Here is a 42,266-nt window from a genome sequence, read left to right on the forward strand (position 1 = left end):
AATATATTGGCCATCGACACCTCCTCAGCTTGGTGTTCGGTGGCTTTATCGTTAGAGGGTCAGGCAGTGCAATTCAGGCATGAAGCCGTCACAGCCGGCGCTAGTCAATTGTTATTGCCATGGATTGAGTCGCTCTTAAGTGATGCAAAAGCTTCCCTGAAAGACCTTGATGCGATTGCCGTAGGTGTCGGTCCTGGTGCGTTTACTGGTGTTCGTTTAGGTGTGGCTGCAGTACAAGGCTTGGCTGTATCGCAAAACATACCTGTAGTGCCGGTATGCAGCCTTGATGCCATCGCCGCGCAACTTTTAGATTCAGCAGTATTTAAATCCTCTCATCCTCAGCGATTGATGATTGCAATTGATGCCCGGATGGAAGAGGTCTATTGGGCTTCTTACGGTATTCAAGAGAAGCGCTTGCCAAATCGCATTGGTGATATTCACCTGACCAAGCCAGAAGATCTCAATTTAGAAGACGTGCAATTACTTGCTGGTAGCGCTTTAAATGCCTATAGCCAACGCTTACCGCAATTCGCAGGCCCAATCGATCCAGATGTCTCTATTTCCGCATTAGGAATTTTGAAATGTGCGCAGCAATCTCTACTTGATGGAGTGCATTGCGAAGTACGGCAGCTTGAACCCATGTACGTTCGCAATAAAGTCGCTTTTACTACTGCCGAGCGTGCAGAGGGCAAGCAGTAATGTCAGATCACTCAGCAGAAAGCGCTGCAGAACTTTCTTTCTTGCCAATGCAGCAGGCAGATTTAGATGAAGTCCTCAAAATTGAATCTGTTTCTCATGTACATCCTTGGACTAAGGGTAACTTTTCAGATTCATTGGCAGCTGGTCACTGGGCATATTGCATACGACCTCAAGCAGATCAAGTAGTGAAGGGTTCCTATTTAGATCCAGCAATTCTTTGGGCATATTGCATCCTATTTCCCGCTGTTGATGAATTGCATCTCCTCAATATCACCGTTTCGCCTCATTTGCGCAAGTTGGGACTTGGGCAAAGAATGATGGCAGCCATTGAGGGTGTGGCTTTCCAGCAAAAAATGCCACGCATCATCCTAGAAGTAAGACCAACCAATTCAGCTGCTATAGCGCTTTACCAAAAGTTGGGTTACGAGCAAATTGGCGTACGTAAGAACTACTACCCCGCAAGTCCTGAGACGGGTGGCCGCGAGGATGCGCTTGTATTAGCCAAATCGATTAAGCTAGAGGTATGAGCAATACACATTCAAGCTTTTTGAAAGAAATGGGGATCACCGAGTGGACTTCTCGGGATGCGATTTCAGCTCAAGCTGAAGTGTCTGCCGCAGTCAGTTCTGAACCCAATACTCAAGAGAAGCAAGCATCACCAAGAGCAAGTAATGGCATCTGGTGGTTTTTTGGTAATGAGCCACAAGGTGATGCCCAGATTTTGTTTCAAAATCTCATTCGTGTGCTGGGTTTGGCTACAAATGAGTGGTCATGGAAGAGTCCATCAACAAATCTAGGCCAGCTTGAAAATCCTGGGCTCCCAGTAGTGGCACTTGCCTTTGGCGGGCCAGTGGCGCAAAAAATTACAGGCGAGAGAGATCCTTTGCCGCAGTTGCGTGAGACGATCCTTGCCTTAAACACAGGCAATGACGAAGAGATTCCGGTGATTGCTTCTTTTGAGTTAAATCAAGTGCTGACCAAGCCCAAAGAGAAGGCTTTACTTTGGCAGGATTTGTTGATGGCGAGATCGGTACTGCAAAACAGCTGATCAGCTTAGTGCTTGTGTTCGCCGATCAGATGCATTGAGTCATATTCCGCCTGGTTTCTTGCGTGACGTTTAATGACTAACCACATAATCAGGCTGACGGCCACACCAAATCCAATGATCACAATTTGAATGGGTACATCCAACCAAATCAGCAATGAGTAGATTAATAGCATCATCAATACTGAAATATTTTCATTAAAGTTTTGCACGGCAATAGAGTGTCCCGCAGACATGAGAACGTGCCCGCGATGTTGCAAGAGGGCATTCATCGGAACTACAAAGTACCCTGCCAGCCAACCAACCAAAATTAATAAGAAGTAAGCTGGCAATAAGTTCAGGGTAACGTCAAACTTTCCAAAGCTAAACACGCTGGTATTTGGTAGCAGGTCTGAGTTATACACGGCCATCACGCAGACCACTAGACCCATGGCAATTCCGTAGGGTAGTACATTCAAGGATTTGCGCAGAGGTATACGCCAAGCGGCATATACGGCACCACCAGCTACACCTACTGCAGAAATGGCTTGCAAAATTGCGCCTTGAGAAAGATTCATGTGAAGGGCAACTTGAGCCCACTTAATCACAATAAATTGCAAGGTGGCGCCGGCGCCCCAGAATAGAGTGGTAACTGCTAGAGAGATTTGACCTAAGCGATCATTCCAAAGGGTTTTGAAGCAAATGGCAAAATCTTTAACCAATTCAATAGGATTGGTTTTCTGGGAAACGTAACGTGCGCCAGTATCTGGAATTTTCAGATTAATGATTGCAGCAACGACATAAATCATCATGATGATCATAATTGCCGACTCAGCCGGGGTATCAATGCCGGTGTCAAAAGTCGGCATATCTAATGCCAGCAGACTTTGCGAAACAGTACTACTAATGAGTACGCCGCCTAAAACGGTGCCCAAAATAATGGAACCCACGGTGAGGCCTTCAATCCAACCATTGGCAGCAACTAATTTTTCAGGGGGCAACAGTTCAGTTAGGATTCCGTATTTCGCAGGAGAGTATGCGGCTGCACCTAAACCGACGATCGCATAAGACAATAAAGGGTGGCTTCCGAAAAGCATCGCCACGCAACCAACGAACTTAATCGTATTTGTGATGAACATGACATTACCCTTGGGGCGGGAATCAGCAAAAGCTCCAACAAAGGCTGCCAGTATTACGTAGGACAATACGAAGAATAATTTCAGCAAAGGGGTCATCCAGGCCGGAGCGTGAAGCTGGGCCAGGAGGGCAATTGCCGCTATCAGGAGAGCATTATCAGCAAGCGACGAAAAAAATTGCGCCGCCATAATGATGTAAAAGCTACGGTTCATTCGTACAATCTAGTCATTACTACAATTAAAACATGAAAGGAGGGGTGATTATGGGTGATTCAGCTAACGGCCTGATTAATAGACCAATTTTGGCATCTATTCATACAGCCGCCTTTCAACATAATTTAAACCGAGTTCGGGAATTGGCGCCGGAGTCCAAAATATGGTCTGTCATTAAGGCTAGAGCCTATGGCCATTGTTTTGATGCGGCCCTCAAAGGTTTGGCATCTACCGACGGATTTGCCTTGTTAGATATCCAAGATGCGGCATGGTTACGTGATCATGGCTGGAAGGGTCGAATCCTGCTTTTAGAGGGCTTTTTTCATGAAAATGAACTAACTCTTGCTGAAGAGTTGGCGTGCGATTTGGTGGTTCACTGTGAAGATCAGGTGGGCTGGCTTGAGCGATTTAAAGGCAAAAACCATAAACCATTCAATGTCTTTCTGAAGATGAATTCCGGCATGAATCGACTGGGTTTAAAGCCAGATGCGTATCGGATTGCTTTTCATCGTTTGCACGCTGCTGGCTATCACATGCATCACATGACCCATTTTGCTAATGCGGATCAAGTAGATCGATTACCTTCGGTTGGCTCTCAACAAGAGCTATTTAATCAAACCATTGAGGGCTTAGATGCTCCGACCTCATTAGCAAATTCAGCCGCTATATTGTGGCATCGCAATGCATTGGGAGATTGGGTACGACCCGGCATCATGCTTTATGGCGCATCACCAACAGGCCTTCATGCTGATATCGAGCACGCCAATCTTCAACCGGTAATGCAGCTGCATAGTGAAATTATTGATACACAGGATTTACAAAAAGGTGATCGTATTGGCTACGGTGGTCGATATCAAGCATCGGAATCGATGCGCATTGGTATTGTTGCTTGTGGTTATGCGGATGGATATCCGCGTCACGCTAAAGATGGCACTCCGGTTTGGGTTGCTGATGGTGATACAGGCGCCATATGTCCTTTGGTAGGAAGAGTCTCTATGGATATGTTGGCGGTGGATTTACGTAATGCTCCCAATGCAAAGGTAGGAGCTGCTGTTCAACTCTGGGGCGATAAGGTCGCAGTAGATGATGTTGCGCAGATGAGCGACACGATAGGTTATGAATTGCTTTGCGCAGTAGCACCTAGAGTGCCAGTAGCTATCAAATAAAAAATCCTCCGTGCTGGAGGATTTTTAATGAGTACATGGTGTTTATTTATTCCAGAACTGCCACCATTGACGTTGTTTTTTAACGCGTTGACCAGTTTCTAGCATGTCGCTATCTGGAAAGTTCAATTTAAAAACACGGGCAGAATCGTTACTCAATTGAGTCATGCCAAGCTTTTCATAAGACTTGGTGAGAAGATATAAAGCCTCTTCAACCGCAGGCGCGCGGTCGTAATCGCGAATAACTAGCTGAGCACGATTTGCCGAAGCCAAATAGGCGCCGCGCTGATAATAAAAGCGCGCTACGATGACATCCGCCTCTGCTAATGAGTTCACGATATAGCGCATACGATCTAAGGCATCGGGCGCATATTTACTGTTTGGGAAACGCTCAACAACCACCTTAAAAGATTCAAAGGCTTCCCTTGCTGCTTTAGGATCACGCTCACTGAGATCTTGACCAGTAAATTTACCGAGCCAACCTAAATCATCGTTAAAAGTAATGAGCCCTTTTAGGTAGTATGCGTAATCCAGGTTTGGGCTGCCTTGGTGTAACTTAATAAAACGGTCGATTGCAATGAGTGCTTGAGTTTGCTCTTGAGCCTTCCAATAACAATAAGCGGCATTAATTTGAGCTTGCTGAGAATACGGACCAAAAGGAAAGCGAGCTTCCAGTTTCTCGAAGTACTTGCCGCACTTAGCAAAGTCGGCATCATTGAGTTTTTCCGTTGCTTCTGAATAGAGTTTGGCTTCTGACCAGATATCGGTATCGTCTTTGCTGCCATCACTGCCTGCACACCCACTTAATAGCGTCAGGGCAAAAAGCAGTGCTAACAGTAGTGCAATAGGCAGGCTATTTAAATTGCGAGCCTTATTTTGTGCGGAAGAATTCCCGGCAAGCCTTAAACTGGCGTCTGATATTACGTCGGACATAACTGAAAGGCTCTCTAAGCGTGGCATTGCCGCAAACTCCTGATTCGAATCCCATTGATTATATCGATGATGAGGATTTCATCTCCCTAGAAATACCCTTGGAGATGGCTGGCGAGCGCTTGGACAAGGTGCTAGCAGGGTCTTTGCCTGATTATTCCCGCAATCGTTTAAAGGCTTGGGTAGAGGCTGGGGCGGTAATGGTTGACGGAAAGGTCACCAAAGCCCGCTATCTTCTGCGAGGGGGAGAGAGTATTAAGGTATTTCCTCAAGAAATGCCCGAGCAATTTGCCTTTAGTCCCGAAGAGATTCCCCTGGATGTGGTTTATGAGGATGAGGATGTGATTGTCATTAATAAGCCTCCTGGCTTGGTGGTGCACCCAGCAGCTGGCAATTGGTCGGGCACACTTCTCAATGGGCTTCTGTTTCGGTATCCGGAGCTAAAAATGCTCCCCAGGGCAGGCATTGTTCATCGTTTAGACAAAGATACCTCTGGCCTTATGGTGGTGGCTAGAACCGCTCATGCGCAGACATCCTTGGTGCGCCAATTACAGGATAGAACGGTTGGGCGTCGCTACCTAGCTTGGGTCTGGGGTGAGGCTCCAAGCCAAGGCAAGGTACTAGCTTCAGTGGGTCGAGATCAGCGTGATCGCCTCAAAATGGCTGCTGGTAGCCCCCAAGGCAAGCCTGCGGCTACCTTATTTCGACGTTTAGCCAAAGGTCTTGTTCAAGAATCTGCTGTAACTCTTTTGGAATGCAGGCTTGAAACTGGGCGCACCCATCAAATTCGAGTCCACCTGGAATCATTGGGCTTTCCATTGGTTGGCGATCCTGTGTATCGCAAAAAGACACCTGGTGCCTCTAAAAATCTTACTTTTAATCGTCAGGCCTTACATGCATTTGCACTTAGCCTTCTGCACCCAGTAAAAAATGAAACCATGACTTGGTTCCGCCTCCCGCCACAGGACATATTGGACCTACTGCCGCAATTGGGCATGACTGAAGAGGTGCTACCTAAAGAAGCAGTCGTTTTGGCTTCAATTCAAAATGAATCTCAAACATGAGTTTGATACAGCCTCAGTGGCCCAGCCCACCTAATATTCATGCACTACTGAGTACGCGCTCAGGTGGGGCGAGCAAATCTCCCTATGATTCTCTAAACCTAGGTGATCATGTTGGAGATGACATTGAAGATGTGCTAGCTAACAGAGCAATCCTCGCTCAAGCATTACCTAACAATCCTTTATGGCTAAAACAGACTCATAGTGTTGTAGTGAGCACCCCTGAAACTCGTAAAGCAATCAATGGTGCTGTGATTGAAGCGGATGCCTCAGTCACCAATATAGCGAGCGAAGTCTTAGTCATCATGACAGCGGATTGTTTGCCGACTTTATTTACTAATTCAATGGGAACTGTCGTTGGTGCAGCACATGCAGGATGGAGAGGGCTTTGTGCTGGAGTTTTGGAAAATACCGTCGCTGAAATGCTGCGTTTATCCAAAGAATCTACAGCGTCTGATCTATTGGTGTGGCTGGGTCCTGCCATTGGACCGAACTCATTTGAAGTGGGTGAGGATGTAGTGAATGCTTTTAGAGATTCAGGCTTACCTTTTTCAGAGGATGCGTTCAAGCCTATTCCTGGCAAATCTGGAAAGTTCTTGGCTGATATTTATCGTTTGGCTAAAGATCGACTAGAGGCATGTGGCATTAAATCAATATTTGGCGGTGAATATTGCACTGTAAAAGACAGTAAGCAGTTTTTCTCATATCGACGCGATGGCATAACTGGTAGATTTGCTTCTGCTATCTGGATTGCTAAATCTTGAGTGCTTCATTTTATGAGGGTAACTACTAGCTTAGCTCTTAGGCTAGGGTTATTGCGTATAACTCAATAGCCCTTAAGGGCGGAGAATGTCTCTAATTAATTGAAGAGACTACTATGTTTGCAGGCATGAATACCGGTGCAACGCCATCTTTGGCGCCGCATCATATGGCGTTAATTCCGCCAGAGCGTTTATCTGAAATTCAAAAAGAATATTTCACTGAGCTAGCGCACATTGCAACCAATCCTGAAGCGATTGAAGTTAAAGATCGTCGTTTTGCTGGTAAAGCCTGGCACTCCTCATGGAGCAAAGTGATTGCGGCAACTTATTTGCTGAATTCCAAGCACCTCATGGCATTAGCCAAAGCAGTAGAAACAGACGAAAAGTCTAAGCAGAAGATTTTGTTCACAACAGAGCAGATGATTGATGCACTTTCTCCATCGAACTTTATTGCCACTAATCCAGAAGTATTAGAGAGCATCATCAGCTCCCAAGGTCAGTCCATTCAAAAGGGAATTGTGAACTTATTGGGGGATATGAAAAAAGGTAAGGTCTCTCAAACGGATGAGTCTGCCTTTGAGGTGGGAAAGAATATTGCCACTACTGAAGGACATGTGGTTTTTCGTAATGAGCTCTTTGAATTAATTCAATACACACCGCTGACTGAAAAAGTATTTGAGCGACCTTATTTGATGGTGCCCCCATGCATCAATAAATATTACATTCTGGATTTGCAGCCAGATAACTCTGTCGTTCGTCATATGGTGAGCCAGGGCCATACCGTGTTCTTAGTATCTTGGAAGAATCCAAATGCTGCTATGGCTGAGGTGAGCTGGGATGACTACGTTGGTAAGGGCGTAATCAAGGCAATTGATGTAGTCAAAGAAATCGGCGATACCAAGCAAATTAATATTTTAGGATTCTGCGTCGGCGGCACCTTAACTACCTCTGCGTTGGCTGTGTTGGCGGCGCGTGATGAACATCCGGCCGCAAGCTTAACGCTATTCACCACCTTATTGGATTTCACCAATACCGGCATTCTGGACGTCTTTATTGACGAGGGTATGGTTGAGATGCGCGAGAACACCATTGGTGGTAAGGGCGGCAAGTTTGGCATGATGTCGGGCTTAGATTTGGGCAATACATTCTCTTTCTTGCGCCCGAATGATTTAGTTTGGAATTACGTTGTAGAAAATTATCTAAAAGGCAATTCACCGCCCCCGTTTGATTTGCTGTATTGGAATGGTGATTCAACCAATTTACCTGGTGCCATGTACTGCTGGTACTTACGTCATACCTATTTGCAAAATGATTTAGTTAAACCAGGCAAGCTCAAAATTTGCGGCGAAAAAATTGATCTAGGCAAAATCAAATGCCCAGCCTATTTGTATGCGTCACAAGAAGATCACATTGTTCCTTGGCAGTCTGCTTATGAATCAACCCATATCCTAAAGGGTAAGAATCGTTTTGTATTGGGTGCTTCAGGCCACATTGCCGGCGTGATTAATCCGCCCGCTAAAAATAAACGTTACTACTTTGAAAATAACAAGATTGCGGCAACGGCTAACGAATGGCTAGAGGGTGCAAAACAAATTCCTGGTAGCTGGTGGCCCGACTACACCAAATGGCTCGAACAATTTGGTGGTGAGCAAAAGCCAGCAAGCACAACTTTTGGCAACGCCAAGTACAAAAAAATGGAAGCAGCGCCTGGTGTGTACGTCAAAGAAAAAGCAACACCAGAGATCAATCAATAATTAACGAAGGTTTTTAAAAGGGGAAAGTAATGTCTCAAAAAGTCGCATATGTAACTGGTGGTATGGGTGGTATTGGTACCGCTATTTGTCAACGTCTTGCTAAAGATGGCTTCAAAGTAATTGCAGGCTGCGGACCAAATTCTCCACGTAAAGACCGCTGGATCGGTGAGCAAAAAGCGCTCGGCTACGATTTCATCGCTTCAGAAGGTAACGTTTCTGACTGGGATAGTACTGTTGCCGCCTTTGAAAAGGTCAAGGCTGAAGTAGGGCGCGTAGATGTTTTGGTAAATAACGCAGGTATTACACGTGATAGCGTATTCCGCAAGATGACTCCAGATGCATGGAAGGCAGTAATTGATACCAACCTCAACTCCTTATTTAACGTCACCAAGCAAGTGATTGATGGCATGGTTGATAACAACTGGGGCCGCATTATCAATATTTCTTCTGTAAACGGTCAAAAAGGCCAATTTGGTCAATGTAACTATTCCACTGCTAAAGCAGGTTTGCACGGCTTTACGATGGCTTTAGCGCAAGAAGTAGCTACCAAGGGTGTTACTGTAAATACCGTATCTCCTGGTTACATTGGAACCGATATGGTTAAAGCAATCCGTGAAGATGTTTTGGAGAAGATTGTTTCTGGTATTCCAGTGAAGCGTTTAGGCACTCCAGATGAAATCGCCTCTATTTGCTGCTGGATTGCATCAGAAGATGGTGGCTACGCTACTGGCGCAGACTTCTCATTGAATGGTGGTATTCATACTGGCTAATATTGCACTGCAGCAATTATAGGAGTATGCGCAGTACGCAACACAGCGTATTTACCTTTTAGTCAAACTAGGGATAAACTACGCTGATGTTGCGATGCAGTAAAGAGTAAGGAAAAAAATGGTAACCCGTGCTAAACGAGCTGGAGAAGATCGGCTCATCAAGAAGTACCCAAATCGTCGTCTCTACGATACCCAAACAAGCACCTATGTCACGCTGTCTGACATCAAGAACTTGGTTATGGGTAGTGAAGTCTTCAAAGTCGTTGACGCCAAAACAGAGGAAGATTTAACGCGCAACATCTTGTTGCAAATTATTCTTGAGGAAGAGGCTGGTGGCGCACCAGTGTTCTCTTCACAAATGCTTTCTCAAATCATTCGCTTCTATGGAAACTCCATGCAGGGCTTAATGGGTAACTACCTTGAGAAAACCATGCAATCTTTTGTAGATATCCACAACAAGCTTGGCGATCAAACTAAAGGTTTGGGAGCTGGAAGCACTCCAGAGGCCTGGTCACAGATGATGAATCTCCAGAACCCCCTCATGCAAGGCTTGATGGGTAACTACATGGAACAGAGCAAAGATCTCTTCATCAAAATGCAAGAACAGATGCAGGGCTCACAAAATATTTTTGGAAATTTTCCTTTTACGCCTCAGCCCAACAAAACTGAAAAAGAATAGTTGTGGCTGGAAAAATTGGATTTGTATCCTTAGGGTGTCCTAAGGCACTGGTTGATTCAGAGCTCATCCTCACACAACTGAGTGCTGAGGGTTATGAGACCGCTAAGGATTATTCCGGAGCCGACTTGGTAGTTGTTAATACCTGCGGCTTCATTGATTCTGCTGTTGAAGAAAGCCTCTCGGCCATTGGCGAAGCGCTAGCTGAAAACGGCAAAGTCATTGTGACTGGTTGCCTTGGCGCCCGAAAAAATGCAGATGGCTCTGATCTCATTCAGAGTATCCACCCTAAAGTGCTCGCTGTTACAGGGCCACACGCTACTGATGAAGTAATGCAAGCCATTCATTTGCATCTTCCCAAGCCGCATGATCCCTTTATTGATTTAGTGCCGCCAGCTGGTGTAAAGCTGACCCCAAAACATTATGCTTATCTCAAAATCAGCGAGGGCTGTAATCACCGCTGTACTTTTTGCATCATCCCCAATATGCGTGGAGATTTGGTTTCACGTCCCATCGGCGAGGTATTGCTAGAAGCTAAACGCTTATTTGAGTCGGGCGTAAAAGAACTGTTGGTTGTCTCTCAGGATACGAGTGCCTATGGTGTAGATATTCAGTATCGCACTGGCTTTTGGGATGGCAAACCTGTTAAAACCAAGATGTTTGATTTGGTAAATGCCTTAAATCAAATTGCGCGCGAACATCAAGCCTGGGTTCGCTTGCATTATGTTTATCCATACCCGCACGTTGATGATGTTTTACCGTTGATGGCTGAGTTTGCAGAACATGGCTATGGCGTTCTGCCTTACTTAGATATTCCATTGCAGCATGCGCATCCCGACGTGCTGAAGCGCATGAAACGTCCTGCTAGCGGCGAGAAAAATATAGAACGCATCTTGTCATGGCGTGAGGCTTGTCCTGATTTAGTAATTAGAAGCACTTTCATTGCTGGCTTTCCTGGCGAGACTGAAGAAGAATTTGAATATTTACTCAACTTCTTGGATGAGGCACAAATTGACAGAGCGGGTTGCTTCGCTTATTCGCCAGTAGAGGGTGCTACAGCAAATCAATTGGATAACCCCGTCCCAGATGCAATTCGCGAGGAGCGGCGTGCTCGCTTTATGGCAAAAGCAGAGGAAATCTCTGTAAAACGACTTGCTAAAAAAATAGGCAAACGCGTCCAAGTCATTATTGACCGCGTCGATGAATCCGGCGGAATTGGCAGAACTATTGGCGATGCCCCTGAAATTGATGGTTTGGTAAGGGTTTTGCCTGCTAATAAGCCCTCAAAACGCTATCGCGCAGGCGAAATCATCCGGGCCACGGTCATTAGCTCCCAAGGGCATGACCTAATAGCCGAAACTTGACGAATCGAATAAAACTGTCAGTTGGATTGCTTATTTAGTAATTATTGAGTGCAGTATCAGCCTAATAATTGGGCTTAGTAAAGGGGATTGATATGAGTCGTGATGTCGTTGTCTTAAGTGCAGTTCGTTCCGCAATTGGCACCTTTAATGGTTCCCTCAGCAGCTTTGAGCCTTCAGAGCTCGGCGGCATTGTGATGAAAGAGGCGGTTGCACGCTCTGGTGTAGATCCAGCATTAATTAATTACGTCACTGTTGGGAATACGATTCCGACTGATAGCCGCTATGCCTATGTTGCACGTGTTGCTTCGATTCAGGCTGGTTTGCCAATGGAATCTGTAGCAATGGCCCTCAATCGTTTGTGCAGCTCAGGCTTACAAGCAATTGTGACCACAGCTCAGCAAATCATGTTGGGCGATTGTGATTACGGAGTCGGCGGCGGTGTTGAAGTTATGTCTCGAGGTATGTATGGTTCACCTGCGATGCGCAGCGGCGCACGCATGGGCGACACCAAGATGCTTGATCTCATGGTTGCTGTTCTTACTGACCCATTTGGCGTTGGTCACATGGGTGTCACTGCAGAAAACCTAGTAGAAAAATGGAAGCTTACTCGTGAAGAGCAAGATGCATTGGCAGTTGAGTCACATCGCCGTGCGGCAAACGCAATTAAAGAAGGCCGCTTCAAATCTCAAATCGTTCCTATTACTATCAAAACTCGCAAGGGCGATATCGTGTTTGATACCGATGAGCATTGCAAACCAGATACCACAATGGAAACATTGGGCAAGATGAAGGCAGTGTTCAAAAAAGAAGGTGGGTCTGTTACTGCTGGTAATGCTTCAGGCATTAACGACGGTGCAGCATTCTTTGTGTTGGCTGATGCCGAGACTGCCAAGAAGGCTGGTCATAAGCCTATCGCACGTTTAGTTTCTTATGCGGTTGCCGGTGTTCCAAACCACATCATGGGTGAAGGTCCTATTCCTGCGACTAAGTTAGCTCTTGAGCGTGCAGGACTCAAATTAGATCAAATCGATGTGATTGAATCTAACGAAGCTTTTGCAGCACAAGCCTTAGCAGTTACTAAAGGTTTGGGTTTAGATCCTGCCAAAACAAACGTGAATGGTGGTGCGATTGCCTTAGGTCACCCAATTGGTTGTTCTGGTGCCGCTATTGCCACTAAGGCAATACATGAGCTTCACCGCGTTCAAGGTAAATACGCCCTAGTGACGATGTGTATCGGCGGTGGTCAAGGTATTGCGACCATTTTTGAGCGCCTCTAAAAGAATTGCTCTGATCGCTTAGGTAAATCTTAAGGGATCAGTAGTAAAGCAGCATCTAAGCCGACTCGGTCAAAAGCCGCGTCGGCTTTTTCTTTGACTACGGGCTTTGCTTGATAGGCTACGCTGATACCTGAGCCATTCATCATGATGAGATCATTCGCTCCGTCACCCATAGTGATGGAATTAGCTTTAGTGCAACCAAGGCGGGAGCATGCAGCATCAAGATAGGCTGCTTTAGCTGCACCATCAACAATATCGCCAAGCACCTTGCCAGTCAGTTTTCCGTCAATAATTTCAAGAGTATTTGCTTGAGTTTGTTTAAAGCCTAATTGCTCACGCAGCTTCTCGGTAAAGAAGGTAAATCCACCAGAAACCAAGAGTGTATAAATGCCGCGCTCATATGCTCCAGCTAAAAGTTCAGCTGCGCCAGGGTTAGGGCGTAAACGTTCACGATATACAGACTCTAGTGCATCGGCGTGCACACCCTTTAGCAAAGCAACACGTCTTTTGAGACTCTCTTGAAAGTCTTTAATTTCACCACGCATGGTGGCTTCGGTAATTTCAGCTACAGCAGACTTCTTGCCGGTGAAATCTGCGATCTCATCAATACACTCAATGTTAATGAGCGTCGAGTCCATGTCCATGGCAAGAACACGTATATCTTGCGAAACAAGATCTGGCTTTAAGAAGCAGAGATCAGTATTAAAGCTTCCTGCAAGAGAGCGAAGTTGTTCACGTTGAGGTATCTCAAGAGGTGCGCTGGATTCAAAACGCTCAGAATAATAAGTGCCATTACTAAGTTGACCGCCAATCGAGTGCAGCGAGACACCATACTGTAAGGCTTGATCTTTTAGTGAAAAAATCAGCTTTTCAGATAAGGGGTCTCTGGATATCGCTACAAGTACTTGATTGCTCATGGCTTAATAATAATCGGATTATTGACCCGTCTTCATTGGGCTTAAAACAGCAGATTCATTCAGGCGTCTGAGGACTTGCCTAATGGCATCCAGGCGTTGCTCTAGCTTCTCAAATTCTCGGTCTTTCTGTGGCAATACTTTGAGCTTATCCTGCCCATTGAGTTGAATGTGCTTTGAAGACTGAATCAGTTGAATGATTTTCATTGGGTCAATCGGAGGATTCGGTATAAATTGAATCTGGATGGAAGCAGGGGTTGCATCAATCTTCTTAATACCAAAGCCAGTCATTTCAAGGCGCAGGCGGTGAGTTTCATAAAAGGACTTCGCTTGATCGGGCAGATCTCCAAAGCGATCTACCAACTCTTCACGCAAGCCCATTAATTCAGAGAAGTCGTGGGTGCTTGCAAATCGTTTATATAGCGAGAGACGCTCATGTACATCAGGACAGTAATCCTCTGGTAGTAGGGCGGGTACACCGAGATTCACATCGGTTGTTGCCTGCAGTGGCGAGAGAAGATCTGGCTCTTTACCGCTGCGCAAGGATTTCACGGCGCGATTCAGCATCTCGGTGTAGAGCTGAAATCCAATTTCATGAATTTCACCTGATTGTTTATCGCCCAATACTTCACCAGCGCCACGAATTTCTAAATCGTGCATCGCCAAATAGAACCCAGAGCCCAACTCTTCCATAGCTTGAATAGCATTTAATCTTAGCTGCGCTTGTTTACTCAGCGCCTCAGGATCGGGAACCAGTAAATAGGCATAGGCTTGGTGATGGGAGCGGCCCACGCGACCACGCAACTGGTGGAGCTGGGCTAATCCAAACTTATCTGCACGGTGCATGATGATGGTATTGGCTGTGGGTACATCAATACCCGTTTCAATGATAGTGGTGCATAACAAGATATTGGTTCGTTGAGTTACAAACTCACGCATGACGGATTCAAGTTCGCGCTCATGCATTTGGCCATGAGCCACGCTAATACGTGCCTCAGGAATCAATTCTTGTAATGCATGTTTACGATTCTGAATAGTCTCTACTTCATTGTGCAAGAAATAAACCTGACCACCACGTTTGATTTCACGCAATACTGCTTCACGAATAACGCCATCACCTTCACGACGTACGAAGGTCTTAATAGCTAAACGTTTCTGAGGGGCAGTAGCGATGATAGAAAATTCTCTTAAACCTTCCATTGCCATACCCAATGTTCGTGGGATAGGTGTGGCTGTTAGCGTCAAGATATCAACCTCAGCTCGAAGTGCTTTAAGAGCATCTTTTTGGCGCACACCAAAGCGATGCTCCTCATCAACAATTACCAATCCTAAATTGGCAAACTGCGTTTCTTTTGACAGCAGTTTGTGCGTTCCAATAATGATATCCGCCTCACCCTTGGCGATCGCTTCGAGTGCTGCATTAATCTCTTTGGTGGTTTTAAAGCGGGAGAGTTCAACAATGCGTACCGGCCAATCTGCAAAGCGATCTTTCCATGTGGCAACATGTTGCTCAGCAAGTAGGGTGGTTGGCGCCAAAATAGCTACTTGTTTGCCACCCATTACCGCAACAAAACTAGCGCGCAAGGCTACTTCCGTCTTGCCAAAGCCAACATCGCCACAAACCAAGCGATCCATTGGGGTGCCACTAGTCATATCTCCGATTACCGCTGCAATCGCATTGGCTTGATCGGGGGTTTCTTCAAAGCCAAAGCTTTCCGCAAAAGCGGCATAGTCATGGGCCGAGAATTCAAAGGCGTGACCCTTGCGAATGGCTCTGGCAGCATATAAACCGAGCAACTCAGCAGCTGTGTCACGAATTTGCTGAGCAGCTTTTCTCTTGGCCTTATCCCACTGGCCTGAGCCTAGCTGATGCAAGGGCGCTGAATCAGGATCGGATCCGGCATAGCGAGTCACCATTTCTAGTTGCTGTACTGGCACATACAAGGTGGCTTGACCTGCATATTGCAAATGCAAGAACTCTTCGAAAATAGGTGCTTCCTTAGGTGGCGCAAGATTCAGGAGGACTAAACCTTGATAACGCCCAATGCCATGCTCTGCGTGCACTACCGGATCGCCAATCTTGAGTTCTGATAGGTCCTTAAACAACATATCAGGATCAGCATTCTCATTCGCTTTTCCTTTGCGACGTTGTCTTGCAGTAGTAGTAAATAATTCCGCCTCAGTAACAACAATAAGATTTTCTGAGGACCAAGAAAATCCATTAAAGAGTGGTGCGGTTACTAGACCAAATAGTGAATCGCTCTTAATAAAATCTGCAATGCCTTCAAAGCCTTCTGGCTTTAATGGGTAAAGGGGCTTTCCATCTGAGCCAGCAACTGAATTGCTTTCTTCAAATAGCTGTCGAATCGATTCTTTGCGACCGGCACTGTCGCTACAAACCAGTACACGTACTTTTTCAGTGGCAACGATCTTCCGAAGGCGGCTAATAGGGTCGGCGTCACGACGATGAACTGCAATATCGGGTACTACACAAAACTCACTCTTATCAGAGCCACCTTTTTCAAATGCTAAGCGAGCATATGATTTAGAAGTTGTGAAAAATTCATCAACATCTAAAAATAATTCTTTGGGTGGAAGAATAGGGCGATCTAAATCGTGCTTAAGAAATTCATAACGAGAAAGCGTGTCTTTCCAAAAGCCCTTAATCGTTTCCTCAACATCGCCAATACTGACCAGCCAAACAGGATCGCCCGACCTAGGAAAGTAGTCAAATACATTAGATTGCTCTTCGAAAAAGAGCGGCAAGTAGGATTCAATGCCGGCGCTGGGTATCCCTAGGTTGGCGTCTTTATAAATAGAGCAGCGACTTGGATCGCCTTCAAAGACTTCTCTCCAGCGGCCTCTGAATGCGGTACGCGAGACATCATCAAATGGAAACTCATGCCCTGGAAGTAATCGTATTTCTTTTACTGGATAGAGGCTGCGTTGTGTGTCAGGATCAAATGCACGGATTTGTTCAATTTCATCGCCAAATAAATCCAATCGATAAGGTAGATTAGATCCCATCGGAAATAAATCAAACAAGCCCCCGCGAATACTGTATTCGCCAGGACGCATTACTGCGCTGACAGGATCGTAACCAGCTTGTTGTAGCTGGAGCTTTAATGCAGCTTCATTGAGCTTGTCGCCTTGCCTAAAGAAAAAAGTGTGGCCCGATAAAAAATTAGGAGGGCCGAGTCTTTGGAGTGCAGTGGTAACAGGCACCAAAACAATGTCACAGCTACCATTGAGCAATTCGTAAAGAGTGGCAAGCCGTTCAGAAACTAAATCCTGATGTGGCGAAAAATGGTCGTAGGGAAGAATTTCCCAATCCGGCAAAAGCCTGGTTTTTAGCTGTGGCGCAAATGCGGGGATTTCTTCTAATAGGCGTTGGGCCTCCTGAGCTTGCGCACAAAAAATCACCATTACCGAAAAATTGGCGCGGTAGCGAAGGGCGGTTTGCGCTATTAAAGCGGCATCTGACGACCCAACCAGACCTGAAAAGGTAAAGCGCTGCCCAGCCCGGGGAGCGGGTATAGGGGGTGCTAGATTTAATGCATCAGACATCTAGGCTCATTATAGAATCAGGTATGGCTCCAGGAAATCCTTCAAAAAAGAAATGTCATGCGCTTTTGCCAACAGCGGGCACAGGCTCACGTCTCGGTGGAGAGCTCCCTAAGCAATTTCAGCAGTTGGCAGGAAAGCCAATGCTTTGCTATGCGCTAGAAGCTTTTTTAAACACCCCTCAAGTGGAGTCAATCTGGATTGGCGTGAACCCTGGGTTTATTGATAACCCCATTTTGCAAGTAATTGCTAATGGCGCTCATCAGATTCAATTTTTGCCAACGGGTGGACCAACCAGGCAAGAGACGGTTAGAAATACATTAGCTGCAATGCTCAAAGCAGGCGTCCCTGATGATGATTGGATCTTGGTTCACGATGCGGCTAGACCAGGGATAACACCTGCACTCATAGAGAAGTTAATTCACACGGTTGAAGCAGCAAATGCTGGCGGCATATTGGCCGTGCCTTTAGCGGATACTCTTAAGCAAGCAGATCTGGATTCAGTAGTAGCTGGAAACATCCCACACTCGGAAAGAACGATTCCCCGCGAACATCTCTGGCAAGCACAAACCCCGCAGATGTTTGGTTTAAAGCAGTTACACGATGCTCTAGAAAGCGCCATTCGTCTTGAAGCTGATGTAACAGATGAGGCCAGTGCAATAGAGTTAGTCGGTGTTAAGCCATTGCTAATTGAAGGTGTCGCCCGCAATTTCAAGGTAACCCATCCTGCAGACTGGGAGCTGATGCAGCTACTGTTAAATGCACGAGCTAAGTAAAGATCAAATATGACCCAAAGCAATCACCATATTCCACAGTTTCGCATTGGCCAGGGTTATGACGTTCATGCCTTAGTTCCTGATCGCAAACTCATCCTAGGGGGTGTTCATATTCCTTTTGAAAAGGGTTTATTGGGACATTCTGATGCAGATGCTCTTTTGCATTCTCTAACGGATGCCTTATTAGGCGCTGCTGGATTAAATGATATCGGGCAGTTATTTCCGGATACGGATCCTCAGTTCAAGGATATGGATAGCCGAATCTTGCTCAGAGCAGCCCTTCAGAAGGTTCAGGCGGCAGGGTTTCAAATAGGCAATGTTGATGCCACCATCATCTGCCAAAAGCCAAAATTGGCCGATTTTTTGCCAGAAATGGTCCGTAATATTGCGGCCGATTTGGCCGTTACCCCAAGCCATGTCAACCTTAAAGCCAAGACCAACGAATCCCTTGGGCACCTGGGCAGGGGAGAGGGCATCGCTGTACATGCAGTAGCTTTGCTCTACAAGGCCTAAAACAATCTCTAAAACCCTAGGCATTGTAGAATTACGGTCTTTAGAGTGAAGTCTAGGCTTGGCAGTTTGCGGATATTCGCGAGGATGGCGAAATTGGTAGACGCACCAGGTTTAGGTCCTGACGCCAGAAATGGTGTGGGGGTTCGAGTCCCCCTCCTCGCACCACAAGATTGCTACTTGGCTTGGACTTCACATTTCCAGATCTTCAATTAAGAGACGAGAATGGCTGTGCAGATAGAAAATTTAGGTTCACTAGACCGCAAAATGACTTTGGAGTTCGCTCGTGCCGATTTGGCAAAAGCGCGCGAGGCCCGCTTGGCTAAAGTTGGTAAGACCATGAAGATGGCCGGCTTCCGTCCAGGCAAGGTTCCAAAGAACATTATTGAAAAACAACACGGCATGCAAATTGATTTCGAATTGCAATTCGATAAAGCAGCTGAACTCTTTTATGAGATGGCACAAAAGGAAGGTGTGGCTTTAGCTGGCCAACCTCGTCTAGAGCCTAAGAGTGAGCTCGAAGCAGAGAAGGTTGTGTTTGATGCCTTCTTTGAAGTATTGCCAGAAGTAAAGATTGGCGACTTTAGTAAAGCTGAAGTAAGTAAGTACACAACAGATATTGGCGAAGCCGAAATTGACCGCGCTTTAGATGTATTGCGTAAACAGCAAGTCCATTACCACGCGCGCGGTGAGGCTGGTGCCCATGGCGACGGCGGCTCTAATACTGCGGCACAAGCAGGCGACCAAGTTGTGATCGATTTTGTTGGCAAGATCGATGGCGTTGAATTCGCTGGCGGTAAAGCGGAAAACTTTGAATATGTATTGGGCGAAGGTCGCATGCTTCCTGAATTTGAAGCAGCTACCTTAGGTCTAAAAGTTGGCGAGAGCAAATCCTTCCCCTTAAGCTTTCCCGCTGACTACCACGGTAAAGATGTTGCCGGTAAGACTGCGGAGTTCACTATCACGGTTAAGGCCGTTAATTGGGCCCATCTACCAGCCGTTGATGACGCATTTGCATTGTCATTAGGTGTTACTGAAGGTGGCGTTGCAAAAATGCGCGCTGAAGTAAAAGAGAATTTAGATCGCGAAGTAAAACGTCGCATTACTTCTCTAATGAAAAATGAAGTCATGGATAAGCTCAATGACTTATGTGAGTTGGATGTTCCTAAATCTCTCGTTGCCTCAGAGCAAGAGCGTTTGGTTGAGAATGCTCGTCAAGACTTGATGCAGCGCGGCGTTCCTAATGCAAAGGATGCCCCAATTCCAGTAGAGATCTTTGCGGAGCAAGCTACGAAGCGCGTTCGTCTTGGATTGATCTTGAGTGAACTAGTTAAGAAGCAAAATTTGGCCGCTACCGCTGACCAAATTAAGGCGGAAATTGATGAGCAAGCAGCAACTTACGAAGATCCTAAAGAGGTAGTTCGTTGGTTCTACAGCAATCCAAGCCGTTTAAAGGACATCGAAAACCTAGTGCTTGAAGATAACGTGATTAAATATTTCACGTCTCAAGCCAAGGTAAGCGATAAGGCCGTTACCTTTGAAGAACTCAGCAAGCTAAACTAAGTTATAAATTAAGTCATCCATTTACCCATAAGAGGTTTCAAAATGATCCATAACCATTCTCAGTCTGAAAATCTAGAACCAAAAGGCTTGGGCTTGGTTCCAATGGTGATTGAAACCTCTGGTAGAGGTGAGCGTGCTTACGACATCTACTCCAGATTACTGCGTGAGCGCGTTGTCTTTTTGGTTGGCGAAGTAAATGATCAAACTGCTAACTTAGTGATTGCTCAGTTGTTGTTTCTTGAGAGTGAAAACCCAGATAAAGAAATTTCTTTGTACATTAATTCTCCTGGCGGTTCTGTTTCAGCTGGCTTAGCAATTTATGACACGATGCAATTTATTAAGCCTCATGTCAGCACATTGTGCATGGGTATGGCTGCAAGCATGGGTGCGTTCCTCTTGTGCGCCGGCGAAAAAGGTAAGCGTTATGCCTTGCCAAATTCCCGTGTAATGATTCATCAGCCTTTGGGTGGTGCGCGCGGTCAAGCCTCTGATATCGAAATTCAAGCTCGTGAAATTCTGTACCTACGTGAACGCTTAAATAAAATTTTGGCTGATCGTACCGGTCAATCTATCGAAACTATTGCTAAAGACACTGATCGCGATAACTTTATGTCTGCTGACCAAGCCCGTGATTATGGTTTGATCGACAAAGTTATCGAGAAGCGCCCTTAATTTTCTTATCCAATATTTATCGAGCCCATTTTGAGTGATACAAACACAACTAATTCATCAGATAAAGTTCTGTATTGTTCTTTTTGCGGCAAGAGTCAGCATGAAGTAAAAAAACTCATTGCTGGCCCATCTGTATTTATCTGTGATGAGTGCATAGACCTTTGCACCGATATTATTCAAGAAGAGATTGCCAAGCTCCCCAAGGAAGATGGTGATGACTCCTTGCCAACACCGCATCAAATTCGTGAAAACTTAGATCAATACGTTATTGGTCAAGATCACGCTAAGAAAACACTAGCTGTAGCGGTCTATAACCACTACAAGCGCTTGCAGTATTTGCCTAAGTCTAAAAAAGAGAAGTTGGACAAAGACGGCAAGCCAGTAGAGACTGCCGACAAGAAAGAATCTAAGCTTCCCGCCAAAGCAATGGTTGATGGCGTTGAGTTGGCTAAGAGCAATATTCTTTTAATTGGCCCTACCGGTTCAGGTAAAACGCTTTTAGCGCAAACACTAGCCCGTATGTTAGACGTCCCATTTGTGATGGCCGATGCAACGACATTGACTGAAGCGGGTTATGTTGGTGAAGACGTTGAAAATATTATTCAAAAGTTATTGCAAGCTTGCGACTACAACGTAGAAAAAGCACAGCGCGGGATTGTCTATATTGATGAGATCGATAAGATTTCACGTAAGTCAGATAATCCATCGATTACTCGTGATGTTTCAGGTGAAGGCGTTCAGCAGGCGCTGTTAAAGCTGGTTGAAGGCACTATGGCTTCTGTGCCGCCACAAGGTGGCCGCAAACATCCGAATCAAGATTTCTTGCAAGTAGATACAACTAATATTTTGTTTATTTGCGGCGGCGCTTTTGATGGTCTTGAAAAGGCCATTCAACAACGCACCGCTAAAACCGGCATCGGTTTTAATGCAACCGTTCCAGGTAAAGATGATCGCGGCGTAAGCGACCTCTTGATCGAAGTGGAGCCAGAAGACTTGATTAAGTTTGGCTTGATTCCAGAGTTAATTGGTCGTCTGCCGGTTGTGGCTACTTTGGCCCAATTGGATGAAGAGGCTTTAATACAGATTCTAACTGAGCCTAAAAATGCTTTGGTTAAGCAATATCAGGCTCTGTTGACCATGGAGGGCTCTGAGCTCGAAGTGCGTCGTGAGGCTCTATCTGCTATCGCTAAAAAGGCAATTGCGCGCAAAACAGGTGCTCGTGGCCTCAGATCCATTCTTGAAGGCTCTTTGATGGATGTCATGTACGACCTGCCATCACTCAAGAATGTCCAAAAAGTCGTCATTGATGAAAGCAGCATCGCTGAGGGTGGAAAACCACTTTTGGTCTACAAGCAAGACGCTGAACAGGCAGATTTGAGCAAAAAAGCCTAAATTCTTAGGGTTTTCGCTATTTTTGGGGCATTTTTGCCCCTTTTTTGTCTTTTTACCCCTTGTTTTTCTCTTAAGCCTACCCATATAGGTAGTATGCTACTCATGAATAATGTCTGTATTTAGTGGCTAGCGGTTTAACTGCTACTAAAGAGGACTTTTGAGGTTTGATTACTTTGGAGGATTTGCCCCATGCCTGGCCACTTATTACTACCCTCTGAACCCATTCAACTACCTTTACTCCCTTTAAGGGATGTAGTTGTGTTCCCCCATATGGTGATCCCGTTATTCGTGGGTCGCCCAAAATCTATTAAAGCCCTTGAAGCGGCTATGGAAACTGGCAAAAATGTACTTTTAGTAGCCCAAAAAGCGGCCGCTAAGGATGAGCCTGTTATTGAAGACCTCTACGAGGTTGGCTGTATTGCCAATATTTTGCAAATGTTGAAATTGCCCGATGGCACTGTAAAAGTGTTGGTTGAGGGTGTGCAGCGCGCTGAAGTAAGTCAAATTGAAGATAGCCTTGGTTACTTCAATTGTGAGGCAACACCAACCGCTATTAACGCCATTGATGCACATGAAACAGAGGCATTGCGTCGAGCAATCATGGCGCAGTTTGATCAATACGTAAAGCTAAACAAAAAGGTGCCTCAGGAGATCCTGTCTTCATTAGGTGGAATTGATGATCCAAGTCGCTTGGCTGACACTATATGTGCGCATTTGCCTGTGAAGCTTGAGCAGAAACAGCGCTTGCTGGAAATGACAGATGTCGTTCAGCGTTTAGAGAGCTTGCTTGCTGATTTAGAGAGTGAGATCGATATTTTGCAAGTGGAGAAGCGCATTCGTGGACGCGTGAAGCGTCAGATGGAAAAGAGCCAACGCGAATACTACTTAAATGAGCAAGTTAAAGCGATTCAAAAAGAATTAGGCGAGGGCGAAGAGGGTGCTGATCTTGAGGAGCTAGAGAAGCGTATCAAAGCCGCACGCATGCCTAAGGAGGCTTTGAAGAAAGCTGAGTCAGAGCTTAAGAAACTCAAGTTGATGTCACCAATGTCAGCAGAGGCTACGGTTATTCGCAACTTTATTGATACGCTCGTGAATTTACCTTGGAAGAAAAAAACCAAGATTAACAACGACCTCACCAATGCTGAAAAAGTGTTAGACGAAGATCACTATGGCTTGGATAAGGTGAAAGAACGTATCTTGGAGTACCTCGCAGTTCAGCAACGCGTTGATCGTGTGAAGGCGCCGATTCTTTGTTTAGTAGGTCCTCCTGGTGTTGGCAAGACATCACTTGGTCAATCCATTGCGCGTGCCACCAATCGAAAATTTGTGCGCATGGCCTTAGGTGGTGTGCGCGACGAGTCTGAGATTCGCGGTCATCGTAGGACTTATATTGGCTCAATGCCAGGCAAGATTTTGACAAGTCTTACTAAGGTTGGTGTGCGTAATCCTTTATTCCTCTTGGATGAGGTTGATAAGATGGGTATGGATTTCCGCGGAGACCCAGCTAGCGCCTTGTTGGAGGTGTTGGATCCGGAGCAAAATCACACTTTCCAAGATCACTATGTCGAAGTGGATTTTGATTTATCGGATGTGATGTTCGTGGCGACTTCGAATTCGTTAAATATTCCAGGCCCTCTCTTAGATCGCCTTGAGATCATTCGTCTAGCTGGCTATACGGAGGATGAAAAAACCAGTATTGCCGTTAATTATTTGATTCCTAAGCAAATCAAAAATAATGGCCTGAAAAAAGACGAACTCAAGATTGAAGATAGCGCTGTACGGAACATGATCCGTTACTACACGCGTGAGGCTGGCGTACGTTCTCTAGAGCGTGAAATCAGCAAGATCTGCCGTAAGGTAGTCAAGCTTTTGCTCTTGAAGAAAGAGGCAGCTCCAGTGGTTGTCAATGCAGATAACTTGGAGAAGTTCCTCTCCGTGCGTATGTACGACTTTGGTTTGGCTGGTAAAGAAAACCAAGTCGGACAAGTCACTGGTTTGGCATGGACTGAGGTGGGCGGAGATTTGCTCACTATTGAAGCTGCTGTGATGCCTGGTAAGGGCGTTATCACTCGCACCGGTTCTATTGGTGACGTCATGAAAGAGTCGGTTGAAGCAGCTCGCACAGTGGTTCGATCTAGAGCTAAACGTCTTGGCATTGCGGATGAATCTTTTGAGAAGAAGGATATCCATATTCACTTCCCAGATGGCGCTACTCCTAAAGATGGCCCATCGGCTGGCATCGCGATTACAACTGCTTTGGTATCTGTGTTTACTGGGATTCCAATTCGATCAGACGTAGCGATGACAGGTGAAATTACCCTGCGCGGTGAGGTTTTGCCTATTGGAGGCCTGAAGGAAAAACTTCTTGCAGCACATCGCGGCGGCATTAAGTTGGCCTTGATCCCAGAAGAGAATGTGAAGGATCTGATTGACATTCCAGATAACGTCAAAAATGCAATTGAGATTATTCCGGTTCGTTGGATTGATAAGGTTCTGGAGTTGGCATTAGAACGTATGCCAGAAGCATTGCCTGATCCCACCCCTGAAGAGTTGGCAAAAAAAGCTGCTGAAGCAAGTAAGGCTAGCGAAAAAAGTGCTGCTCCAGACGTTCTTAAGCACTGAAAATAGGGCGATTTTTCGCTAGTTTGACTTCATTTATTGAGGTTGGGCTAGCGGAAAATCTACCCCAAAGCCTCGCTTAGGTTACAATCTCACCTTGTAATATTTTGGGGCGCTTAGCTCAGTTGGTAGAGCGTCTGCCTTACACGCAGAATGTCGGGAGTTCGAGCCTCTCAGCGCCCACCAAATTATTGCCAGTTTTTCCTATCCAAGCCTACTCAGGCATTTCAATGCCAAGCCGCTTTACCCTAGTACACTCCTAGTATTCATCTTTTTTACTAGCGAACTTTTACATGTTTGATACCGTCCGTAAGCACCAACGATTACTGCAATTTGTAATGATGCTGTTGATTGTTCCTTCTTTTGCTTTTTTTGGCATCTCCAGCTATTCCAGTTTTCTAGATAAAGAAACGGATCTCGTCAAAATTAATGGCAAGCCGATTACTGCACAAGAGGTTGAATCAGCAGCTAAACGTCAGGCTGAGCGCGTTGGTGGCAATGCGCAGATCGCACAAAGCTTGCAGTTTAGACAGGCAATCTTGAATGAACTTTTACAGCAACGTATTTTGGGTTTTGCTGTGGGCGACCTTCGTTTGCAAGTTGGTAAAGAGGCTTTAATTAAAAGCTTGCAAAATATTCCTCAGATTCGCGCTCTCTATAAACAAGACGGCAGCTTTGATAATGTTCGTTTCAAGCAATTATTAGCAAGTAACGGTTTAAATGAAGAGCAGTTTTATGCCAGCCAAGCCTTTGATTTAAAAATTAGCCAATTAGTTAACTCAGTGGCGCGTACTGAAATTGCCAATCCCAAATTAGCTGAAATTATCTCGACTTTGTATGAGACTGAACGTCAAGTACAGGCCATGTCATTTGATGCCAAAGAATACTTATCCAAGGTAAGTCCTACAGAAGAAGAGCTGCAAGCCTTCTATACCGCAAATGCTAAATTATTTGAGACTCCAGAGTTTGTGGATGTCGAGTACATCGTCCTTAAGGCTGACCCTAAGGAAGATGCCAAAGTATTTAGCGAGAAGGCCGATCAGTTTGCCAACATGACTTATGACCAATCCGATAGCCTTAAACCGGCGGCGGATAAATTAAAGCTGAGTGTTCAGACGCAAAAGGGTGTAACGCGTTCAGGTGCTCCAGGCGTTGCCAGAAACCATCCTCTAGCCAATCCTAAGGTAGTTCAATCTTTGTTTGGTGATGAGGCTGTTAAGAACAAGCGCAATATTGAAGCTGTACAAACTTCTCCAGGTGTATTTGTTTCTGCTCGAGTGGTGACTTTCCATCCGGCACAAACTTTGCCGTATAAAGATGTTGCTGCAGAAGTGAAGCGTCAAGTAAGTCAGCGTTTAGCAGAAAAGTTAGCAGTTAAAGCAGCTGCCGATCGTTATGCTGCTATTGAAAAAGATCCTAAGGGCGCTTCTGGTTTTGCTAGTCCAACTTGGGTTTCCAGAAATAAACCTGGCAATTTAGTGGGCGGCGCACTAGATCAAGTGATGTCAATTAATCCCGATAAATTTCCAGCCCTTGTATCCGTAAGTAATCCAGGCGTTGGAACTACCTTGTATCGAGTGGATCAAGTCCGTCAACCTACAGGCGTGGATGCAAAGGCACATAAAGCTCAAGCCCAGCAAATTCAGGCCCTAGCAGCTCAGTCTGAATTCGCAGGATTTATGTCCTACTGGCGTGACGTTGCTGGCGTTAAGGTGATCAATCCTCTCAAGCCAATGTCCTCAGGATCGGGCAGCTAGGTTAGTTACTTTTAAGCAATATTTGATATGGGGCCATAGCGCCCCATACGTTTTTAAAGAGAATGGATTGCGCTTTTTCATTGGGATGAATCCGATCAGCTTGAAACAGACTCAAGTCTGAGGCAACACCATTTAAAAAGAAGGGTAGTAATTCCACATTCTCTTGTTGTGACAGTTTTGTATAAATATCCTTAAATTGCTTTGCGTAGTCCTGCCCATAGTTGGGTGGAATCTGCATTCCAAAAAGCAATACTTTTGCGCCAGATTGCTTGCTAAGCGCAATCATCTTGCGCAAATTCCTTTCAGACTCCTGGATCGATAGTCCGCGTAATGCATCATTTCCTCCAAGCTCCAGAAACACAATACCCGGCTTCTTTTGCTCTAGTAGTTTGGGTAATCTAGAGAGGCCACCAGAGCTGGTTTCGCCGCTAATGCTGGCATTGAAAACAGTCCAAGGACTGCCTTGTTTCTGTAGTTGCTCTTCCAGTAATTTGACCCAGCCAGTCCCACGTGCGAGACCATATTCGGCTGAAAGGCTATCACCCATCACCAGAATGGTCTGCTTTGTCTGGGCTACTGTGCCAAAGGAAATAAACAGGCAAAATAGAGCAATAGCAGATGTTAGCGCTCTCATTTTTTTACTCAAGAAACTCAACCCAATATATTGATTCATTTATGAGTATTCCAACAAAGGTCCTTAGTTCGATTTGCCTAGGTAAACAAGTTTTATCTAGTGACGGATCGTTAACTATTTTGCACGACATTAGCTTTGATGTCTTTCGGGGCGAGAGCGTTGCCATTACGGGAGCATCTGGCTCTGGTAAAAGTACCTTACTGAGTCTGCTAGCTGGTTTAGATACGCCAACTAGCGGACATGTGGAATTAGTCTCTCAAAACCTCAATGATTTAGACGAAGATGGTAGGGCGCTCTTAAGAGGGAAAAATGTAGGCTTTGTCTTTCAATCCTTTCAACTCTTGCCGCACCTCACTGCGTTAGAAAATGTGATGCTCCCTGCCGAACTCAACGGACTAGAATTGCCCAAAGAGAATGCCCTGCATTGGCTTGGGCAGGTAGGCCTGGAGGAGCGAGCCAACCATTTCCCCAAAACGCTCTCTGGTGGAGAGCAGCAACGCGTAGCCCTAGCAAGGGCTTTCATCATGAAGCCTTCCATTTTGTTTGCCGATGAGCCAACTGGGAGCTTGGATGAACTTAGTGGAAACCGGGTTATTGAGCTCCTTTTTGAGCTAAATCGGGCCAATAAATCGACCTTAATTTTGGTTACCCATGACCAGGCCTTGGCGGATCGGTGCCAACGGCAGTTACACCTTCAGGGCGGCCGATTACTGTAGGCAAAACCTTATAATCTAGGGATGTCTTTTTTCCACTTTTTGCCTGGCGCAGATGCGCTTTCCCCCTTCCGCCAACAGCGCCTTTTAGCTTCTTTGGCCACCCAAGGGGTTGATCTTGAGTCTATTGAAGCTCAATACCTTCATTTTATTTGGTCCCCAGCGGAGTTGGATGCCAAAAACCAAGAGGTCATGGCCAGTCTATTGACCTATGGTCAGCCATTTCATTCAAAAATTAATCCTGGTAAGTCTTGGTTCGGAGCAGGCAAATCAGAAGATCAGTGTGCGATTGTTATTCCTAGATTTGGAACTGTTTCGCCATGGGCTAGTAAGGCAACGGATATTGCTCGTCAATGTGGTTTAGATGTTCTGCGTCTTGAGCGTGGCGTACAGTTTTCTTGGAAGAGCAAAAAGACACTAACTCCAGAACAAAAAGCATTGGTGCTTGCTGCAGTTCATGACAGGATGACTGAAACAGTTATTGATTCAACAGACGCAGCAAATGCTTTATACCAATCATTAGAAGATAAGCCATTAGCACGTATACCTGTGATGACTGAAGGTAGGGTGGCGCTTGATAAGGCAAACCAAGAATTAGGTCTTGCTTTATCGGATGATGAGGTGGTTTACCTCGCCGAAAGCTTTACTCGTCTTCAACGTAATCCATCTGATGTTGAGTTGATTATGTTTGCTCAGGCAAACAGCGAACACTGCCGTCATAAGATCTTTAATTCCAGCTGGACAATTGATGGTGACGATCAAGAGCGTTCTTTATTCGCCATGATTCGCAATACGCATCAATTACAACCAGAAGGAACGATAGTTGCGTACTCTGATAATTCAGCCGTGATGGCCGGATGCGAAGCTGAGACTTGGGTTCCGCAGGGGGCAGATCATCGCTATGAAAAAGATACGCGTTTAGTTCACACCCTAATGAAGGTAGAAACTCATAACCATCCCACAGCGATTGCACCATTTCCTGGCGCATCTACCGGTGCCGGTGGTGAGATTCGAGATGAGGGCGCAACGGGTATTGGCGGCCGACCTAAAGCAGGTCTTACCGGCTTCTCCGTATCCAACTTAAATATCCCGGGCACAGCTTTGCCATGGGAAGCTGAGCAATATGGCAAGCCAGAGCGCATCGCCACACCTTTGCAAATCATGATTGAAGGCCCACTAGGCGGAGCTGCATTCAATAATGAGTTTGGTAGGCCGATCTTGGGTGGTTACTTCCGAGTTTTTGAGCAAACTTTAGATGGTACTCGTCGCGGTTATCACAAGCCCATCATGATTGCCGGCGGTATAGGCAGTATTGATTCGATTCACACCGCTAAAAAATCAATTCAAGCAGGTCACCTCCTAATTCAACTTGGCGGCCCTGGAATGCGAATTGGTATGGGCGGTGCTACTGGTAGCTCAGTTTCTACTGGTACCAATACTGCGGATCTGGATTTCGATTCAGTACAACGCGGTAACCCAGAGATGGAGCGCAGGGCGCAAGAAGTCATTAATGCTTGCCGTGCGCTTGGCGAGAATAATCCAATCGTCTCTATTCATGACGTTGGTGCAGGTGGTCTTTCCAATGCATTTCCAGAGCTGGCTGATGGTGCCGGGTTGGGGGCTGCTTTTAAACTTCGTAGTGTGCCGCTAGAAGAAAGTGGCATGAGTCCTGCGGAAATTTGGTGCAACGAATCTCAAGAACGCTATGTTCTAGCAATTGATGCAAAAGATTTAGATTTGTTTAAATCTTTCTGTGAACGTGAGCGTTGCCCATTCGCAGTTGTTGGGGAAGCTACTGCGGAACGTCAACTGACATTAAGTGATACTAAGCAAGCTGCTGATACTGATGCAGCATCGCCTATTGATATGCCGATGGAGGTCCTTTTGGGTAAGCCTCCCAAGATGCATCGGGATGTCAAACGGGTCGCACAAGAATTTAAAGAATTAAATGTGACTGATGCGGATTTAGCGCAATCAATTGCTTGGGTTTTGCAACAACCAACTGTCGCTAGCAAATCATTCTTAATTACGATTGGCGATCGAACTGTGGGCGGTCTAAATGCCCGTGATCAATTTGTTGGACCATGGCAGGTTCCTGTCGCTGACTGTGCAGTCACCATGATGGACTACAAGGGCTATCGTGGTGAAGCGATGTCTATGGGCGAAAGAACTCCGCTAGCCGTCATCAATGCTCCTGCTGCAGCTCGTATGGCTGTTGGTGAGGCCATTACTAATTTATTGGCTGCAGATATCACCAGTCTTCAAGGCGTAAAACTTTCAGCAAACTGGATGGCTGCCTGTGGAGCGCCCGGTGAAGATGCCAAGCTGTATGACTCTGTGAAAGCGGTTGGTATGGAGTTATGTCCTGCGCTCGGAATTTCTATTCCGGTAGGCAAGGATTCTTTATCTATGTCTACTGCTTGGCAAGACGGTAATGAATCTAAAAAAGTGGTTGCCCCGGTTTCATTAATTATTTCCGCATTTGCATCTGTGCAAGATGTACGTAAGACATTAACACCGCTTCTGCAATTGAAGAATCAAGCAGGATCTCCCATGGAGACTGAGCTCATATTAATTGATTTGGGCCGTGGAAAAAATCGCATGGCCGGCAGTATTTTGGCTCAAGTTTTAGATCAATCTGGAAAATCTTCTCCTGATGTCGATCATCCAGAAGATCTCAAATCCTTAGCGTCTGCAATCATTGAACTTCGTAAAGAAGGCAAGCTGTTGGCTTATCACGATCGATCTGATGGCGGATTGTTAGCCTGCGTTGCGGAAATGGCATTTGCCTCACATTGCGGCATTTCTATGAACGTAGACATGATTGCCATGGATGCAGGGCAAGAGCCCGACTACGGCGATGCTAAGAACTGGGCTCAACAAGTTTCAGGGCGTCGTCATGAGCAAACTATGCGTGCTTTATTTAACGAAGAGCTTGGTGCCGTTATTCAAGTCCGAAAAGAAGATCGTGATGCCGTATTTGCAGTGCTCAGGAAGTTGGGTCTGAGTGCTTACAGTCACGTCATTGGTAAGCCAAACACGAATGGCCGTATTGAAATTTGGCGTGATGCAAAGAATATTTTTGCAGAGCCGCGTGAAGTGCTCCAAAAGATGTGGGCTAATACCAGCTATCAAATAGCTCGCTTGCGCGATAACCCAGCTTGTGCTGATAGTGAATTTGCACTCTTAGATAACATCTCTGATCCAGGCATGAGTCCAAAACTCACGTTTGATGTCGCAGATGATATAGCAGCTCCTTTCATAGCTAAAAACGCTCGCCCTAAAGTTGCTATTTTGCGAGAGCAGGGTGTGAACTCTCATGTAGAAATGGCTTATTCCGTAAACTGGGCTGGCTTTGATAGTTATGACGTCCATATGTCTGACTTGCTCAGCAGCAAGGCCAAGCTCGAAGATTTCAGAGGCTTAATCGCTTGTGGCGGATTTAGTTATGGCGACGTGTTAGGTGCTGGTGAGGGTTGGGCCAAAACCATACTCTTTAATCAACAGCTGCGTGATCAATTTTCTACATTTTTTAATCGCCAGGACAGCTTTGCATTAGGAGTCTGTAATGGTTGTCAAATGATGAGCAATCTTTCGGGAATCATTCCGGGCGCAGAAGCTTGGCCTAAATTTACCCGCAATCAATCAGAGCAGTACGAAGCGCGTTTGGTTATGGCGGAAGTCATGTCTTCCCCGTCGATCTTTACTCAAGGCATGGAAGGCAGTCAAATTCCAATTGCGATCGCTCATGGTGAAGGCTACGCCAACTTTATCCAGCAAGGTAATTTAGAGCAGATTCAAAAGCAGGGCTTGGCATCATTCCGGTTTGTTGATCACCAAGGTAATCCAACGGAAACCTACCCAATGAATCCAAATGGATCCCCAGACGGGTTAACAGGTGTTACTACTCCTGATGGTCGCTTTATGGTGATGATGCCTCATCCAGAGCGCGTATTTAGAGCGGCGCAGATGAGTTGGTGTCCGCCTGACTGGTTGAACACGCCAGACGGCGCTAGCCCTTGGTTGCGTCTATTCCGTAATGCCCGCAATTGGGCGAAATAATCTCGCTACAGATGGAACCGGTTACATTTTCTGAAAGTGGTGGCATACGCTATTTGCACTTTGGCACTGAGTTAATTCAAGGGGCAATGCGTTTACGCGACCCTGATGAGATTTATCTTGAGTACAACCAGCAGATGATGGCCTGGTTATTGTTTTTGGAAACCAAGCCTGGGATGCGGATTGCCCAATTAGGTTTAGGTACTGGTGCATTGACCAAATTTCAGCATCGTTATTGCCCAGCCGTGAAGACAACTGTAGTAGAACTCAATCCTGCAGTAATCGTATCGGCTAGATCCATGTTTTTTACGCCCGATGACGACCGTAAATTAGAAACTCTCCAAACGGATGCGAAAAAGTTTGTTAAGGATAAAAAGTACCGCGGTCAGTTTGATGCTGTTCAGGTGGATTTGTATGATGCTATCTGCGATGGTCCTGCGGCAAGTTCTTTAGAGTTCTATAAAGGCTGCTTTGATATTCTGAAAGGTCCAGGCGTATTGACTGTGAATTTATTTTCTCGTCATAAAAGTTTTGAAGTGAATTTAAAGAACATCTGCGAAGCATTTGATAACAGGGTACTGCTATTTCCTGAGTCTCATGATTGCAACGTTGTTGCCATCGCTTTTAAGGGGCCTAGGCTTGAGGCTGAATGGAAAGATGTCTCCAAGCGAGCAAAATTAATTCTTGAGAAGACCGGATTGCCTACCAATAAGTGGGTTTCTGGTATCAGTCGCGAGAATGCGCGCCAAGAATCAAAGCTTTCTATTTAAACGATCAGAAATCTAAGGCAACAAAAAAGGCGATCAACAGATCGCCTTTTTATATTCAGCACTCACGAAGGAGTGCTGAAATACCAACTTACACAGTTACTGTATCTGCAACATCACTAAATGATTTGATCTTGTCAAAGTTCATGTATTTATAAACTTCACCAGATTTAGCATTCAAGGATTCAACTTGCTCAAAATACTCTTGCGGCGTTGGTAGGCGACCCAGGAGTGCTGCAACAGCTGAAAGCTCAGCAGAAGCCAAATACACACGAGTATCGATACCTAAACGATTCGGGAAGTTACGCGTTGATGTAGAGACTGCAGTAGAGCCTTTACGGATCTGCGCCTGGTTGCCCATACAAAGTGAGCAGCCTGGAGTTTCCATGCGAGCACCTGTAGCACCCAGAATGCCGTAATAGCCTTCTTCGGTCAGAATCATTTGATCCATCTTGGTTGGAGGAGCTACCCACAAGCGAGTAGGCATATCCTTTTTGCCTTGGAGAACTTGACCTGCTGCGCGGAAGTGCCCGATGTTTGTCATACAAGAGCCGATAAATACTTCATCAATTTTCTCGCCAGAAACTTCAGACAGGAATTTCACATCATCTGGATCGTTAGGGCAGGCCAAGATCGGCTCTTTGATTTCGCTCATGTCGATTTCAATTACTTCAGCATAGTCAGCATTTGCATCGGCCTTAAGTAAGTCCGGCTTGGCAATCCAAGCTTCCATTGCTTTAATGCGACGACCTAAAGTGCGCTTATCTTCGTAGCCATTTGCAATCATCCACTTCATCAATGTGATGTTTGAACGCATGTACTCGATGATTGGCTCTTTGCTTAATTGAATCGCGCAACCCGCTGCAGAACGCTCAGCAGAAGCATCAGATAATTCAAATGCTTGCTCAACCTTCAGGTCAGGTAGACCTTCAATTTCCAGGATGCGGCCAGAGAAAACGTTCTTCTTGTTCTGTTTTTCAACAGTTAACAAACCTTTTTTGATGGCATACAAAGGAATCGCATTAACCAAGTCACGCAATGTGATGCCGGGCTGCATTTTTCCTTTGAAGCGAACCAATACAGACTCAGGCATATCCAAAGGCATAACGCCAGTAGCGGCAGCAAATGCCACCAGTCCTGAACCAGCAGGGAAGGAGATGCCAATTGGGAAGCGAGTATGACTATCGCCACCGGTACCGCAGGTATCAGGCAAGAGCAAACGGTTTAACCAGCTGTGAATTACGCCATCACCTGGGCGCAATGCAACACCGCCACGGTTAGTCATAAATGCTGGCAACTCATGGTGCGTGCGAATGTCTACTGGTTTTGGATATGCGGATGTATGGCAGAAAGATTGCATTACCAAGTCTGCAGAGAATCCTAAGCAAGCTAAGTCTTTCAACTCATCACGGGTCATTGGACCAGTAGTATCTTGTGAGCCTACTGTAGTCATGTGTGGCTCGCAATACGTATCAGGGCGAACGCCTTGACCCTCTGGCAATCCACAAGCACGGCCAACCATTTTCTGAGCCAGGCTGAAACCTTTTTTGTTATCAGGAGGGCTAACAGGAATGCGGAATTCAGTAGAAGCTGGCAAACCAAGTGCTGCGCGTGCTTTAGCTGTAAGACCACGGCCTACGATTAAAGGTATGCGACCACCTGCACGAACCTCATCCAGAATCACTGGTGACTTGAGTGAGAAAGAAGCAATTTCTTTACCATTTTTAAAGGCTTTACCTTCATAAGGGCGGAGTTCAATCTCATCGCCCATATTCATATCAGAAACATCAAGCTCAATCGGCAATGCGCCAGCATCTTCCATAGTATTAAAGAAGATCGGAGCAATTTTTGTACCCAAGCAAACACCGCCAAAGCGTTTATTTGGTACAAAAGGAATATCAACGCCAGTCCACCACAACACAGAGTTGGTAGCTGATTTACGGGATGAGCCAGTACCAACAACGTCGCCTACATAAGCAATTTGGTTGCCTTTTTTCTGTAACTCAGCGATTTGCTTCATTGGGCCACGAACGCCAGTGTCATCCGGTTCAATGCCTGGACGTGGGTTCTTCAACATCACTGTTGCATGCAAAGGAATATCAGGACGGCTCCAAGCATCAGGAGCAGGGGATAGATCGTCAGTATTGGTTTCACCGGTTACTTTAAATACAGTGAGCTTCATGCTCTCTGGAACAGCTGGACGACTTGTAAACCACTCGGCATCAGCCCAGCTTTGCAATACTGACTTAGCATTAGCATTGCCTTTTTCCGCCATCTCTTGAACATCATGGAAGTAGTCAAACATCAACAATGTTTTCTTGAGTGCAGCTGCAGCTGCTGCACCACATTCGGCGTCACTCAATAACTCTACTAGCGGTTTAATGTTGTAACCGCCGAGCATGGTGCCCAACAATTCAGTTGCTTTGACTCGTGTAATTAAAGGGGATTTGACCGTTCCTTTAGCGACCGTATCTAAAAACTCAGCTTTTACTTTTGCCGCTTCGTCAACGCCAGCAGGAACGCGGTTTGTGATTAACTCAATAAGCTCAGCCTCTTTGCCAGCAGGTGGATTTATTAGCAATTTAACCAATTCAGCAGTCTGATCTTTGGTCAAAGGTAGAGCAGGGATGCCAAGGGCGGCACGTTCAGCAACTTGGGCGTTATAGGCTTCTAACATTGTGTTTCCTATGAGGTAAAAGTGGTCAATAGAAAGGCCAAAAGGGAATTTTCTCCCGATTAGGGTAATTATAGTTACTTATTTAAGTCTTATATAAGACTTTGAAAGGCTAAATTGCTCTTAAAGGGTTAAATTGTTAAAAAATAAGGGTTTTTCCGCAATAAATCCTATATTCCATAGGCTCGGGATAGGGTTATTCGGACCCGCTTTAAAGGACTTTCTCATCCTTCATGGCCCAAACTAAGGCGACGACCCAACCAACCAGCGACCAGCCTAGGAATAGATTTAAGGCAAAGATAGCGCCTGAATTGGCTCTTTTCTTATTAAAAGCGATGGCAAATGGGAGGAAATAAAAGAGGGAAAGGAGGGTTAAGAGAACGGTAAATAGAAGGCGCATAGGGTCAAAAAATAGCCAAATTGAAGTAAGAAAGCCCATATTACTGATTTCCAGTTTTGTCGTGGATTGATCCTCTGTCGTTATAATTACTTTTTCCAACAGAGCTTAAGCGATGACCAAATACGTTTTTGTCACTGGTGGTGTGGTTTCTTCTTTAGGGAAAGGAATCGCAGCTGCCTCGCTTGCCGCGATTCTCGAATCCCGCGGCCTGAAAGTCACCCTCCTAAAATTAGACCCATATATCAACGTTGACCCGGGCACTATGAGCCCACTCCAACACGGAGAGGTTTTTGTAACTGAAGATGGTGCAGAAACCGACTTGGACTTAGGTCACTACGAGCGCTTCGTATCAGCCAAGATGCGCAAAAGCAATAACTTCACTACTGGACAGATTTATGAATCTGTCATTAGCAAAGAACGTCGTGGTGAATACTTAGGAAAAACAGTCCAAGTGATTCCGCACATTACTAATGAGATTCAAGCATTTGTAGAGCGCGGCGCTAAAGCAAGTCACGATGGCAAAGCAGATGTGGCTATTTGCGAGATTGGCGGGACTGTCGGTGACATTGAATCTCTTCCGTTTTTAGAAGCAGCAAGGCAAATGAGCTTACGCTTGCCGATCAACGACTGCGCCTTTGTTCATTTGACTCTCGTGCCATATATCAACAGCGCCGGCGAGTTAAAAACTAAACCTACCCAACATTCAGTGCAAAAGTTACGCGAGATTGGCATCATGCCAACCGTATTGCTTTGCCGCGCAGATCGCCCGATCCCCGAAGATGAACGTGCGAAGATTTCTCTCTTCTCTAATGTCCGTGAAGAAGCTGTCATTTCAGTTTGGGATGTGGATACGATATATAAGATTCCTGAAATGCTGCACGCACAGGGCATGGATGAGTTGATATGCAGACAACTTGACCTTAAAGCAAAACCGGCAGACCTTTCTGTATGGGCTAATCTGGTTTACGAAATGGCCAACCCTCAGCATGAAGTGACTATTGGCATGGTCGGTAAATATGTTGAGTTAACTGAATCCTATAAGTCACTAATTGAAGCGTTGCGTCATGCAGGTATTCACACGCATACGCGTGTCAATATCAACTACATTGATTCAGAAGTAATTGAAAAAGATGGCGTAGATTGCTTGAAGCAGCTAGACGCTATTTTGGTTCCTGGCGGCTTTGGTAAGCGCGGTACAGAGGGCAAGATTGCGGCAATTCGTTTTGCTCGAGAAAATAATGTGCCTTATTTAGGTATTTGTCTTGGAATGCAATTAGCTGTTATTGAATTTGCCCGCCACGTTGCAAATCTCAGTAAGGCGAATAGCACCGAGTTTGATCAACAGGCAGAGCAGCCTGTGGTTGCTCTTATTACAGAGTGGCTAGATAGAGAAGGGCGTGTAGAGAAACGCACCAATGATTCCGACCTAGGTGGCACGATGCGCCTTGGTTCGCAACGTTGCCCTGTTAAAGCAGGCACTCTGGCCCACCGCATTTATGGATCTGAAGTCAATGAGCGCCATCGCCATCGCTACGAAGTAAATAACACCTACGTTCCTCAGCTTGAACAGTCTGGCCTGATTATTTCTGCCAGAACACCTAATGAAGAATTGCCGGAGATGATGGAATTACCAGCATCTATCCACCCATGGTTCTTTGGTGTTCAGTTTCATCCAGAATTCACTTCCACTCCGCGAGATGGACATCCTTTGTTCTCGGCATTTATTACAGCTGCACTAGAGCATCAAAACGTTGCTGAAAAGCAGGCTGCATAAAGGAAAAATATGAGCACATTTAAGCTATGCGGGTATGACGTTGGTTTAGATCGTCGCTTCTTTTTAATTGCTGGACCTTGCGTCATTGAGTCTGAGCAGTCTGCGATTGATATTGCCGGTCAGTTAAAAGAAATTACCTCGACTTTAAAAATTCCTTTTATCTATAAATCTTCGTTTGATAAAGCCAATCGTTCGTCGGGCACATCGTTCCGTGGTTTAGGAATGGAAAAGGGATTGGAGATTCTGGCTAAAGTCAAAAAACAAGTTGGTGTATCGGTTCTCACAGATGTACATGACATCAGCGAGATTGCAGATGTAGCTAGCGTTGTGGATGTTTTGCAGACACCTGCCTTTCTTTGCAGACAAACCGATTTCATACGGGCCTGCGCCCAAAGCGGTAAGCCTGTAAATTTTAAGAAGGGTCAGTTCCTTTCTCCACACGAGATGCTTAATGTGATTGAAAAAGCTCGTGTTGCAGCAGCGGAAATGAATCTTCTGGATCAATTTATGGTTTGTGAGCGCGGCGCTTCTTTTGGTTACAACAACCTTGTTTCTGATATGCGTAGCTTGGCAATTTTGCGTGAATCCAAGGCGCCTGTAGTTTTTGATGCTACTCATTCGGTTCAATTGCCTGGCGGTCAAGGTAGCTCTAGTGGTGGTCAGCGTGAGTTTGTACCCGTTTTAGCCCGTGCAGCAGTGGCTGTTGGTATCAGCGGCCTCTTCATGGAGACCCATCCAGATCCTGCGAAAGCATTATCTGATGGCCCTAATGCGGTGCCGTTAGACCGCATGACAGACCTGCTGCAATCATTGCTTGCAATTGACGATGTTGTTAAATCAACCGGAACGTTTTTAGAAGATAGCTTTAAGTAAGTTATTTAAACCCATTTCATATTGTTTTAAGGAGAAGGTGCATGAGCGCCATTGTTGACATCATCGGTAGAGAAGTTCTGGATTCACGCGGCAACCCAACAGTTGAATGCGATGTTTTGCTTGAATCTGGTGTTATGGGTCGCGCAGCTGTTCCTTCAGGAGCATCTACAGGCTCACGCGAAGCGATTGAATTGCGTGATGGAGACAAGGCTCGCTACTTAGGCAAGGGTGTTCTCAAAGCCGTTCAAAATATCAATATTGAAATCGCTGAATCGATTCTTGGTCTTGACGCAAGCGAGCAGGCCTTCTTAGATCGCACTCTGATTGAATTGGATGGTACTCATAACAAGGCGCGTTTAGGTGCCAATGCAACATTAGCTGTTTCGATGGCTGTTGCGAGAGCAGCCGCTGAAGAGGCTGGCCTACCTTTGTATCGTTATTTTGGCGGTTCTGGCGGCATGCAATTGCCTGTCCCAATGATGAATATCGTCAATGGTGGCGCACATGCCAATAACAGTTTGGATATTCAAGAATTTATGGTGATGCCAGTTGGCGCTGAAAATTTCCGTGATGCATTACGTTGTGGCGCAGAAATTTTCCATGAGCTCAAAAAGATTTTGGGTGCACAAGGAATGCCAACTACCGTAGGTGATGAAGGCGGTTTTGCTCCAAACTTTAAGAGTAATCATGAATGCTTGCAAACCATTATGAAAGCTATTGAAGGCGCAGGCTATCAAGCAGGTGAAGATGTTTTATTAGCTCTTGATTGCGCTGCCAGCGAATTCTACAAGGATGGCAAATACCATTTGGCTGGGGAAGGCCTGCAATTGAGCTCAAGTGAGTTCTCCGACTACCTTGGTAACTTGGCTGATCAATTCCCAATCGTATCAATTGAGGATGGTATGCATGAAAGCGACTGGGACGGCTGGGCTGATATCACCCAAAAACTTGGCAAGAAAATTCAATTAGTTGGTGATGATTTATTCGTTACCAATACACGCATTCTGAAAGAAGGTATTGAAAAGGGTATTGCTAATTCAATCTTGATTAAGATTAATCAAATTGGTACCCTGACAGAAACATTTGCAGCTATTGAGATGGCTAAGCGTGCAAATTACACTGCTGTGATTTCACATCGCTCTGGTGAAACTGAGGACAGCACTATCGCTGACATTGCAGTAGGAACCAATGCAGGTCAAATTAAGACCGGTTCTTTATCGCGCTCTGATCGTATTGCTAAATACAATCAATTGTTGCGTATTGAAGAAGACTTGGGTGATGTAGCAACCTACCCTGGTAAGTCTGTTTTTTATAACCTGAAGCGCTAATTTTAAGATTTTATAGCGATGCGGATTGTCATCTACTCCATGCTGGTATTGCTAATAGCAATCCAGTACCCGCTTTGGCTGGGTAAGGGTGGATGGCTTAAGGTATATGAGATGGAGCGTCAGGTAGAGCTTCAAGAGGCTAAAAATAGCCTCTTAGCTCTGCGCAATGCCAAGCTAGCTGGCGATGTGAAAGATCTCAAAGACGGAACCCGAGCAATTGAAGAGCGTGCCCGTGTTGAGCATGGCCTCATTAAAGAGGGCGAGTTCTTCGTGCAAATTTTGCCTGCGGATAAAACAGGTGATGCAAAAGCTACTAAGCAGTAATACTGATTAGTGGCCGCTAGAGGGCGGACGAGTAGCGTCACTAAGTAAATCTGTTTTGAACACTTGCAGGCAATCAACCGCATCAAAGCGATAGGGTTTTGCGCAAAAATCACAAACAGTTTCGACAGCGCCTTGTTCAGCAAGAATGCTTTGAACTTCTTCCTCACCAAGCATGCGCAAGATATCGGCCACCTTACTGCGCGAGCATCTGCAGGAAAACCGAATAGGACGAGCAGGGAAGCTGCGTACGCCGTTTTCAGCAGACTCTTCCAGGAATAAGCGCCTCAAAATTGTCTCAGGGGGAAGGGTTAGTAGCTCTTCGTCAGTAATGGTTTCACCAAGTGTTTGAATGCGGGACCAACCTTCGGCCGCCACCTGCGGATCAAGGTGGGCATGTCCCCCTGAATTAGGCAAGCGCTGCAGCAATAAACCACCGACATGCGTATCACTAGATGCAAGCCAAATTCGTGTATCTAATTGCTCGGAGTTCTGCATATATAAGGCAATAGCTTCAGCCGCGCTTGAGACCGGCTTAATCACAGAGCCCTGATGATCTTGCAAGGCTACAATGCCTTGGTAGGGGGCTTGGCCTGGTTCGCGATCAGATGGATCTAGCGTGATGACAAGTCTTCCGCTTTGGGTGACATCGAGAAGTTCAGCAAGCGTTGCATCGGCTGCAATTTCAGAAGGATCTACCGATAATTTGACGGTAGCTCGCATCGATAGATCGGATTTGCATTCCACTACCAGCAGCTGTATCGGTCCTTTGCTTTGCGCCTGAATAATCAAAGTTCCATCAAACTTGAGACTGGCGCTTAATAGGGTGGCAGCACCCACAAAATCACCCAGAATTCGGCGCACAGCCGGGGGGTCATTGCGGCGCTCTAAAACGGCCTGCCAGGCACTTCCAATTGAGACGATTTCACCCCTAACTGGAGCACCATCACACATAAATACAAGCAATTCATTCATAAGGCAAAGTATCCACTTTTTTTGAGATTTAGTCCCGGGATTGCCGACCTGAGATAATGTGATTTATGCATATTCGTACACGTTTCGCCCCTAGTCCCACGGGCTTTATTCATCTGGGAAATCTTCGCAGCGCGCTCTATCCATGGGCATTTGCGCGTCACAATAAGGGTGACTTCATTCTTCGCATTGAAGATACTGACCTTGAGCGCTCCACACAAGAAGCAGTGGACGTCATTATCGAAGGCATGTCTTGGCTGGGCTTAGATTTAGATGAGGGCCCTATTTATCAAATGCAGAGGATTGATCGCTACCGAGAAGTGGTAAAGCAGATGCTTGATGCCGGATTGGCTTATCCATGCTATATGAGCGAGGAAGAGCTCAATCAATTGCGCGATCAACAAATGGCTAATAAAGAAAAGCCGCGCTACAACGGACTCTGGAGACCGGAGCCTGGAAAAACATTGCCACAAATTCCCGAGGGAGTTAATCCGGTTATTCGCTTTAAGAACCCCATTGGCGGTTCAGTCATCTGGAATGATGCAGTAAAAGGGCAGATTGAGATTAGCAATGATGAGCTGGATGATCTAGTCATTGCAAGGCCGGACGGTACGCCTACTTACAATTTCTGCGTTGTGATCGATGATATGGATATGAAGATTACCCATGTCATCCGCGGCGATGATCATGTCAATAACACCCCTAGACAAATCAACATCATGAAAGCGCTTGGCGGTACCCCGCCCGTATATGCCCACCTGCCAACAGTTTTGAATGATTTAGGCGAGAAGATGAGTAAGCGTAATGGCGCTATGAGCGTGCGCGATTACCAAAAGGCAGGCTATCTACCTGAAGCAATTCTGAATTATTTAGCGCGCCTGGGCTGGTCTCATGGCGATGCTGAAGTTTTCACCAAAGAGCAATTTGTTGGTTGGTTTGATTTGGAAAGTTTAGGGCGTTCTCCAGCACAACATAATCCAGAAAAATTGCTTTGGCTCAACCATCAATACATTCAAAATGCAGATCCAGCGAAGTTAGCTGAATCCACAAAACCTTTTGCTCATGAACTTGGTATTGATACCGAATCTGGACCAGACTTTATTCAAGTGGTTGGGTTGCTAAAAGACCGCGCTAATACTTTGATAGAAATTGCCGA

Annotated in this window: 34 protein-coding genes and 2 tRNA genes (1 of these 36 cut by a window edge); 28 read left to right on the forward strand and 8 right to left on the reverse strand. The window is 45.8% G+C overall.

What is annotated here, in order from left to right; genetic code table 11:
• The 3 genes in view from tsaB to ICN23_RS08960 are tightly spaced (each overlapping or abutting the next) and all read left to right on the forward strand, a layout consistent with a single transcriptional unit that may run on beyond the window.
• Nucleotides 1-699, forward strand: partial view of a tRNA (adenosine(37)-N6)-threonylcarbamoyltransferase complex dimerization subunit type 1 TsaB gene (gene tsaB, locus ICN23_RS08950; protein WP_216231793.1) — the 3' portion only. It extends 6 nt beyond the left edge of the window; only the last 699 of its 705 coding nucleotides appear in the window; its start codon lies beyond the left edge, outside the window; it ends in the stop codon at nt 697-699.
• Nucleotides 699-1,226 (forward strand): ribosomal protein S18-alanine N-acetyltransferase, encoded by a 528-nt coding sequence (gene rimI / locus ICN23_RS08955; RefSeq protein ID WP_216231794.1) that lies wholly within the window; start codon nt 699-701, stop codon nt 1,224-1,226. The genes tsaB and rimI overlap by 1 nt, the downstream gene beginning before the upstream one ends.
• Nucleotides 1,223-1,747: a hypothetical protein gene (locus ICN23_RS08960; protein WP_216231795.1), complete on the forward strand. Its 525-nt coding sequence runs from the start codon at nt 1,223-1,225 to the stop codon at nt 1,745-1,747. Before rimI ends, ICN23_RS08960 begins: the two co-directional genes overlap by 4 nt.
• 5 nt (nt 1,748-1,752) lie before the next feature.
• Here ICN23_RS08960 and lplT read toward each other — a convergent pair whose 3' ends face one another.
• Complete coding sequence (gene lplT, locus ICN23_RS08965; RefSeq protein ID WP_216231796.1) at nt 1,753-3,072, reverse strand: lysophospholipid transporter LplT; 1,320 nt, start codon at nt 3,070-3,072, stop codon at nt 1,753-1,755.
• Nucleotides 3,073-3,146: 74 nt separating this feature from the next.
• Here lplT and alr point away from each other — a divergent pair, with 74 nt between their 5' ends.
• On the forward strand, nt 3,147-4,238 hold the full coding sequence (gene alr / locus ICN23_RS08970; RefSeq protein WP_216231989.1) for an alanine racemase: 1,092 nt from the start codon (nt 3,147-3,149) through the stop codon (nt 4,236-4,238).
• Between the two features lie 42 nt (nt 4,239-4,280).
• Here the strand turns inward: alr and ICN23_RS08975 are convergent, their stop codons facing one another.
• Nucleotides 4,281-5,168, reverse strand: coding sequence for an outer membrane protein assembly factor BamD (locus tag ICN23_RS08975; protein ID WP_216231797.1), 888 nt, complete (start codon nt 5,166-5,168; stop codon nt 4,281-4,283).
• 20 nt (nt 5,169-5,188) lie between these two features.
• Here ICN23_RS08975 and ICN23_RS08980 point away from each other — a divergent pair, with 20 nt between their 5' ends.
• The 7 genes from ICN23_RS08980 to ICN23_RS09010 all read left to right on the forward strand — a co-directional run bounded on the left by ICN23_RS08980 (nt 5,189) and on the right by ICN23_RS09010 (nt 12,828).
• A complete protein-coding gene (locus tag ICN23_RS08980) occupies nt 5,189-6,229 on the forward strand; it encodes an RluA family pseudouridine synthase (protein ID WP_216231798.1) in 1,041 nt (346 codons plus the stop codon).
• Nucleotides 6,226-6,990, forward strand: a complete 765-nt coding sequence (pgeF, locus tag ICN23_RS08985; protein WP_216231799.1) for a peptidoglycan editing factor PgeF — start codon at nt 6,226-6,228, stop codon at nt 6,988-6,990. The genes ICN23_RS08980 and pgeF overlap by 4 nt, the downstream gene beginning before the upstream one ends.
• A 113-nt stretch (nt 6,991-7,103) precedes the next feature.
• On the forward strand, nt 7,104-8,741 hold the full coding sequence (phaC, locus tag ICN23_RS08990; protein ID WP_216231800.1) for a class I poly(R)-hydroxyalkanoic acid synthase: 1,638 nt from the start codon (nt 7,104-7,106) through the stop codon (nt 8,739-8,741).
• Between the two features lie 29 nt (nt 8,742-8,770).
• The gene (locus tag ICN23_RS08995) at nt 8,771-9,511 is read left to right on the forward strand and encodes a 3-ketoacyl-ACP reductase (protein ID WP_071465748.1); all 741 of its coding nucleotides are present in this window, start codon (nt 8,771-8,773) and stop codon (nt 9,509-9,511) included.
• Nucleotides 9,512-9,629: 118 nt separating this feature from the next.
• Entirely contained in the window at nt 9,630-10,190 is a 561-nt protein-coding gene (phaR, locus tag ICN23_RS09000) for a polyhydroxyalkanoate synthesis repressor PhaR (RefSeq protein WP_216231801.1), read from the forward strand.
• Nucleotides 10,191-10,192: 2 nt separating this feature from the next.
• Nucleotides 10,193-11,551, forward strand: a complete 1,359-nt coding sequence (gene rimO / locus ICN23_RS09005; protein WP_216231802.1) for a 30S ribosomal protein S12 methylthiotransferase RimO — start codon at nt 10,193-10,195, stop codon at nt 11,549-11,551.
• Between the two features lie 92 nt (nt 11,552-11,643).
• Nucleotides 11,644-12,828, forward strand: a complete 1,185-nt coding sequence (locus ICN23_RS09010) for an acetyl-CoA C-acyltransferase family protein (RefSeq protein ID WP_216231803.1) — start codon at nt 11,644-11,646, stop codon at nt 12,826-12,828.
• A gap of 29 nt (nt 12,829-12,857) precedes the next feature.
• On the opposite strand, the gene serB is transcribed toward ICN23_RS09010, so the two are convergent.
• Both serB and mfd read right to left on the reverse strand, forming a co-directional pair.
• Complete coding sequence (gene serB / locus ICN23_RS09015) at nt 12,858-13,745, reverse strand: phosphoserine phosphatase SerB (RefSeq protein WP_216231804.1); 888 nt, start codon at nt 13,743-13,745, stop codon at nt 12,858-12,860.
• Between the two features lie 18 nt (nt 13,746-13,763).
• The gene (gene mfd / locus ICN23_RS09020) at nt 13,764-17,309 is read right to left on the reverse strand and encodes a transcription-repair coupling factor (RefSeq protein WP_216231805.1); all 3,546 of its coding nucleotides are present in this window, start codon (nt 17,307-17,309) and stop codon (nt 13,764-13,766) included.
• A 23-nt stretch (nt 17,310-17,332) separates the two neighbouring features.
• Here mfd and ispD point away from each other — a divergent pair, with 23 nt between their 5' ends.
• The 9 genes from ispD (at nt 17,333) to ICN23_RS09065 (ending at nt 26,595) form a co-directional block, all read left to right on the forward strand.
• Nucleotides 17,333-18,082: a 2-C-methyl-D-erythritol 4-phosphate cytidylyltransferase gene (gene ispD / locus ICN23_RS09025; RefSeq protein WP_216231806.1), complete on the forward strand. Its 750-nt coding sequence runs from the start codon at nt 17,333-17,335 to the stop codon at nt 18,080-18,082.
• A 9-nt stretch (nt 18,083-18,091) separates the two neighbouring features.
• Nucleotides 18,092-18,595 (forward strand): 2-C-methyl-D-erythritol 2,4-cyclodiphosphate synthase, encoded by a 504-nt coding sequence (gene ispF, locus ICN23_RS09030; RefSeq protein ID WP_216231807.1) that lies wholly within the window; start codon nt 18,092-18,094, stop codon nt 18,593-18,595.
• A 78-nt stretch (nt 18,596-18,673) separates the two neighbouring features.
• Nucleotides 18,674-18,760: transfer RNA gene (locus ICN23_RS09035), tRNA-Leu, on the forward strand.
• Nucleotides 18,761-18,817: 57 nt separating this feature from the next.
• The gene (gene tig / locus ICN23_RS09040; protein ID WP_216231808.1) at nt 18,818-20,155 is read left to right on the forward strand and encodes a trigger factor; all 1,338 of its coding nucleotides are present in this window, start codon (nt 18,818-18,820) and stop codon (nt 20,153-20,155) included.
• Between the two features lie 42 nt (nt 20,156-20,197).
• A complete protein-coding gene (gene clpP / locus ICN23_RS09045; RefSeq protein ID WP_068322825.1) occupies nt 20,198-20,827 on the forward strand; it encodes an ATP-dependent Clp endopeptidase proteolytic subunit ClpP in 630 nt (209 codons plus the stop codon).
• A 30-nt stretch (nt 20,828-20,857) separates the two neighbouring features.
• Nucleotides 20,858-22,219, forward strand: coding sequence for an ATP-dependent Clp protease ATP-binding subunit ClpX (gene clpX, locus ICN23_RS09050; RefSeq protein WP_216231809.1), 1,362 nt, complete (start codon nt 20,858-20,860; stop codon nt 22,217-22,219).
• Nucleotides 22,220-22,408: 189 nt separating this feature from the next.
• Nucleotides 22,409-24,841, forward strand: coding sequence for an endopeptidase La (lon, locus tag ICN23_RS09055; RefSeq protein WP_216231810.1), 2,433 nt, complete (start codon nt 22,409-22,411; stop codon nt 24,839-24,841).
• Nucleotides 24,842-24,948: 107 nt separating this feature from the next.
• Nucleotides 24,949-25,024 (forward strand) — tRNA-Val (locus tag ICN23_RS09060).
• Between the two features lie 107 nt (nt 25,025-25,131).
• Nucleotides 25,132-26,595, forward strand: a complete 1,464-nt coding sequence (locus ICN23_RS09065) for a peptidylprolyl isomerase (RefSeq protein WP_216231811.1) — start codon at nt 25,132-25,134, stop codon at nt 26,593-26,595.
• A gap of 1 nt (nt 26,596) precedes the next feature.
• Here the strand turns inward: ICN23_RS09065 and ICN23_RS09070 are convergent, their stop codons facing one another.
• Nucleotides 26,597-27,229 carry an arylesterase gene (locus ICN23_RS09070; RefSeq protein WP_255532743.1) on the reverse strand — a complete coding sequence of 211 codons (633 nt, stop codon included), beginning with the start codon at nt 27,227-27,229 and terminating at the stop codon, nt 26,597-26,599.
• A 41-nt stretch (nt 27,230-27,270) separates the two neighbouring features.
• On the opposite strand from ICN23_RS09070, the gene ICN23_RS09075 reads away from it, so the two are divergent.
• The 3 genes from ICN23_RS09075 to ICN23_RS09085 all read left to right on the forward strand — a co-directional run bounded on the left by ICN23_RS09075 (nt 27,271) and on the right by ICN23_RS09085 (nt 32,771).
• On the forward strand, nt 27,271-27,945 hold the full coding sequence (locus tag ICN23_RS09075) for an ABC transporter ATP-binding protein (protein WP_216231813.1): 675 nt from the start codon (nt 27,271-27,273) through the stop codon (nt 27,943-27,945).
• 21 nt (nt 27,946-27,966) lie between these two features.
• Complete coding sequence (gene purL, locus ICN23_RS09080) at nt 27,967-32,004, forward strand: phosphoribosylformylglycinamidine synthase (RefSeq protein WP_216231814.1); 4,038 nt, start codon at nt 27,967-27,969, stop codon at nt 32,002-32,004.
• Between the two features lie 86 nt (nt 32,005-32,090).
• Nucleotides 32,091-32,771: a spermidine synthase gene (locus ICN23_RS09085; protein WP_255532744.1), complete on the forward strand. Its 681-nt coding sequence runs from the start codon at nt 32,091-32,093 to the stop codon at nt 32,769-32,771.
• Between the two features lie 88 nt (nt 32,772-32,859).
• Here the strand turns inward: ICN23_RS09085 and ICN23_RS09090 are convergent, their stop codons facing one another.
• Together ICN23_RS09090 and ICN23_RS09095 are read right to left on the reverse strand one after the other, a co-directional pair.
• Nucleotides 32,860-35,445, reverse strand: coding sequence for a bifunctional aconitate hydratase 2/2-methylisocitrate dehydratase (locus tag ICN23_RS09090; RefSeq protein ID WP_216231816.1), 2,586 nt, complete (start codon nt 35,443-35,445; stop codon nt 32,860-32,862).
• 208 nt (nt 35,446-35,653) lie between these two features.
• A complete protein-coding gene (locus ICN23_RS09095; protein ID WP_255532745.1) occupies nt 35,654-35,941 on the reverse strand; it encodes a superinfection immunity protein in 288 nt (95 codons plus the stop codon).
• A 13-nt stretch (nt 35,942-35,954) separates the two neighbouring features.
• On the opposite strand from ICN23_RS09095, the gene ICN23_RS09100 reads away from it, so the two are divergent.
• From ICN23_RS09100 to ftsB, 4 genes are read left to right on the forward strand one after another with little or no spacing between them, the layout of a single operon-like run.
• On the forward strand, nt 35,955-37,616 hold the full coding sequence (locus ICN23_RS09100; protein WP_216231817.1) for a CTP synthase: 1,662 nt from the start codon (nt 35,955-35,957) through the stop codon (nt 37,614-37,616).
• A gap of 9 nt (nt 37,617-37,625) precedes the next feature.
• Nucleotides 37,626-38,489, forward strand: coding sequence for a 3-deoxy-8-phosphooctulonate synthase (gene kdsA, locus ICN23_RS09105; protein WP_216231818.1), 864 nt, complete (start codon nt 37,626-37,628; stop codon nt 38,487-38,489).
• A gap of 41 nt (nt 38,490-38,530) precedes the next feature.
• On the forward strand, nt 38,531-39,817 hold the full coding sequence (eno, locus tag ICN23_RS09110; protein ID WP_216231819.1) for a phosphopyruvate hydratase: 1,287 nt from the start codon (nt 38,531-38,533) through the stop codon (nt 39,815-39,817).
• A gap of 18 nt (nt 39,818-39,835) precedes the next feature.
• Nucleotides 39,836-40,141 (forward strand): cell division protein FtsB, encoded by a 306-nt coding sequence (ftsB, locus tag ICN23_RS09115; RefSeq protein WP_216231820.1) that lies wholly within the window; start codon nt 39,836-39,838, stop codon nt 40,139-40,141.
• Nucleotides 40,142-40,147: 6 nt separating this feature from the next.
• Here ftsB and ICN23_RS09120 read toward each other — a convergent pair whose 3' ends face one another.
• Nucleotides 40,148-41,113, reverse strand: a complete 966-nt coding sequence (locus tag ICN23_RS09120; RefSeq protein ID WP_216231821.1) for an Hsp33 family molecular chaperone HslO — start codon at nt 41,111-41,113, stop codon at nt 40,148-40,150.
• 65 nt (nt 41,114-41,178) lie between these two features.
• Between ICN23_RS09120 and gltX the strand changes: the two genes are divergently transcribed.
• Nucleotides 41,179-42,266: glutamate--tRNA ligase (gene gltX, locus ICN23_RS09125; RefSeq protein ID WP_255532746.1), on the forward strand; the 1,088-nt coding region annotated here is incomplete at its 3' end.

The organism is Polynucleobacter sp. MWH-Jannik1A5 (assembly GCF_018881795.1).
Taxonomy (GTDB): Bacteria; Pseudomonadota; Gammaproteobacteria; order Burkholderiales; family Burkholderiaceae; genus Polynucleobacter.

What these genes read in the sequence shown, in the direction of transcription:
- rimI (WP_216231794.1), top strand. Translation starts at nt 699, where the DNA reads ATGTCAGATCACTCAGCAGAAAGCGCTGCAGAACTTTCTTTCTTGCCA.
- ICN23_RS08960 (WP_216231795.1), top strand. Translation starts at nt 1,223, where the DNA reads ATGAGCAATACACATTCAAGCTTTTTGAAAGAAATGGGGATCACCGAG.
- lplT (WP_216231796.1), bottom strand. Translation starts at nt 3,072, where the DNA reads ATGAACCGTAGCTTTTACATCATTATGGCGGCGCAATTTTTTTCGTCG.
- ICN23_RS08975 (WP_216231797.1), bottom strand. Translation starts at nt 5,168, where the DNA reads ATGTCCGACGTAATATCAGACGCCAGTTTAAGGCTTGCCGGGAATTCT.
- pgeF (WP_216231799.1), top strand. Translation starts at nt 6,226, where the DNA reads ATGAGTTTGATACAGCCTCAGTGGCCCAGCCCACCTAATATTCATGCA.
- phaC (WP_216231800.1), top strand. Translation starts at nt 7,104, where the DNA reads ATGTTTGCAGGCATGAATACCGGTGCAACGCCATCTTTGGCGCCGCAT.
- ICN23_RS08995 (WP_071465748.1), top strand. Translation starts at nt 8,771, where the DNA reads ATGTCTCAAAAAGTCGCATATGTAACTGGTGGTATGGGTGGTATTGGT.
- phaR (WP_216231801.1), top strand. Translation starts at nt 9,630, where the DNA reads ATGGTAACCCGTGCTAAACGAGCTGGAGAAGATCGGCTCATCAAGAAG.
- ICN23_RS09010 (WP_216231803.1), top strand. Translation starts at nt 11,644, where the DNA reads ATGAGTCGTGATGTCGTTGTCTTAAGTGCAGTTCGTTCCGCAATTGGC.
- serB (WP_216231804.1), bottom strand. Translation starts at nt 13,745, where the DNA reads ATGAGCAATCAAGTACTTGTAGCGATATCCAGAGACCCCTTATCTGAA.
- mfd (WP_216231805.1), bottom strand. Translation starts at nt 17,309, where the DNA reads ATGTCTGATGCATTAAATCTAGCACCCCCTATACCCGCTCCCCGGGCT.
- ispD (WP_216231806.1), top strand. Translation starts at nt 17,333, where the DNA reads ATGGCTCCAGGAAATCCTTCAAAAAAGAAATGTCATGCGCTTTTGCCA.
- ispF (WP_216231807.1), top strand. Translation starts at nt 18,092, where the DNA reads ATGACCCAAAGCAATCACCATATTCCACAGTTTCGCATTGGCCAGGGT.
- tig (WP_216231808.1), top strand. Translation starts at nt 18,818, where the DNA reads ATGGCTGTGCAGATAGAAAATTTAGGTTCACTAGACCGCAAAATGACT.
- clpP (WP_068322825.1), top strand. Translation starts at nt 20,198, where the DNA reads ATGATCCATAACCATTCTCAGTCTGAAAATCTAGAACCAAAAGGCTTG.
- lon (WP_216231810.1), top strand. Translation starts at nt 22,409, where the DNA reads ATGCCTGGCCACTTATTACTACCCTCTGAACCCATTCAACTACCTTTA.
- ICN23_RS09065 (WP_216231811.1), top strand. Translation starts at nt 25,132, where the DNA reads ATGTTTGATACCGTCCGTAAGCACCAACGATTACTGCAATTTGTAATG.
- ICN23_RS09070 (WP_255532743.1), bottom strand. Translation starts at nt 27,229, where the DNA reads ATGAGAGCGCTAACATCTGCTATTGCTCTATTTTGCCTGTTTATTTCC.
- ICN23_RS09075 (WP_216231813.1), top strand. Translation starts at nt 27,271, where the DNA reads ATGAGTATTCCAACAAAGGTCCTTAGTTCGATTTGCCTAGGTAAACAA.
- purL (WP_216231814.1), top strand. Translation starts at nt 27,967, where the DNA reads ATGTCTTTTTTCCACTTTTTGCCTGGCGCAGATGCGCTTTCCCCCTTC.
- ICN23_RS09085 (WP_255532744.1), top strand. Translation starts at nt 32,091, where the DNA reads ATGCGTTTACGCGACCCTGATGAGATTTATCTTGAGTACAACCAGCAG.
- ICN23_RS09090 (WP_216231816.1), bottom strand. Translation starts at nt 35,445, where the DNA reads ATGTTAGAAGCCTATAACGCCCAAGTTGCTGAACGTGCCGCCCTTGGC.
- ICN23_RS09100 (WP_216231817.1), top strand. Translation starts at nt 35,955, where the DNA reads ATGACCAAATACGTTTTTGTCACTGGTGGTGTGGTTTCTTCTTTAGGG.
- kdsA (WP_216231818.1), top strand. Translation starts at nt 37,626, where the DNA reads ATGAGCACATTTAAGCTATGCGGGTATGACGTTGGTTTAGATCGTCGC.
- eno (WP_216231819.1), top strand. Translation starts at nt 38,531, where the DNA reads ATGAGCGCCATTGTTGACATCATCGGTAGAGAAGTTCTGGATTCACGC.
- ftsB (WP_216231820.1), top strand. Translation starts at nt 39,836, where the DNA reads ATGCGGATTGTCATCTACTCCATGCTGGTATTGCTAATAGCAATCCAG.
- ICN23_RS09120 (WP_216231821.1), bottom strand. Translation starts at nt 41,113, where the DNA reads ATGAATGAATTGCTTGTATTTATGTGTGATGGTGCTCCAGTTAGGGGT.